The following is a 57671-nucleotide window of genomic DNA, read 5'->3' on the forward strand; positions in this document are numbered from 1 at the left end:
GTGTGGCCCTGCCGCACCATTCCCAACTAAAAACCAAACCACCTGACGAGACGGTGTAGAGACGCTACTGATAGTGAACCAAAGTATCTGCTTTTTTCGGGAATTCTCACCCTGATGGTGCGGCAGGGCCGCACCCTACGATTCATCATAGCTTATCGTGTGGCATGCCCCATCCAAAACAAAACCATAAGCTCGAACAGTAGCCTGATGACTTCCCGAACTAAATCCACGCGTAGGGTGTGGCCCTGCCGCACCATGCCCAACTAAAAACCAAACCACCTGACGAGACGGTGTAGAGACGCTGCTGATAGTGAACCAAAGTATCTGCTTTTTTGGGGAATTCTCACCCTGATGGTGCGGCAGGGCCGCACCCTACGATTCATCATAGCTTATCGTGTGGCATCATTTCCCCACCCTCACTATTACAACAACCCATTGAAACAGAGGAAATTGTAAACCTGTTCAGTTTCTACAATAGATTATTGTTTACTCATTAAAAGCTAATAAATGCGTTGAATTAGCTCACAATCAGGTTAGTATGAGCTATTGGCGATATGTTTATTTTATGGAGTCAGTGGATGAAATCTGTTTTTCTGGCTGGAGCAATATTAATATCAGGATGCTCTGACAAAGTGGATGTTAAGCTTTTTAATTATCAAGGTTGCCGTAAGCAGATGACAGAAGAGTATATCAACCAGGGGATAGACCCCATGGCTGCTGATATGAAATCAAAAGCATACTGTAGAGAACAACAGGATAAGTAGCCTTTTGACTTAATCTATTTCAGAGCAGATCGTTCAGTCTTACTATCATTTCCCATTATCTGAATCATCAATCTCTATCCCCATCGCAGCTGCTCTCTTTTTCCAAAGCCGTCTGGCGAGCTTACGCATATCATCAATCTTATCGCCTTCATCAACAATCTCCATTCCAAGAAGGGTCTCCAGAATATCCTCTAAAGTAAGTATACCCTCCATGCTGCCATACTCATCCACTACCAACATGATATGGCTACGCTTTTGCATGAAAATTTCAAAGGTGGTCTGCAGTGAACTGCTATCGGGTACTGCGACCATCTCTCTACGGTAGACAGTCAACGGGTTTTCAGAGTTACCTCTGGCATGGGAGAGCAGCAGATCATTTCGAAGCACGAAACCTGTGACATGATCACGATTCCCCTCGTAGATCGGAATGCGGGAAAAACGACTGCTGTTATATTGTTCAAAGTACTCTTTCACCGTCAGCTTCTCATCCAGTGAAAAGACAACAGTACGAGGCGTCATGACATCACTAACACGGGTCTCCCGCAGCAATAACAGATTTTTTAAAATCAATGATTCGTGCTCTTCGAGCTTACCTTCCTCGGCCCCCGCTTCCGCCATTGCAGCAAACTCATCCCGTCTGAACTGTCCATGGCTGTGTCCACCTGATAGTAGTTTGGTCAACTGTGCCGACATCCAGATGAAGGGATAGAGTATCCAGATCAGAAACTGCAGCGTATAGGCAGTCAATGGCGCTAACTGCCGCCAATAGTGCGCCCCTAGTGTTTTGGGAATGATCTCAGAAAAGATCAGTATCAGCAGTGTCAGAATCGCTGAAGCCACGCCTACATAGGCATTACCAAAAACAGCGGCAGCCTGTGCACCAGCACCTGCAGCACCGATGGTATGAGCAGTGGTATTCAGCGTCAGAATAGCGGCAAGGGGATCATTGATATTCTGCTTCATTCGCCGCAGTACGTAGGCTGCGTTATGCCCATCCTTCTCTAATACTGAAATGTAGGGATGGGTGACACTCAGGATCACCGCTTCCGCAACAGAGCAGAGAAATGAAAAACCCAACGCTATTGAGACATAGACAATAAGCAAAAGCATGAAGACACCATCGTTTCAAAATATGTTGTCCTCAGTTTATACAGATTTCAGAGAAATAATTCACTAATGGGCAGATTGTCAGAGTTAATAAATCAACACCAGATCCATACCTGAACGAAAATTGACCGCACTTCATGTTGGATTTTGCGTGGGATTAAAAAGCAATATTCAATCAGGTGGAAACTTGTCCAATTAAATCGCGGGACGATCCAACACCACAATCCCATCTTCATCCGCATAGAGCCACTCTCCCGGCCTGAATTTTACACCGGAAAAATAGACCTCCCCACCGACCTCACCTGCTCCTTTCTTAATACTTTTACGCGGGTTAGTGGCCATCGCCATAACCCCAAGTGGCATCTCTCTGATCTCAGCAGCATCTCTTATGCAGCCGTGCATAATAATCCCTGCCCATCCGTTATCTACCGCTTTCTGAGCCAACAGATCCCCCAGCATGGCACATCGCAGTGATCCCCCCGCATCTACCACCAATACCCTGCCCTGGCCTGGTTGATCCAGCTCATCTCTTACCAATGAGTTGTCTTCAAAACATTTTAAAGTTGCGATGGAACCATGAAAGGTGCGGTGCCCACCATAATGGCGAAATCCTGGATAACAGATCTGTAATGCCTCTTCATGGATATCGTAGAGATCAGCTGTCTTCAGTTTGCTTTCACTCGTACTCATTGTGCACCTCTTAAAAAAATTGGGACTAATAGAATTTTAGGAGTTTTAAAAAATCTTTGCAGATAGACTTTGCTAAATAGAAGCCATAGTTTTTTACCGGTAATCCAAAAAAAAGCCGTGCTGATAAGCACGGCCGAAGGGCAGAAAACCGGGTTGAGACTGAGGTGATGATGACTATTGATCGATACAATCAATCTCAAGATCACCTACAGTCTGTCTTGATTACATGCCAGATGCGCTGTCGAACTGTGCTTCTTCAGTCGATCCGGTCAAAGCGGTCACTGAAGAGGCACCACCTTGAATTACCGTAGTGACGTCATCGAAGTATCCGGCACCCACCTCTTGTTGGTGAGAGGCAAAGGTATAGCCTTTCTCTCTTGCAGCGAATTCCGGTTCTTGTACCTTTTCGACATAGTGTTTCATACCTTCGCCACGTGCGTAGTCGTAGGCCAGATCGAACATGTTGAACCACATATTGTGGATACCTGCCAAGGTGATGAACTGGTATTTGTAACCCATGTCGGATAGCTCTTCCTGGAACTTGGCAATGGTGGCGTCATCCAGGTTTTTCTTCCAGTTGAACGAAGGCGAACAGTTGTATGCCAACAGTTTATTTGGATTCTCTGCAAGTACTGCCTGGGCAAACTCTCGGGCGAAGCCGAGATCCGGTGTACCGGTTTCACACCACACCAGGTCAGCATATGGTGCGTAGGCCAGGCCTCGGGAGATGGCCTGCTCAAGACCATTCTTAACCCGGTAGAAACCTTCAGCTGTGCGATCGCCGGTGAGGAAAGGCTTATCATTGGCATCAACATCAGAGGTCAACAGGTTGGCAGCCTCGGAATCTGTTCTGGCCAGAACAAGTGTTGGTACACCCATGACATCTGCAGCAAGACGAGCAGCAATCAGCTTCTGCACCGCTTCCTGAGTTGGCACCAGTACCTTACCACCCATGTGACCACATTTTTTAACCGCTGCAAGCTGATCTTCGAAGTGAACACCAGCCGCACCAGCTGAAATCATGTTCTTCATCAGTTCGAAGGCGTTGAGTACACCGCCAAAACCAGCTTCCGCATCAGCAACGATAGGCAGGAAATAGTCAGTATAGCCATCGTCACCTGGCTGCAGCTCTTTCGACCACTGAATTTCATCAGCGCGTTTGAAGGCACTGTTAATACGACGCACCATCGTAGGCACTGAGTCATAGGCGTACAAAGACTGATCCGGATACATGGTCTCAGAGGTATTTCCATCAGCTGCAACCTGCCAACCTGAGAGATAGATCGCTTCGATTCCTGCCTTTGCCTGCTGCATTGCCTGACCACCGGTGATGGCGCCCATGCAGTTCACATAACCTTTTTTGGCATCACCGTGAACCAGATCCCACAATTTCTCCGCGCCCTTTTGCGCATAGGTATATTCCGGCTGGACTGAGCCACGCAGACGGACTACGTCTTCCGCGCTATAGCCGCGTTCGACATCGGTCCAACGGGGATTTTCTGCCCAATCCTTTTTCAAGGCTTCGATCTGTTCATTACGTGTCATCTGTATCGTCTCCAGTCTTATCTCTAATTATCTCTTGGTGGTATATGCTACGAGCCATCAATCAAGTTGCTCGTATGCCGGAATGGTGAGGAACTCCTCAAATTCATCGTTGGCAACGATCTGTCGTAGCAGTTCTGCTGCCTGAGTGAACGCACCTGACTCGAAAGCCAGATCGCCGATCTCTCTGCTGATTTCTCCCAGCTCGTCATCGACGATCTGATCGAAAAGCTGATAAGTGACCTTGCGGCCATCGTTTAAAACACCCTTCGGGTAACGGATCCATTGCCAGATCTGTGATCTTGCGATCTCGGCTGTAGCGGCATCCTCCATCAGGTGATGGATAGGTACGGCGCCCCTGCCATTGATCCAGGCAGCGGTATAACGCAGTGCGGCACTGACGTTGTTACGCAAACCGGCTTCGCTTATCTCACCATCTGGAACCTGTAGCAGGTCAGCCGGTTTGATATCCAACGATGGATCGAGGTGATCGAGTTGATTGGCCGATGGCATATGCCGGTCAAATACTTCCAGCGCTACGGGTACCAGGCCAGGATGCGCAACCCAGGTACCATCGTGACCATCCCCGGCTTCACGCTCTTTGTCCTGCCTTACCTTCTCTTTGGCTGCAGCATCTGCTTCAGGGTCATCACGAATCGGAATCTGCGCTGCCATACCACCCATTGCATGTGCGCCACGACGATGACAAGTGTTAATCAGCAATTTTGAGTATGCCCTGAGAAAAGGTACGGTCATGGTGACCTGGCTGCGATCGGGAAACACACACTCCGGATGGGCATGAAAACGTTTGATAAAGCTGAAGATATAGTCCCAGCGGCCACAATTGAGTCCGCAGATGTAATCTCTCAGTTCATACAGAATTTCATCCATCTCGAATACAGCAGTGATGGTCTCTATCAGTACTGTACAACGTATAGTCCCGTGCTCCAGACCCAGCTCCTGCTCGGCCCAGGCAAAGACATCCCGCCACAGGCGTGCTTCCAGATAACTCTCCATCTTGGGCAGGTAGAAGTAAGGTCCACTGCCCATTTCAAGCAGTGTTTCAGCGTTATGGAACAGATATAGCCCGAAATCAAAGAAAGCGCCGGAAAGCCGCCGGCCATCCACACTCACGTGTTTCTCTTCCAGGTGCCAGCCACGGGGACGAACAATCAGCGTGGCAAGCTGCTGATTGAGCTGATAGCGCTTTCCTTCAGGAGAGGTGTGACTCAGAGTACGGTTAACCGCATCGCGCAGATTTATCTGCCCCTCTACTGTGGTATTCCAGTGTGGCGAGTGGGCATCTTCGAGATCCGCCATGAAACACTTAGCCCCTGAATTGAGGGCGTTGATTAACATTTTCTGATCCACAGGACCGGTGATTTCAACCCGTCTGTCTTGTAGATCCTGAGGTGCAGGTCGTACCTTCCAATTTGACTGACGTATGCCTGATGTCCCTTCGAGAAAATCGGGCAGCACACCCGCATTGAGTCGTTGTTGGCGCAAACCGCGCTGTTTCATAAGTTCTCGTCTGGTATCTCCAAACAAACGCTCCAGCTCCGCGACAAAATGTAGCGCCTCAGGCGAGAGAATCTCTTGGTACCCCGGCTCCATATTGCCGGTTATCCTGATCTCCTGGGTCTGGTGCCAGAGGTTCGATGACGTACTGGTCATGGTATTAAATCTCCTCATCTCGTTTGCCGCGCACTCACTCGGTGCATATTTTGCGGCTTAATGTTCAACCCGCCTTTCTCTGAGGCGTGTTTAATTTTTGTGCACTGCGTTAAAGCATAGTGAAAAGGTCAAGATTATTTTCATAAAAATATCAATAGTTAGCTTTGATAAAAAAAATAGTGCAGTGCAATAAAAATCTGCTAAACCTTAGTTAATTGCTCAGTTATCTAAATTAACGAAACAAAGTACGCACCAAAATAATGCATAGTCAGCCACAACAGATTGCCCAATCGATCCTGACAGGATTCGAAAGACACTTTTCATTCTTCCAGGAGATCAGCAGTGCCGCGCGTCAGCGCTTCGAGCATGCTGACTGGCAAGCAGTACGTGAAGCTTCAGCAAAGCGAATCAGTTTTTATGATCTACGGGTCAAGGAGGCGATTGATCGCCTCAAGGCGAGCTTTGATGTTGACTCTCTGGATGACGGTTTCTGGAAGGAAGTGAAGCAGATCTACACTGGTTTGCTTCGCTCGCATAGCCGGCCAGAACTTGCTGAAACATTTTATAATTCAGTATTTTGCAGGCTTTTTGATAGACGTTACTATAACAACAATAAGATCTTTATAGCGTCACAGGTTAACCGACAGGAGCTATCAGAGCGCTATCGTGTCTACATGTCTTTCCATGTTGATGATGGCGGTTTGAAAGGCTGCATTTGGGACATGCTTTCAGCTTTCTATTTCTCCCTTCCCTATGAAGATATCGAACGGGATTGCGATCGTATTGTGCAATCTCTGATGGCACAAACTGGATTTGAAACCCTTCCCAAAGACCTCAGTTTCGACATTCTGGAATCCCCTTTTTACCGCAATAAAGCAGCCTATCTGATCGGCAGAATGGTCTACGACGATAAAGTACGCCCCTTCATATTGCCCTTAATTAACAATGAACAAGGGGGGATTTATGTCGATGCCTTGCTCATTCGCGGCAGACATGTGGAGGCGACATTCAATTTTGCCCGAGCCTATTTCATGGCAAAAACCCCTGTGCCAACAGCAACAGTGGCTTTTTTGAAGAGCATCATGCCCTATAAAACCCTCTCTGAACTCTATATGAGTATCGGTCTGCATAAACAGGCAAAAAATGAATTTTATCGAGATCTATTGAGTCATCTCGATGAGAGTGAGGATCAATTTATCAGGGCAGCGGGAACACCCGGGTTAGTGATGCAGGTTTTTACCCTTCCCTCTTTTCCTTACGTATTCAAGGTGATACGCGATAAATTTCCACCGCAGAAAGAGGTGACACACAAACTAATCAAGGAGCGCTATCTGCAGGTCAAAAAACATGACCGTATCGGGCGTATGGCGGACACACTGGATTTTGCCGATGTTGCCCTTCCCCTCGACCGGATTGAGCCATCTCTGTTGGAAGAGTTACAGAATACGATCGCCAATCAACTCGAAATCGATGATGACAAACTGGTCATCCGACATCTCTATATCGAGCGCAGGATGACCCCGCTCAACCTTTACCTGGAAGAGGCTGACGAACAACAGGCCAGAGAGATTCTCGACGATTGGGGCCTCTCTCTGAAGCAGTTAATGGGGGTAAATATCTTCCCAGGGGATCTGCTGTTCAAAAATTTCGGCGTCAATTGTCAGCGAAAAGTGGTGTTTTATGACTACGATGAGATCTGCTATCTCAGTGAGTGCAACTTTCGCAAGATCCCAACTCCTCGCAGCTCTCTCGATCTGTTCAGAGATGAGCCCTGGTACAGCGTCAATCCCAACGATATTTTTCCAGAAGAGTTCATCACATTTGTCAGTACAGATCCTAAAATACGTAAGATTTTGATTGAATTACACCCAGATTTATTCGATAGCAGCTGCTGGAAAAAGGCTCAGGATTATCTGGCTGCCGGCATGCAGGCCGACGTGTTTCCCTATCCACAGAAACTGAGATTTTCGCAAAATCCTGAGCATGATAAGGAGAGCGAGCAACTGTTAGCAGCCGCAGCACTTTAGTTGAAATCACAGCAGTAGGATCTACTCCTCAGGTTTGGGTATCTCATGATGCATGATTTTGCGACATAAGCTCATTCAGCAAATGCAGCATCTCATCACGACTAGATTCGAATGATTCGATCTCTGTTAAGAATTTCTCAACCTCACCGCGAGCCTTTTGAGTCACCAGCACCTCAGCTGATTGGTGAACGACATCATGAATAGATACGATCTTCTGCAATAAGGGTGAATTGGCAAATCTGCTTTTAGCCTCGATTTCAAGCCATTGACCGAAACGGCACTGCTGCTTGTTTAACGTCGGCGGCACTGTTTTTTCACCTTTGATGTATTGGATCAGGTGGGCAATCCAGGCCCGGTGTTCCACAGCAGCAAACAGCAGTGGCTGATCATCACGACTGAGTCTGACAGTGTCTGTCCAACAATTATCCGGTTTCCAGTTTTTTAACCAATCAAGCACCTGTTCTGCAGGCATGGGCCGTGCGATGGCGTAACCTTGTCCCAACTCACAACCCAATTTTAGCAACATCTCTCCATGAGCAAGGGTTTCTACCCCTTCTGCGATTGCATTTCGACTGAAGGCAGTGGCCAGCCCCATCACACCTTCCAATATTGCAAGATCATCAGGATCATCAAGCATATCCCTTACAAAGCTCTGATCGATCTTGAGCAGCCTTGCCGGAAGCCGCTTAAGATAGGTCAAAGAGGAGTAGCCAGTTCCAAAGTCATCCAATGCAAAGCTGATCCCCAGATCCCGACACTCATGTATTATTTCTGATACCTGTTCGATCTCTTCCAAGGCGCTGGTTTCAAGTACCTCCAGTTCAAGGTCACCCGCTTCTACATCGGGGTGTTTTGCGATCAGATAACGCAATCGTGCAACAAAATTTGGATGCTGCAGATGCGTTGCATCGATATTGACACTGACCTGAAGTGGCTTGCCTGCCCGTCGCCATTCACTGATCTGCCCCAAGGCAGTATCCAACACCCACTCACCCAACTGAACAGCAAAAGGGTGTTGCTCTGTAACGGACAGGAAAGCACCAGGCAACAGTAGACCTCGTTCAGGGTGATGCCAACGAATAAGCGCTTCCATACCCAGCACAGCGCCACTCTGCATATTCACTTTAGGCTGATAATAGAGTGCCAACTCACCGCTTTTAAGGGCAATTCGCACCCTCTCCAGACTCTCGTGGTATCCACGGACAGTCCTGTCGTGTTCCTCATCAAAGATATGGTAGCGATTTTTCCCCGCCTGTTTGGCCTGGTACATGGCCTGATCCGCCTGGCGAAGTAGCTGATCCGCATCCAAAATCTCTGCTTGTGGAAAAAAGGTCACACCCAGACTGGCCGTGACCTTCAACTCCATGCATCTGGTATGAACAGGTTCGGCTGCGGAGGCCATAAGGCGTTCAATAACATTGACACTGGCAGCATGATCTTCCAGATCTATCAGCACGGCGACAAACTCATCCCCACCCAGACGTGAAAGGGTATCTCCCTCACGTAATGCAGATTTCATTCGCTCTGCAAGCTGAATCAGAAACTGGTCACCCACATCATGACCATGGGCGTCATTGATAAGCTTGAAACCATCCAGATCAAGGTAAACAATCCCCACCAGGGTATTACGCCTTTGTGACTGAAGCATCGCTTGATAGAGACGATCAGCCAATAAGACCCGGTTGGGCAGTCCGGTTAAGACATCGTAATGGGCAATGCGCTCCAGTTTTCTCTGTTGCTCTTTGAGCGGTGTAATGTCGGAGAAGAGCCCCACATAGTATTGAAGGTTACCCTGCTCGTCATAAACACTGCTAATGGTCAGCAATTCGGCATAGACCTCACCATTTTTACGCCGATTCCAGACCTCTCCTGACCAGTGTCCATGCTTCAACAGTGCCTGCCACATATCGGCATAGAAGACGGTATCATGACGCCCTGATGTCAATATTCTGGGGTTTTTTCCCAGCACATCTTCCCGGCTGTAATCGGTAATTCGACTGAATGCCGTGTTGACGTCCAGAATGATCCCGTCAGGATCGGTAATCAATATTCCTTCTCTGGCAGAGGCAAATACGCTGGCTGCCTGGCGTAATTGATCTTCAGACTCTCTACGCGACGTAATATCGTGTCCAATGCCCAATATACCAATCAGGTTACCCAGCTCATCATGCATGGGAGTCTTGGTAGTCTCGAGCAGTTCACGATGTCCATCGGAGAATGTGATCCACTCTTCGTTGACCCTAGGTCCATCTTGTTCTATAGCTTTCAGATCATGTTCGCGGAAAAATGCCGCTTGTTCTGCCGACATGAAATCTATGTCACTCTTCCCCAGAATCTTCGCTTCGGGGGCACCAAAAAAATCCTCAAATCTTGGGTTACAAGCCAAATAGACCCCATCGGGATCTTTCAACCAGACCAGGTCAGGCAAAGTCTGTATCAACACCTTGAGAAAACCGCTCTGCTGCTGCAGTTTGCTCTCCAGTTGTTTATGCTGCACCAGCTCCTGCATCAGTCTCAGCGTATTGCTGGATAGAACACCATAGCTGGTTAGGATGATATCGATCATCTTGCGGGTAAAACCGCTCATCTCCCCCAGCGCACGGTACTTAGCCTCTTCAATATTGAGACCCTGCTGTAGACCAAGCACGATATAGGCCAGGTGCCTATCTGATTCGAGAATGTGGGAGGCCAGCCAACGAACCAGGAATTCCAGGGTATTCTCAGCCACCTCACGCGAAGATCTATTCTGTGCTTGTTCAATCAGCGATTGGAGCTGATTGATAAAGATTTTGTGTGTCTGTTGATGATCAGCCCGAATGGTCTCATCGGTTAGAAATTCGCTCCAGATCGCCTCTTCTGTTTCGAAATGGTAGACGGTGTAATCCAACAGGCCATTAAAAACCTTGTTGAGGTCGACCTGCTCCGACTCAAATGCAAACTGAGACGCCAGCTCATTCAGCATCTGCACCAATTTACAGTGCTGTTCATCGACCGTAGGAAGACCGGTATTGAAATTTTCGTCCCAGGGAAAGATATCGATACGCTTCATTGGCCAGAATCGCTTTGTGAAAAATATATGATTTAAACTGGTGTAACGACACCCATATTCAAGCGATCCGATGCTTTGACGACTCCGTAAATTTGATACCGGAGAGTTCGATGTGCTTTTTTAATGATATACCACGATTTTCTTATGACCCAAGACAACCTATACTTGGATTCAATTCACAGGAAAAGGATTCCCATGACCCAGTACTCAGATCATTTTTACAAAGTCCGAAACTGAACTGCCGGTATAGATCTAGTGGGCCATGAGGAGGATAAGGTAACTATCAGCCGATCCCACAGGCCTAAGCAACAAGGTACATGAGGCTGGTGGGCGATTGGATATTATGCCCCTAACTGCACAAGCAATACTTACTGAGCACCTTTACCCAGTAACACAACCTCAATGGTTTGCAGCAGTATAACGAAATCGAGCATGGTGCTGGCATTCTTGACGTAGTAAAGATCGTACTCAAGTTTTCTCTTGGCATCTTCTTCAGACGCCCCATAGGGGTAGAGCATCTGTGCCCAACCGGTCAATCCAGGTTTAACCCAATGACGCTGTGGATAGTAGGGAATGTCGTTTGAAAGCTGCATGACGAATTCCGGTCTTTCAGGACGAGGTCCTACCAAACTCATATCACCATTCAAAATATTATAGATTTGTGGTAATTCGTCCAAGCGAGTCTTGCGCAGAAAACCGCCAAGTTTGGTGATGCGTGCATCATTCTTCTGCGCCCATCTTGCGACACCATCCGCTTCGGCATCAGTTCGCATACTACGAAATTTGTAGACCTTGAAAAGCTTGCCGTTCTTTCCTACACGAACCTGGTTATAGAGTATCGGATCCCGGCCCCCAGATTCGATCAGGCTTGCGATGGTAACCAAAACCATCAGTGGTGCCGCGAATATGAAGATGATGATACCCACCGACATATCAAAGCTCTTTTTGATAGCTCGATTCAATGCTCTCTGGCGGTACCCTTCTGTATAGAGCATCCAACTTGGATAGAGCAGATCAATATTGATAATAGAAAGCTCTTTCTCAAAGAATGTCAGCAGATCGAGTATTTGAATGCCTTTGATCTTGCATTCAAGCAGCTCATGGTTGGGTAGTTTTTTACGTCGGTCATCAACCGCCACGACGATCTCATCCACAGCCAGACGATTGGATATCTCCAATAATGATTGATCCTTTACAATCTGCCTATCTTTATCGATCAGCTCGATTCGGTCTCCCTGATTGACATAGGCAACCACAACAACACCCAGTGTATCTTTTTTCTTGATCGACTCCTCTATACGGTCCGCATTGATGCCTACACCCAATACAAGCACTCGACGTTTCAATATTTTGTCTGAGGTTACCCGTACAAATATTGTCCTGGCCACCAAAACGCCCAGTATCGACAGGGTTAAGGCGTAGGTCAGGACTGTCCTTCCATGATCATCGAACATGGGTATAACAACAAGCAGCAAAGCCATCACTGAGCCGCCCACAAAAAAAGCCAGAATTATGCGTAAAAGGAAACCCGAGGAGGTCGCCATCGAACCCTTTTGGTAGAGCCCCAAGGCAGTCATTGAAGAGAACATCACCAATGCGTAAATTACTGCCAGATTATCCTCAACACTGGTCAGAACATGGGTGTGTCCGGTGAGCTTAAAGTGAAGCAGTATTGCAGCATGCAGCGATGAGAATAAGATCAATATCTCAGCCACTCCGAGGAGAACAACCGCCTTTGAGATATAGATTCCAAAAAGCTTGATCATAACTAAGCTATCGTCAACTCAAGATGATATAGACTGACACTATCTGGTTGGTGCTGGATATCCAAATCTATTGCATCCTTCATTACCCATTTCTAAGTACAGCAAACTGTTCTTAGTACATTGCTATGCATCTAAGCAACATATTCCATTATTGAACACCCTGTTGCATATAGACAGAATACCGGATTGCGCCCCTTACTCAATCTCCCCATCCATTTAGCAGAGCAGATTCATCTGCACGAACATGAACAGGTATAGTGCCTCTTATTACCCCGTCGACCAAATGGTTCACTATCAGCCGAAGCAAGCCATGCTCTGATTAGATCGACGGGTTAATAGAATAGCAACTTCTGGCCATCAATGCTGTTTTTGCATCAATTTAATTGCTTCAAACCTATTTTGCTTCCCGATATGCGTAGTAATCTTCCTTAGATGCGAGAACGAAAGCCACATCGGCTTCTCCGTCAATCTCTGGCACTGCTTGAAGCGTGACCGGTGACTCCAGATCACTGTCTTCCACCTCAATCGAGTCATTCCCATCCCAGATCAGGATCGAATAGATGGAGCGGTCCTCCATATTGTAGCTGGCCTCAGCATAGACCCCTGTATCACCAACGGTCAGGAGAATTTTAGCGTGATTGAATTCACTGGTGAGATTTCTTGTATTGAGCAGCGGCGTAAGATATTTCATCTCAGTGTCGCCTGTTTCATGTACAGCCCAGACAAGAATCGGATACTTTACAAGATCCTCAAGGGTATACTCTTCAAGCAGGAAAGGTTTACCTAATTCAGCCATATGAGGCGCTCCTTATCAATTGTACCGAAGAATAGATCATTGTTTGAAATCGAATCATTTATTGCTCCTCACTTACTACGGGAAACTACAAAATGACACTTTTTTCTGCTTTCGAGTAAGTGAACCTGTCAAATAGATTCCAGATCAACAATAGACCCGCTCACTGAGCGGGTCTATTGTCTATTAACCCGGCAATACAATAGTTACTTTCAGCCGGGCAAATAGATTTGTTGAGTCAATGAACTGTGAGTCAGCTCTGAATCAACCGTTCAATCTCTCCTGGATGGCATTCACCACCGCCTCACTGGAAGTAGCGCTGACTGTCAACAGCATATCTTCGTTTTTGTAGTAACCAACCAAAGGCGCAGTCTTCTCTTGGTAGACATCCAGACGATTGGAGATCGCCTCTTCTGTCTCATCATCCCGCTGAACAACTTTACCGCCACATTTGTCACAGATACCCTCTACCTTGGTGGGCATACTCTTAACATTATATATGGCTCCGCACGCTTCGCAGGTGCGTCGAGTGGTCAATCGATCCAATATCACGTCACGGGGAACATCGATTTCAACTGCGAAATCGAGATCAACACCGATATTTTTCAACAACACACCCAATGCCTCAGCCTGAGGTATAGTGCGGGGAAAGCCGTCAAGAAGAAAGCCATTCTCACAATCCGGCTCCTGCAGGCGCTGTTCCATAATTCCCATAATCAGGTCATCCGGTACCAGATCACCAGCCTTCATAAATGCTTCAGCCTGCTTCCCCAGCTCAGTACCTGCCTGCACCGCACCACGTAAAATGTCACCTGTAGAGATCTGCACAGAGCCGTCCAGTTTGGTCAGCTGCTTAGCAACTGTACCCTTTCCCGCACCTGGCGCACCCAAAAGTATTAGCTTCATTATTGATCGCTCCTGATAGTTGTTTTTTTCATTTCATGTTATTTGTAAGGCCAGCGGAAATATAATGCCCTTAGTGGGATATTTCCGCTCAAACCAAGGTCAAAACCGGCGCCATTATACGTGACCTTGAGTGAATCGTCCTCCTGTATAACTATCGGGGTAAAGTGAGATAGAGAGGCGTCTGAAAATCTCTGAATTTTGGCATTTCAAGACCTCATGTAGAACCTTAGGAATAGAGCTATTCTCCTTAAAAATAAAAAACTTAGGATCATATCAATACTGGCAGCCTTGCTGATAACCAGCTGCTCAAGCTCGCCACCAAAGAGCACCGGTAACGCCTGCAACATCTTTGATGAAAAAGATGACTGGTATGAAGCATCTCAAGAGTCATTTGAGAAATGGGGTGTTCCAATCCATCTGCAACTGGCCATAATCCACCAGGAATCCAGATTCGAACATGACGCCAAACCACCGAGAAAAAAGCTGTTTTGGTTTATTCCCTGGTTCAGGAAATCCTCCGCCTATGGGTATGCCCAGGTCAAAGACTCCACCTGGGATTGGTATCGGCAACAAACCGGCAACCGATGGGCGGATCGAGATGAATATGATGACGCAGTTGACTTCATTGGCTGGTATGCCAACTACAGCAATAAAAAGCTGGGCATCTCAAAGTGGGATCCCTATCGACAGTATCTTGCCTACCACGAAGGTCATGGTGGTTATAAAAAGGGGAGCTACAAGAAGAAACCCTGGCTGATCAAGGTTGCCCGCAAAGTCGAGAAAAACGCTAAGCGTTATCGCGCTCAGATCGCCAGTTGCCGTGCTGAACTTGAACGCGGCTCGGGATGGTGGCCATTTTGACCTGTCGCTCAACCATCACTTATTTTTGTCCTGATTAGTAACTATTTTCTATTATAGAAAGCTTGAAATTTGCCGCTATATTTCACTGATAAGGCGTCATGGTTGAATTCCCCCACCGTGGGTATAGAGTTGTCTATATGATTCGGCTACTGATCCTGAGAGAGAGTTTATGCAATCATTAATTTTTTCAATGCTAAACGAGTATTTATAAAAATTAATACTTTCTATTAAACCCATTCCATAGACCAATACTAACCCCAACATTAGAATAAGTATGGTTTCAGTTAGGTTACTCACGTATGACATCTGGTAATGGAAATGGATATTGAGATCGCACTAAACGTAACGACCGCTATCCTATTTATGGGCATCCTAGGCCTATTGCTCTCCTCCATGCTGGTATTTGCCAACAAGAAGCTCTGGGTATTTGAAGACCCTCGTATCGACGAGCTTGAAGGCATGCTGCCTGCCACCAACTGTGGCGCTTGCGGGAATGCGGGTTGTCGCCCCTTTGCTGAGGCATTGATCTCAGGTGAAGTCACTCCGGCTCAATGCACTGTCAGCAGCGCCGACGCCATACAAGAGATTGCGGACTACCTGGGAGTAGATAGTGGCGATGTGATAAAGCGTGTCGCTCGACTGGCCTGCGCCGGCGGTAATCATGTCGCTCGTATGCGCGCCCAATATAAAGGTTTAGAGACCTGCCGTGCCGCAGCGGTAGTTGCAGGTGGCCCGAAAAGCTGCACCTGGGGTTGTATCGGCCTTGCTGATTGTGCCGAGGTGTGTGACTTTGATGCCATTACCATGGACCACTACGGATTACCCGTTGTGGACAATGCAAAATGCACCGCATGTGGTGATTGTGTTGACATCTGTCCAAAAGACCTATTTTCGATTCATGACGCATCCCATAGATTGTGGGTTGCCTGTAAAAACCTGGAACACGGCGATATTGCAGAAAATGATTGTGAAGTTGCATGCACCGCTTGTGAGCGCTGCGTAAAAGATTCGCCTGAAGGATTAATTACAATTCAAGACAACTTGGCTGTGATCGACTATAACAAGATTAGTCTAGCCTCCCCGATTGCTACTGAGCGCTGCCCTACAGGGGCTATTGTCTGGCTTGATGAGACCAAAGGTGTTGTAAAAGGACATCAAGCCAAACGTATTGTACGCAAAGAAGCACTACCTATTTGATGGTAGACAGAACCTTAAGCCCATGCTTTTTGTTTTCTCTTGATAACAACCTGTTGTTCTAGAGACAGAAAGTAAATTGCAAACCTAGCAAAGAGAAGTTTCCATGTTCGGTAAGAAAGAAGAGAAGAGCTTCAAATACCCCGGTATCCGTATGGCAATGGATGGTAACGGAGCAGTCATTATGTGTGAGAGGGAAGCCTCTGACGCGGCTGGTGCCTATCCAATCACACCCTCAACACAGATGGGTGAATATTGGGCTGAAGAGACAGCCAAAGGCCATATCAACATCTCAGATCGTTCACTGATTTTTATTGAACCGGAATCAGAGCATGCTGCCGCAGCGGTGACTGCAGGCATGTCCATGACGGGTCTGCGCTCTACCAACTTCTCTTCCGCTCAGGGTGTGGCATTCATGCACGAATCCCTGTACGCAGCTGTAGGTAAACGTCTGCCCTACGTCCTCAATATTGGTTGCCGTGCGATCACTAAGGCCTCACTGAACGTACACTGTGGCCATGACGACTATCACTGTATCGACGACACCGGTTTTTTTCAGGTCTTCGCTAACAACGCACAGGGGGCTGCGGATCTAAATCTGATTGGTCGTAAGATTGCGGAACTCTCCCTTACCCCTGCTGCTGTTGCCCAGGATGGATTTCTCACCACACATTTGATCGAGCCATTAATGGTTCCCGAGCGAGAGATGATCGCTGAGTACCTGGGCCGCCCTGATGATGAGATCGAATGCCCAACACCAGCGCAAAAGCTACTCTTTGGTGAAACCCGTCGTCGTGTACCAGCGATCTGGGACGTGGACAACCCTATGCTCTCCGGTTCTGTTCAGAATCAGGACGCCTACATGCAGACGACTGCTGCTCAACGTCCCTACTTTTTCCAGCATATTCCTGAAATTGCTGACAAAGCAATGGATGATTTCTATGAACTGACTGGTCGTCGCTATAACCGTCTGGGTTGCTACAACACTGAAAAGGCTGACTACCTCATCGTCGGTATGGGTTCGATGATTGTCCAAGCCCATGGCGTTGCCGACTACCTTGAGAAGACCCGCAAGTTGAAAGTCGGTGTTGTCGATATCACCATGTTCCGTCCTTTCCCTGGAGATCTGCTTGGTCAGGTTTTAAAAGGTAAAAAAGGTGTCTGTGTATTGGAACGTACCGACCAGCCTCTGGCCGAAGATCTGCCACTGATGCGTGAGGTTCGCTCGTCAATCTCGAAATGTATCGAAAATGGTCAGGCTAAAGCGGGCAAGCTCGCTCAGCCCTATGAAAAGTATGACAGCTACACCAATTTTGCTGATGCCCCCCACCTCTACTCCGGAGCCTACGGTCTTGGCTCCCGCGACCTGCAGCCGGAGGCCTTGATTGGCGCTGTGGAGAACATGCTCCCAGAGGGTAGCCAACGTAAGTTTTTCTACCTGGGTATAGATTTTGTTCGCGATGCGGAGACGCCAAAGCAAGAGATCCAGCTGCAAAAACTGAAAGAAGCCTATCCAAATATTGCTGATATGGCCCTGCGCGGTTCTGAAAACCCCAACCTGATGCCTGAGGGCTCAATCACTGTGCGTATGCATTCAGTCGGTGGCTGGGGCGCTATCACAACCGGTAAAAACCTGGTCATGACCCTCTATGATCTGTTGGGTTATGAGATCAAGGCGAATCCGAAATATGGTTCGGAGAAAAAGGGACAGCCCACGACCTATTATCTCTCTGCGGCACCTACCCCAATTCCACTCAACTGTGAGTATCACTATGTGGACGTGGTGTTAAGCCCCGATCCAAACGTGTTCGGTCACTCCAATCCCTTATCTGGATTGAAACAGGGTGGAACGCTGATTATCCAGTCCAACCTGGAAACAGCCGATGAGGTTTGGGAATCATTCCCACGTTGGATGCAGCAGCAGGTCATCGACAACGAAATCCACGTGTTTTATGTAGACGGCTTCAAAATCGCCCGTGAAGAAGCCTCAGACGTTGAGCTGCAGCTGCGTATGCAGGGTAATGCTTTCCAGGGTGCATTCTTTGCCGGATCGCCACTTATGGAGATGTCCGGTCTGGATGAGAAAAAACTGTTCTCTGCCATTGAAGCCCAACTTGAGGCCAAGTTCGGCAACAAGGGACGCCGCGTGGTTGAGGATAATCTGCGTGTGGTACGCCGTGGTTTTGATCAGATTCATGAAATCACCAATAAGGTTGTCGGGGCTACCGCTCAGATGCCGGTAAAGAAAGAACTCGGTATGCCGGTAATGCTCAAACAGCTTCCCGAATCAGAAGGCGGCATCTCCGATGTACACCGCTTCTGGGAGCAGACCGGAAGTTATTATGCCTCTGGCAAGGGTAACGACAATCTGGCTGACCCCTATCAGGCACTCTCTCTGATTCCTGCATCTACCGGCGTTTATCGTGACATGACTCAGATCCGCTTCGACTATCCGAAGTGGGTTGCTGAAAACTGTACCGCCTGCGGAGACTGCTACACCATATGTCCCGACAGCGCCATTCCCGGCCTGGTCAATAGAGTCAGCGATGTCTTCAATACCGCTATCGATCGCATCGAAACAGGTGGTCGCCCGACTCAATACCTGCGAAGAGAGAGCCGCAACGTCGAAAAACGTCTGCGGGAATTGTTGAATGATAACGGTGAGGCTGCCGATGTGCGGTCAATGCTCGATCAGGCTGTACTCGAAGTGATTGCTGCGGCTGATGTAGAAGAGCAAGCTCGCGCTGCTCTGGAAGAGGAGTTTGGCCTGTTTCTGCAGACTATGGGCAAGTTCGATTTCTCCGTTACCAAACCCTATTGGGGCAACATGGAGAAGAAGAACAACAACAGCGGTGGACTCTTCTCCATCACCGTCAACCCTTATACCTGTAAGGGCTGCATGGAGTGTGTCACGATCTGTGAAGATGATGCCCTGGTCGCCACCCTTCAGGATGATGAGGCAATCCAGAAATTGCGTGATGACTGGAACTTCTGGCTCGATCTTCCCACCAGTGACGCTTCATTTAATCGCATCGATGACCTGGATGAGAAGGTTGGCGCTCTGCAAACCTTGTTGCTGGACAAAGAAAATTACAACTCCATGGTTTGCGGCGACGGCGCCTGCCTGGGTTGCGGTGAGAAAACCATCATCCATCTCTTCACCGCGACTGTAACTGCGTTGATGCAGCCCAGGGTTAAACAGCAGATCGAGAAGATCGATAAGCTGATCGAACAGCTTGAGCAGCACATCAGATTGAAACTGGCTGAAGGCGTCGACCTGAGCAACTCGCAAGCAATTGCAGAGGCGGTATCAGGCGGCGATGAGAGTGATCTGACTCTCTCAAATCTGAGTGACAACCTGGACAGTAATCGCGAGAAGACTGTTATTGATCGCGAATGGCTACAGTCTGTAACGCAGCTGCTGGATGAATTGCGTGATCTGAAATGGCGCTACACTGAGGGTGTAACCAATAACGGACGTGCCGAGATGGGCATTGTCAACGCCACAGGCTGTACTTCAGTCTGGGGTTCGACCTATCCCTATAATCCCTACCCTTTCCCTTGGGCCAGCCATCTGTTTCAGGACAGCCCATCAGTTGCCATGGGGCTTTTCGAAGGTCACATGCGTAAGATGGCAGATGGCTTTGGGGCGATTCGCAGAGCTGAGCTTGAACTCTCTGGCAAATTTAACTCTGCTGAACACGATAGCTTCTTCCAGCAGTTCAACTGGAAACAGTTCAGCGAAGACGAATGGCAACTCTGCCCACCAGTAGTCTCGGTCGGTGGTGATGGCGCGATGTATGACATCGGCTTCCAGAACCTCTCCCGTGCATTAGCGTCGGGTATGCCGATCAAGGTCCTGGTACTGGATACTCAGGTCTACTCCAACACTGGCGGTCAAGCCTGTACCTCTGGCTATATAGGACAGGTCGCAGATATGAGTCCTTACGGTAAAGCCATGAAAGGTAAGGAAGAGATCAGAAAAGAGGTCTCGTTGATTGGTATCGCCCACCGGACAACTTATGTGCTGCAGAGTGCGATCAGTAATACCACGCACTTGTTGGAAGGTTACATCGACGGTCTCAACAGCCGCCGTCCGGCTCTGTTCAACATCTATGCTGTATGTCCACCAGAGCATGGTGTCGGAGATGACATCGCCTACAAACAATCCAAAATGGCTGTTGAGTCTCGCGCCTATCCGTTGATGAAGTATGACCCGGATGCGGGTGACACCATCGAAGAGTGTATCGATCTGGAAGGCAACCCGGCAATGGAGGACGATTGGCCAACCTATACCATCGACTATCTCAACGAGAAAGGCGAAGAGTCTAAACTGGAAGTACCGATGACCTTCGCTGACTTTGCCGTCACAGAGGGACGCTTCCGCAAACAGTTCCGCATGGCGCCGCCAGAGACCTGGAATGATGACATGGTCCCGATGGAAGAGTTCCTTGACCTGGATATGGATGACCGTGAAGGCAAATTCCCGTATATCTGGGGCGTCGACAGTAAGAACCGTTTAATGCGTATCATCTGTGCTCCGGAAATCGCCAACTCCTGTGACGAGCGCCGTCAGTTCTGGCATCAACTCAAAGGCATTGCCGGCGAGATGAACAAGGTTGACGTGGATGCACTGGTTGATCAGGCCAAGGTCGATATGGCCAACCGACTCAGCTCTACCCTGCTCTCCATGGCAGCAAGTGGTAATGCCGGCGCTTTGGCAGGATCTATATCTGCCAATGGCAGCACTACAGCTGCTGATGGTGGCAATGGTGCAGCAGCAGACTATGAACCGGTTTGGATAGAGACGCCTGAATGCACCGCCTGCGATGAGTGTATCGAGATCAATCCTAAGATCTTCTCTTATAATGACGAGAAGAAAGCGGTTATCGTCGACCCCAAAGGTGGTCAGTTCAAGGATATCGTAAAGGCTGCTGAGAAGTGTACAGCTGCCTGTATCCATCCAGGAACCCCCTGGAATTCATCTGAAAAAGATCTGGACAAGTTCGTCAAACGTGCAGAGAAATTTCAGTGATTCTTAGGCCTGGGTCTACCAGTATGATCATCAACAATAACAGTGGGCGGAGCTTCGGCTCCGCCTGTTGAAGAAATCAGAAAGCTATGGGATTGTTCGACCTGCTGTTTGGGCAGAAAGGTTTTACTCACGGAATCCATCCACCCTATCATAAGGATACGGCGGATAAACCGATCCGTCGTCTACCCTTTCCGCCACAATTGGTATTGCCGCTGGATCAACACATCGGTAAACCAGCTCTACCTCTGGTTCACAAAGGCCAGGAGGTTGTGCGTGGTGAGCCGATAGCGAAAGCCGATGGCAACTTTTCGGTACCACTGCACGCGCCCGCCACCGGCAGGATACGCGGCATAGAGTTAATGCCGACGCCTAAAGGCCCAAAAACAAATGCCATCGTTATTGATGTCTACGAAGGTTCAACACAGGAAGTGCTCTGGGAACAACCCCGGGACATGAGTGAGTTGAATCCGGATGAGATCATTCAGGCGATCCAGGATAGCGGCATGGTGGGTCTGGGCGGTGCAGCCTTCCCCTCCCACATGAAACTGACTATTCCGCAAGACAAAGAAGTCGATACACTGGTTATCAACGGATGTGAATGTGAACCCTATCTGACCTGTGATCACCGTATCATGCTGGAGCACCCGAAGGCGCTGTTACGCGGGATCCGTTATGCCATGCGTGCTACCGGGACCCAGAAAGCGATCATCGGTGTGGAAGACAACAAGATGGATGCGGTGGAGGTACTCAAGAGCCACCTCTCCAAAGGAAGCCCGGTTGAGGTAAAAGCAGTAGAGACAAAATACCCGCAGGGCTCTGAAAAGATGTTGATTAAATCTGCGCTCAACCGGGAAGTCCCTACCGGCGGCTTACCATCCGATATTGGCGTGGTGGTCAACAATGTAGGTACTCTGGCAGCTCTCGGTGATCTGCTGCCCCAAGGTCGAGGTTTGATCGAGCGGGTAATTACCGTCGCTGGCCCGGGAATTGGTAAACCGGCGAACTACCTGGTTCCTCTGGGCACTCCGATCAGACATATCCTGGAGCACGTTGGCTACGAAGGCTCTCGTACCGAATTCATTTTAGGCGGCCCGATGATGGGGCCTGCTGTTTCGGCCCTGGACACCCCAATTACCAAAGGCACCTCTGGTCTACTGGTACTCAATGAGCCCTCCATAGAGGATGAGAGCCATAAAATCTGGCCCTGCATTCGATGTGCCCGTTGTGTCAATGCCTGCCCCATGCATCTCAACCCCTCAATGCTGGGGTTGCTTGCAGCCAAGCGAAAATATGAGGAGATGGGTCTGGACTATCATCTGAACGACTGTTTCGAATGTGGCTGTTGCTCCTATGTCTGCCCATCGAACATTCCGCTGGTACAGTATTTCCGTATCGCAAAAGCGATCAACCGGGAGCAGGCTGCTTAACCCGGATAGCCGATGTTATAGAGCTAAAAATAAACATGAGTAAAAAACCAACCATTGAATTGCGCACATCTCCTCATGCTCATGCTGGGGAAGATGTCGTTATCATCATGCGCAATGTGGTCTACGCCCTGTTACCCATCTGCGCCTTCACCATCTGGCAGTTTGGCCTCAGCGCGCTGGCCCTGTTAGTTGTTGTTACAGCTACCTGTCTGCTCAGTGAGCGTATGTTCAATAAGTTAAGTGGCAAACCCAACAGCCTTGGTGACTGGTCGGCCACCATTACCGGCCTACTTCTGGCAATGACCCTGCCACCTGGCTTCCCTCTGTGGATGGGTGCTGTTGCTGCATTCATCGGCGTGGCCATGGGCAAGGCCATGTTTGGTGGTCTGGGTATGAATGCCATGAATCCTGCGCTGATCGGGCGGGCGTTCGTACAAGCAGCCTTTCCTGTTGCCATCACAACCTGGACCCCTGCTTTTTTCGAAGGTCGGTTCAGCCAGTTTATCCCCACCACCCTCACCCCACCTTTTCTGCAGCCCCCGGTGGTTAGTGAATGGGTTACTCAGGTCACTGTCGATTCTTTCAGTGGCGCAACCCCGCTGGCTCTGCAAAAGTTCGAAGGTGTTGTCACTGATCACATGGATATGTTGCTGGGCACTACCGCAGGTTCCGCGGGTGAGACCTCAGCGCTGCTAATCCTTGCAGGTGGCCTCTATCTAGCCGCCAGACGGATGCTTGATTGGCGCATTCCAGTATTGGTCTTACTCGGTGCAGCACTCACTGCCGGTGTATTCTTCCTGATCGATCCGGTTAAATATCCAGATCCTTTGTTTGTCGTCCTTTCAGGTGGCTTAATGCTAGGTGCCTGGTTCATGGCCAGCGATATGGTCGGTTCGCCTGTTACGCCACTTGGGGTCGTGATTTATGCCTTGATGATCGGTTTTCTGACGGTGATTATCAGACTTTTTGGCGGTCTTACAGAGGGCGTAATGTATGCCATTCTGCTGGGGAATGCAGCCACACCACTGATTGATCAGATCACCCAACCCAGGGTGTTCGGGCAACAGAGGGCTGATAAATGAGTACCCCTGAAGCTCAAGTCGTACAGCCATCGACCCCAGCAGGCCCGATGATCCGTACCCTGATGGGTATCGCCATGCTCTCTGGCTTCCTGGTTGTGCTGACCTATCAGTTAACCAAACCGATCATTGCAGAAAACCAGCGTCGTGCCATTGAAGCTGCTGTGTTTCAAGTGATACCCGGAGCGGTCTCCCGCCGTGATTTTTTAGTCACAGAGAGCGGAGTGGTCGCTGTTACAGAGGATACACCTAAAGAAGGCACCCTCGTTTATGCCGGTTATGACCAACAAGGAAAATTGAAAGGTGTTGCAGCCAAGGCGGGAGCCCAGGGTTATGCCGATATGATCCACCTGCTCTATGGCTATGACCCGATATGCCAGTGTATTCGCGGCATCAAGGTTTTGAAACTCGCTGAGACTCCAGGTCTGGGAGACAAGATTATTACCGATGCCAATTTTGTTGCCAACTTTGATGCCCTGGAAGCAAAACTGAATGCAAGCGGAGAGAGTCTGGCAAATGAGATTGTGACAGTAAAACATGGCACCAAAAAGCACCCCTGGGAGATCGATGCCATCTCTGGTGCGACCATCTCTGCCAAGGCTGTCGGTAAAGCGTTGAATCAATCAGCCAAGCATTTACTGCCCCGGTTGATGCCGGGAATTGATGAACTAAGCAAAACACCACCGCAGACCAATGAAGCCGAGCCTGAAAATGGAGCGGACCTGTAACCTATGCCTGTTTTAATTGATCACGCGCAAGGTAAGACAGAGACCGATTGATTGACAATAACTGATTAGCATTAATTGAGAACCATGGCTAAGAAACAAGATAACACCATCAGGTGGGATACCTTCAGTGAAGGCTTATGGCGTGAAAACCCTGTGTTTGTCATGCTGCTCGGCATGTGCCCGGTTCTGGCTGTGACCAACTCTGCGATCAATGCGCTTGCGATGGGTGTAGCCACTACATTTGTGCTGCTTGCCTCCGGTACCTTGATCTCTCTGCTGCGCCACAGTATTCCAAAACAGGTGCGTATCGCGACATACATCGTCATCATCGCCACATTCGTTACCATCGTCGACTATGCCATACAGGCGATCTCTCTCGATCTCTATAACGCCCTGGGTGCCTTTATCCAGTTGATCGTTGCAAACTGCATGATACTAGGACGGGCGGAAGCCTACTCTTCCAGAAATCCTCCCCTGAAATCCATTGTCAATGCCACAGGCATGGGTCTGGGATTCACCTTGGCCCTACTCTGTCTCGGCGTTGTGCGTGAGATCCTGGGTGCCGGCAGTCTGTTTGGTATTGATCTGTTTGGCCCCAGATTTGAACCTTGGGTAGTGATGGTGTTACCTGCAGGAGGGTTTCTTGTTTTAGGCGCTTGGTTGCTGCTTTTTGAATGGTTCAAACAGCGTAAATCTGAGACAGAGTTAGATCCTGCGACAGAATCATGATCAGAACAACCAAACTGATGAATACTGCCCAGACAGCCTTGATGCGTGAAACAGATCAATGTTTGTATAGACCAATGCCGTATTTTAATGCCTCTTACAACTTAAAGTGACCACTATGGCGACAGAAACCCTCAGCTTCATATTCCTCAACGCTGTATTGGCAAATAACTTTGTGCTTGCCCTGTTTCTCGGCTTATGCCCTTTTCTTGGTGTCTCCGGGAAAATCAATACTGCCCTGCCAATGGGATTGGCAACCCTGTTTGTCATGTTGGTAAGTTCTGTTTGTGCCTTTTTGATCAATGAGGTTCTGGTAAGCTTCGAGATCGAGTTTCTACGTCTGATTGCCTATATTGCAGTTATCGCCAGTGCAGTACAGCTTGTTGAAATGGCGCTTAAAAAGTTTACCCCCGCCCTGTTTCGCTCTCTGGGCATCTTTCTGCCGTTGATCACCACCAACTGTGCAATCCTAGGACTGGCACTTTTCCAGACCTTCAAAGAGTACAATTTTCTGCAATCATTGGTTTATGCACTGGGTGCCGGAGCCGGTTTCATCCTGGCCATTCTGCTGATGGCCGGTCTGCGAGAGAAACTGGAACTTTCGACTATGCCAAGTATCACCCAAGGCGCAGCGGTCAGTTTAATGTTGGGCGGCCTGCTATCCCTCTCATTCATGGGCTTCGCCGGACTTGGAGGCTGATTTGATGATCGATTATCTCATCGCCATGACCATTATCCCCATTTTGTTACTGGGCTGGCTGATTGTTCAGTCCATCACGCGACACTATTCTAAGCTGCATCCAGAACATGGTCCTCACAAGGAAGAGGGCACAGGTTGCGGTAAAAGCTGTCTGTGCAGCGGTAACAGCTGCCAGCGTCAAGGAGACCACCTCAGAGGTTAAATGTAATGAATGAGCCATCCAACCAATCTAAAAGCCGAGGGCAAGCGGTGAATGAACAAATAATCTGGTTCGAAAACCTGAAAATGGGCGATGTTGATCAGGTTGGCGGTAAAAACGCCTCCTTGGGTGAGATGATCAGCGGTCTGGCAGATGCCGGAGTTTCTGTACCCGGTGGCTTTGCCACCACGGCACATGCCTTTCGCGAATTTCTGCGCCATAACCGGCTTGCAGAGAGAATCGACCCATTGTTGCAGCAGCTTGATGTAAGTGACGTAACTGCGCTTGCTGAAGCGGGCAAGACAATCCGTGAATGGGTGGTGGAAGCTGATTTTCCCGAAGAGCTGGAGAATGCGGTCACTGCTGCATACAAAAAGCTAAGCGGTGCTGCAGATGCAGTGCCTTCCGTGGCAGTCCGCTCTTCTGCGACAGCTGAAGATCTGCCCGATGCCTCATTTGCCGGTCAACAAGAGACCTTTCTGAATGTCGATGGACTGGAGAGTGTGCTGATCGCCATCAAAGAGGTATTCGCTTCGCTCTATAATGACAGGGCTATCTCCTATCGGGTTCATCAGGGCTTCGCCCATGAGGATGTCGCTCTTTCAGCGGGCATACAGCGAATGGTACGTTCGGATATCGGATCTGCCGGTGTTATGTTTACCCTCGATACAGAGTCCGGATTCAAGGATGCAGTATTCATCACCAGCTCTTATGGTCTAGGAGAAACAGTAGTTCAGGGTGCAGTGAATCCTGATGAGTTCTATGTCCATAAGGGTAATATTGAGGCAGGCAGACCCGCCATTCTGCGTCGTAATCTAGGCAGCAAAGCGATCAAGATGGTGTATGGTGAGGCGGGTGAAGAGCGGGTCAAGACTGTCGATGTGGATCAACAGGATCAGCGAAAATTCTCGCTCACCAGTGAACAGATCGAAAGTCTTGCCAAGATGGCCGTTACCATCGAAAAACACTATCAACGCCCGATGGATATCGAATGGGGCCTGGATGGCAATGATGGTCAGCTATACATTCTTCAGGCCCGCCCTGAAACTGTTGAGAGTCGGGTCGACACCGCTTCAGTGGAACGCTTTAAATTAGAGCAGAGTGGTGGCAAGGTATTGGCTCAGGGTCGTGCTATTGGACAACGTATCGGTAGTGGTGTGGCCAAGGTCATCAATGACTCCAGCGAGATGGCCAAAGTCGAAGCCGGTGATGTGCTGGTTACTGACATGACCGACCCTGACTGGGAGCCGGTGATGAAAAAAGCCTCAGCCATTGTCACCAATCGTGGCGGACGTACCTGCCATGCAGCGATTATCGCCCGTGAGTTGGGCATCCCTGCGGTAGTAGGTTGTAATGACGCCACTGAAATCCTGCAGGAAGGCCAGGAAGTAACGGTCTCCTGTGCTGAAGGCGATGACGGTTTCATCTACGAAGGTTTACTGAAATTTTCAGTTACTCAAGGGGATGTCACCAGTCTGCCGGAAGCCCCGGTGAAGATCATGATGAATGTGGCCAATCCGAGCCGCGCCTTTGCCTTCAGCCGTATTCCCAATGGCGGCATCGGTCTGGCGCGTCTGGAATTCATCATCAATACCACCATTGGTGTCCATCCCCGCGCTCTGATGGAGTTCGGAAGTCTACCGGAGGATATCAAGGCCAAAGCTCAGGAGCAGATGGACGGATACGACGATCCTGTTGAGTTCTATGTAGAGAAATTGGTGGAAGGTATCTCCACACTGGCTGCCGCCTTTGAAGGCAAGCCGGTAATCGTGCGTATGTCAGATTTCAAATCCAATGAGTACGCCAACCTGATCGGCGGTAAGCTCTATGAGCCCTCTGAAGAGAATCCGATGATCGGCTTCCGTGGTGCCTCTCGTTATATCTCTGAGAGTTTCAGACCCTGTTTCGAGCTTGAATGCCGGGCACTCAAGCGGGTTCGGGAAGAGATGGGCTTCACCAATGTGGAGATCATGATTCCCTTTGTTCGCACCTTGGATGAGGCCGCAGGTGTGATGCATCTACTGGCAGAGAATGGTCTTAAACGGGGTGAAAATGACCTTCGTGTAATCATGATGTGTGAATTGCCGTCGAACGCGGTTCTGGCTGATGAGTTCCTGGAGTATTTTGATGGTTTCTCTATCGGCTCCAATGACATGACCCAGTTGACCCTGGGACTTGACCGGGATTCCGGACTGGTTGCAGGCAGCTTTGATGAACGCAACCCAGCCGTAAAGAAGATGCTCAGCATGGCCATTCAAGCCTGTAATAAAGCGGGTAAGTATGTGGGTATCTGTGGCCAGGGGCCATCTGACTACCCCGATCTCGCCGAATGGCTGGTTGAACAGAAAATTGCCAGCATATCACTCAACCCCGATACTGTTATCGATACATGGCGACTATTGGCTGGCGTGAAAAGCTAGTCCAACCTCTGGGGGGGCATGCCCCCCCAGTTGAAATGGTTTCGCAATCTCACCCCTCTTTTGCTTGAATAGAAAATCCGATGAAGCGCACTGTCTATTTCCTGGCTGACCATACAGGCATCACCGTCGAAGCAATGGGACGCTCTCTGCTGAGTCAATTTGATGGATTTGAGTATGAGACGGTACATTGGCCGTTCATCGACAACCTTGATAAAGCCAGACGGGTCGCTGAGCGAATCAATCAGACAACCATTGAATCTGGTCAGAAACCGATTGTCTTTACAACACTGGTTGATCCTTCGATCCGGGACTATTTCAAGACCCTCGATGTACCGGTAATGGATTTTTTCGAAACCTTCACTGTTCGCTTGGAAGATGAGCTGAAGCTGCCCTCCTCCCATGCCTTGGGCAGATTTCATACAACAAATAACGGGCGCGCCTATGATCAACGCATCCATGCCGTCAATTTTGCGCTCAACAATGACGATGGCGCAATCACTAAAAACTACGAGACAGCAGACCTGATACTGGTTGGCGTTTCACGCAGTGGAAAAACCCCAACCTGCCTGTTTTTAGGTCTCCAACACAGTATTCTGGCTGCCAACTATCCCCTTACCGACGACGACCTGCACAGCGATCTACTACCCAAAACCCTGACAACCTATCGGGACAAACTGTATGGCCTGACCATCGACCCCCATCAACTGCAACGTATACGTCAGGAGAGACGCCCAGGCCGACGCTACTCCTCTCTGGAGCAGTGCAAGATGGAGGTAAAGTTGGCTGAAGGTCTGTTTAAGCACTATAACATCCCATATCTTGAGACAACTTCTATGTCTATTGAGGAGATCTCAGCGAGACTGATGCAGCATATTAAACGTGTGGCCTGACCCATTCTCGACAACTTGCTGCGACAGCATCAATAAATGAGGTTATAATCTCACTCCCTTGGACACCCCAAGCGCAATAATCATACCAATATAAACACGTACTACTCCTTCTGAATATATTGGATCATCGACTTGATAAACTGGCTGGTTAGACTATTTCGCAAAGCGCCTGTACCGATCTCCATCAAATGGACGATCTATATTGGCACCCTGATCACACTGGTCATGGGTATACTCGGCTGGTTCCTGATAACTCAGCAGACCAGCTTCCATATGCGGGAAGTCAAGGGTTTCGGTGAGGTTCTGGTTGAGCAGTTGGCGCACTCTGCCAGTGAACCACTGCTGGCTGATGATCAATTCAACCTGCAAGGCCTGGTAAGCCGCCAGACCCAGAATGACAATGTCGTGGGTGCTGCAATCGTACCCACAGATAAAAACTGGGTCATTTCCGGAAATGTACCGCATCAGCTGCCCACCGCCGATGAGCTTACACCGATGATCTGGTCCTGGCGGGACGAGGATAACAGACGACACCCGGCAATCACCTTTTTCAGTCCCATAAACTTCCGGGATGTCATTGCGGGTCATGCAATGATCACCCTCGATCGGGCATTCCTCGACCGCAATCAGGAACGAACCATACGCATTATCAGCTTTGCCACCATCGGTCTGATTCTAATCGCAGGCATCCTCTCCTATGTATTGAGTAAGCGCCTGAGCCGCCCCATCACCCTACTCGCCCAGGCAGGCCTGCAACACCCTGAAGCGGGTCTGATGATCTTCGAGGGTGATGAAAAGCGAAAGGATGAGATAGGCCAGGTCTATGCCCATTTCGAACGAATGTCAGCGGGCATGCTGGAAAAGCGTCAGGTCGAGGACGCCCTGTCCCGTTATGTCTCCCCGGTTGTTGCGGACAAGATCCTCTCCAATCTCTCCCAGCCCCGACTGGCCAACCAGGAGATGGTTGGGAGTGTACTGTTCTGTGACATTGTCGGTTTTACTCAGCTCTCAGAGGACCTGCCAGCGGATGAGGTGGCCTCATTACTCAATCTCTATCTCGGTGTTATTGCTGAAGCAGCACACCGCTGCCGCGGCGTGGTGGATAAATTCATCGGTGACAGTGCTATGATCCTGTTTGGAGTGCCGGAAGCGGATATGGAACATGGCCTGCAAGCGGTACGCTGTGCCTGGTTGATTCAAGCCCTGGTCCGCCATATCAACAAACAGCGCAGACAAGAGGGCAAAGAGCCGATAATGCTTCGCATCGGCATCAACAGTGGTGTCATGCTTGCGGGCAATATCGGCATTCCTGATAGATTGGAGTACACCGTTGTGGGAGATAGTGTAAACCTGGCTTCTCGCTTGTGTGGCGCAGCTCCGGCAGATGGCATTATGATGAGTCAGACCACAGCAGAATTCCCAGGAGTCAGTGAGATGGTGGAACTGCACCAACAACCTGAATTAAAGATCAGGGGTAAAAAGCATCTCGTCACCCCCTCAATCGCGGGAACACCATCGCGAGAATTTGGTCAATGGTTGATGCGCACTATGGCCTATATTTTGAATAAACACTCTGGATGAACTCCTCACTAAGCCTTTACACACTCTGCTTCTGTCAGATACTCCTAAGCGGATGCCAGCTGCTCGAAACCCGAGAAACCCCTGCACCTGTCGAGGAGGATTCTCTGAATTACAGCCGTCAACTGGTAGCCAAAGGGCGTTATAGTGAAGCAATTCAGCTGCTTAACGAAGCCAGCCTCGGAAAGAATAAGAACCAAAGCTACATCAATGAACTGAAAAACCTTCGAGGGCAACAGAAGGTTATAGAAGAGGAGCTGAACGACCAGCTTCTGATCAGTAATACCTCTGCCCTGAAGAATCAATTGCCTATCCTGGAAAAGCTCACCAAATCCAGTTCAAATCCGCAATATGAGCAGTTGTTGACCCAGACTAGAGGCCAACTACAGAGTATGCGCCGTGCCCTCTCCGAATGTGGCTGGCGCCACTATAAACGAAACAATGCCCTGGCCAAGGACTGTCTTAGCATCGCCCTCTCCCTTGAGCTGGATGAATCTGATCAAAACCTGATGGACCATTTGCTGAAGGAGCAGAGCCAAAACAAGAAAGCGCTGGAGAAAAAAGAGAAGACGAATCGCCAAAAACGCTGGAGCAAGCGAATGAACAAGCGACTTGCCGAGGCCAGCAGGTTATCAGAGAGCGGCCAGCTGAGAGATGCAAAAAACACCCTCAAGGCGATTCTGAAAGATGCACCCAAAAACGCGAAAGCCAAGGAGATGCTGAATAGGGTCAATATGCAGCTTGAAAGGTATATCGAGAACCTGCTCAGCGCAGGAGATCGCCTATACAGGGATGGTGAAATTGAAAGCGCTAAGGCAACCTGGCGTGCTGCTCTGGCCCTCGACCCCCAGGATCAACGAGCAAAAGATAAGATTCAACGAGCCCAGCGAGTGCTGAATAACCTGGAAAACCTACGCAAAACAAATTAATCACCATGCCCATGAAGAACTAGTGGGTTCTATTTCATCAATCCGCTATAATCGCGCCCTTTGGCTCTTCAGATACTCCTCTCTGTGGCCAATGAGAATCACCTTCGATTATATAACCGCTGCTGAGAATCATAATCTTGCCAGACAGGTATGTTAGTCGAAGCAAAACAGACTAGGGCCTGCTAACACTAATCGAAGCGGCTCTAGCTTAACCACGAATTTTTCCTGTATGAACAATGTGATGAGACAATCAGACTTAACCAACACCGGATTAGTGTTTCGCTCTATTCTCCCTCTGATCATCACTGTTCTGTTCTCATCATCTGCCTATAGCAAAGATTGGCTGCCAACAAGTCCGGTCTCATTTTACGAGACTGAACTGGAGCGTAAATCACTTTTCGCGCATGCCTCCACGTATGGGCTGACAAAAACCCTCGCCTTGAATAGCCCAGAGGAAAAGATCGACCGGCCCTACGGATTCGGCAGAGAACTCAATGATAACAGCCCGGAAGACTATCCCGGCCTTAAAAAGGATGCGGCCTATTTTTTCGGTTACCAGTTCTTTATCGTAGGTCTGCTCTATGTCCTTCCTGAAGATATCTCCGCCTGGACAGACGAACAGAAAGAGGACTATACAGTTAGTAAATGGTGGGAAAATGTAACTCACCCCCGCTGGGATCCTGATGAGTGGTATATCAACTATATCCTCCATCCCTACTGGGGCATGACCTATTATACCCGTGGCAGGGAACGTGGACTCAGTGAAACTGGTGCGTTCTGGTACTCCTTTACCCTTTCAGCAATCTATGAATTTGGACTTGAGGCACTGTTCGAACCCGTTTCGATTCAAGATATGATTTTCACACCAGGTGTAGGATCGTTGTTGGGATGGTATTTCGAAGACACCCGACGGGAGATTAAGAGCCAGTCATCCTTCAGCTTTTGGGATAAAACCGTTCTCGTCCTGACTGATCCACTAGGTTCCCTCAACAGCGTAGTGGATGGTTTTATTGAGAATGATAGTGAACTGGAACTACGCTCTTTCTATCGCAGCCCAAACTTCGGAACGCTGGACAACATGCAATGGAATGACCCCTATCGTCAGAGAGTCGACCCAATCGTTAAAGACTATATCGGCCTGCAACTCACCGTACACTGGCAATGACATTAATCCTCATGTACTAAAGCATGAGATAGAAATAATTTAAAAATTCATTTGCTGATTAGCTAAATATCGCAGGCTGGAACCATGCCCCACAAGATAGGGTAAAACAGCAACAAACCCCTCCCCTTATTTCTTTTTAAGACACACACTAATCGCGAATAAGATACTCATAAAAACAAAAAATAGTATCTGCTATCCAGAAAGAAATAATAGCTCTAATTCAAATCAATCCACCTTTGTAACGATGCTCAGAATTAAAGAAAAAGACAACAATAGAGGCCTCAAAGAAACTACATGTTGAATATTCCAAACAAAGTTATTTTAGCCTTATTACATTCCCATATACCTATCATGATCTGCTCTGTAATTATAATGAACAGTTAAGCTAAATCATTAACAAACACTCTCTGCCAACATAAGCATAATCTCTACCCGATAGATATATATTAAATCTCGTTTCTAGAATTACTCTAAGAATAGTTCCAGTAATTTAAGAAATAAATAACAATATGTTTAAGCAGGATTTATTTCTATAAATATTAAATTAACACAGACAAAACACCACACTTTTACCATCATGATTGAAAAAATATTACTTTTTTATTGCAGACAATCTGATGCAGAAAACCATGTAGAGATTGAGATCAGTATTAGTAAGACTTTTTTATCAAGATACCCTTAATATTTAAATTCATATTGTTTGATCCACATCAATATATTAATAATTTTATGCGAATAGAATCGCTGCCGAAAAAGCATGAATCTCAGACTATATATGATAAATGGAAATCAACAATTAATACTTGGCACAATACTTAATGGTTTGCTGATGTGACTAACACCAAAGATCAAGAAACACTCATGGAAGACAACACCTCTGGGACAATCAACTTAAATCTAAAGTTATTCTTAGAATAAATCTAGATTTAGGTTTTTTATGGACAACTATTTAAGAAGGGAAAAACTTTTATGATACTTTCCATCTGGCAAGAGCCAATTACTTTTCGCTTGTCAATCATCATTGATTAACAAACAAGCACTCAGCACAATCAGATTAAACAAAGCAATATAAATATAAGGTTGCGGATCTATCATACAGACAACGCAACTATTATTATTTTTCATTGAATAAAGCGACACACATACTTATTCAGAAAAAATCCTTAATACCGAATAATCAATGGCTTTCAATCTGAAAGATATTGAAAACCAAGGTGCTTTGAATTCAGGAATTTAAAAAAACCATAAAAATTCCTTCATCATTGAAAGAAAAGGGAAACGAGGTACAAGATGAACACCAATCAACCATTTAATTCAGAATCAGTCATCACCGATTCAGCTTTAACATCAACACAATTACATGAACCCCTTGCGATTGTAGGCATTGGCTGCCGCTATCCTGGCGGATCTACTACCCCTGACGAATTCTGGAAGATGCTTGGAACAGGTTTAGACGCAATCTGTGATGTCCCCCCTGAAAGGTGGAATATCGACCGCTACTACAGCTCAGATGTTGGCACACCAGGAAAGATGTATGTCAAACAGGGCGGATTTCTTAAGGAACCCATAGATAAGTTCGACGCCGCTTTCTTTGGCATATCTCCTCGCGAAGCTATATATATAGATCCCCAACAACGGCTTCTTATGGAAGCAGCCTGGGAGGCCATGGAGGATGCTGGCATCTCTTCGGCTGATCTCGCCGGATCAAACACAGGTGTCTATTGTGGCGCTTTTACCCTCGATAGCATGCTCTTGCAGATGAGTCCGCTAAACAGATCCACCAGCGGAACAAACTCTGCCACTGGCGCATCTATGACCATGATCGCTAACAGGATTTCATATTGCTTTGATCTGCGTGGACCAAGCTTCACCTTAGATACCGCTTGCTCCTCTTCCCTGGTGGCCACCCATCTGGCATGTCATGCGATCTGGCGAGGTGAATGTTCCGCTGCCTTGGTTGGTGGTGCAAACGTTATGATCTGTCCTGAGTACCCAACGCTGATGTCCAAAGGACATTTTCTTTCCCGTGATGGACGCAGTAAAAGTTTTGACTCAAGGGCGGATGGTTATGCACGTGGAGAAGGTGCCGGTATGGTACTCATCAAACCACTTTCAAGCGCTCAACGCGACGGTGACCATATCTACTCCCTTATCCGTGCCACTGGTGTCAACCAGGATGGTCGGACCGATGGCATTACCGTGCCAAATCCAGAGTCACAGGAGAATCTGATCCGTGATGTCTATACGAAAAGTGGCGTGCCTTTCAAGGATGTTCGCTATGTCGAAGCCCATGGAACCGGCACCACAGTGGGTGACACTGTCGAAGCTGGCGTACTGGGACGAACCATAGGTGCCGGCAGGAAAGGTGATGAGCAGTGTCTGGTGGGATCCGTCAAGGCGACGATTGGCCATCTTGAGGCTGGGGCTGGCGTGGCTGGCCTGGTTAAAGCATCACTGTGTCTAAAAAACAATGAGGTTCCACCACAGGCCAATCTGATTGAACCCAACCCAAATATTCCCTTTGATGACCTTGGCATTCGCCTACCGCGAGCAAAAGAGAAGTTACCTGAGGATGACCGACCAGTCTATGTCGGCATCAACTCCTTTGGCTATGGCGGAACCAATGCCCATGTAATCCTTGAACGTGCGCCAACCCAGGTTATGCTGGATGATGATACCACCCGGCCTGAACAACAAGCAGAAATTCTTACGCTTTCCGCACGGGATCCAGCAGCGCTGACCGAACTTGCTCAATCCTATGTTAAATTCCTTTCATCTAATGATGTCCCTGCACTTCATAATATCTCGTTTTCATCTGCCGTTCGCCGTGCACACCATGAACACCGTCTGGCCATCGTCGCATCATCACTGGAAGAGTTGGAAACCGAACTTCTCGACTATGCCGAGTCAGGGATCAGCTCTCAATCATGTGTTGGAAGAAGCCAGACACGTTCGCAGAGTAAGCCTGTCTTCGTTTTTAGCGGCATGGGTCCACAATGGTGGGCGATGGGCCACGAGCTTTTCGAGAGTGAACCTGTCTTCCGCGAAACAGCCAAGGCCATAGACAACATCTTCCAGTCTCTCGCTGGATGGTCGATTCTGAACGAGATGCAAGCGGAAGAGTCGGAGTCCAGGATAGAGGAGACCCAGATAGCCCAGCCTGCTAATTTCCTACTTCAGGTCGCACTCAATGATCTATTGCGCTCCTGGGGTGTTGAACCCTCAGTCATCGTTGGCCACAGTGTGGGTGAAGTAAGTGCTGCTTATGTCTCTGGCGCACTCAGTCTCGAAGATGCCGTTCGTGTCAGCTACCATCGGAGCCGCCTGCAACAGAGCGCTGCCGGACAAGGTAAAATGTTGGCAGTCGGACTCAGTGCCGATGAAGCTATCGCTTTGATCGAAGACAAATCAGATCTTATTTCAATTGCCGCTGTGAACGGCGCCACTGCTGTCACCCTGTCGGGTGATTCAGATGCACTTGCCTCTGTGGCCGAATCACTGACGGAAAAGCAAATCTTCAACCGTTTTCTCCGCGTGGAGGTGGCTTACCACAGCCCACAGATGGAACCATTGAAAGCGGATATGATTGAAGCACTGAAGGATATCAAACCGCAAACTCCGACTACCCCACTCTACTCTACAGTCACAGGTGCACTGGTAGAAGGTCCCGATTTAGATGCCAATTACTGGTGCGACAACATCCGCAAGCCTGTGCTGTTTGCCAAGGCAATCGGAGAAATCCTTAGCGCAGGTTCTGAGGCATTCCTCGAAGTGGGTCCCCATCCTGTTCTTGGTGGATCAATCAAGGAGGCTGTCAGGAGCCAGGGAAAACCGGAGATTGTGATATCTACTCTGAAGCGTGAATCCGACGAGCGAACCATGATATTGCTCGCCCTGGGTGGATTGCATGTCAATGGCTATTCAGTCGACTGGCGGGCGGTGACCGGAAAAGGCGCCAGCTATGTCAAATTACCAACCTATGCCTGGCAGAGAGAGCTTTACTGGAACGAAACCCTCGTATCAAAACATGACCGTACCGGTGAGGTTGATCATCCACTGCTTGGTCTGCGGTCGTTCGCCCCTACACCAACCTGGCAGAGTGAACTGAATCGAGAAATGACCTCCTATGTGGAAGATCACATCGTTGAAGGGGCAGTCATATTTCCAGCAGCAGGCTACATTGAGCAGGGACTCGCCATTCAGTCACTGATTAACGACAGCGAATCCGGGACACTTGAAGATATCGAGTTCCAACGCGCCCTGATGCTTCAGGGCAAGGGTGAGCCGATTCTAAGAGCAACCTTCGATGAAGATAAAAGTGAATATCATATCTATACACGAAGGGAGGAAGATGGTTGGAACTGGACGCTTCATGCCAATGGACGAATTTTAAATTCTCCACCGCTAGCTGCTGAGCCTATCCCCATGGAAGAGATTCAGCTCCGATGCAGTACCACTGTAGACACGGAAAAACTCTACTCACGCTTAAGCGAACACGGTCTGCAATACGGACCTATGTTTCAGAGAATCCGAAATCTATGGCGGGGTGACGGGGAAGTACTCTCTGAAATTGAACCATTGAGCGATCAGAGCAGTGAGTCAGCCTATCATCTGCACCCGGTGGTGTTAGACGCCGCTTTGCAATCTCTGATTGCCGGACTTGATTGGGATCCTTCCGACAAACGTACATTCGTACCCGTAGGCATTAAGCGGATTTCATATCACAAACGTCTGCATGGGCGGTGCTGGAGTTATGGTCGCATTGTCGAACAATCTGAAGATCGTATCTTCGGTGAAATCATGATTTGCGACAGCGATGGGTCGGTGGTTGCTGAAGTACAAGGGGTGCGTTTACAGTCCCTGGTCTCACTTAAGGAGCACCGTGCTAAATACCTGGAAAGCTGTTCCTACGTAATGACATGGGAGGAAGCCGAACCAGCTAAGATCTCTCCACCCGAGGGTAAATGGCTGCTGTTCTCAGACGAAGTGGGGATTGCCAGCGAACTATCCAGTAAGCTGAGTGAGGCTGGGGTAAAGGAAATCGAGCAGATTCCAACACCAGCCTTATTGAATACTACTGATAGCAGCAGCTCTGAAACTGAGGGAGAAGAGTCACTTCCCTTCGAGCAGAGTCTGAAGCAGGCAGATGCAGAGTCCCGCATCGTCTACCTGTGGGGTCTCAACGACAAGGCCGAGAATGACCCAAGTGAAGGCACTGCGCATGTAGAGTTTTTGCAACTCGTGCAGGCACTCGCCAGTCATGAACCGGAGCAGGCTCCAAAAAGAGTCTATGTGATTACCCGGGGCGCCCAGCATATCGGCGATGAAGAGGGCCCAGCCCTTGGGCAGGCCTATCTCGTCGGTCTTGCCAGAACAGCACTCAGTGAACTACCACACCTTCGCTGTACAGTGATTGACCTTGATCCTGCTGCCACAGCTGAAAGTGTTCAAGCACTCACCAATGAACTGTTGAGCGATAACCTGGAGTCCGATGTGGCGTTGCGTGGAGAGGTACGCTACGTACACAGACTGACACCACTGGCACGCTCAAAGAAAGAGGATGAGGAGGAGAAGAAAGATGAGATGCTTTCAGTTGAGGAGGCTGGTGCATTTCGCGTAAAGATAGGCGCACTGGGACGATTCGAGTCCCTCTATTACGAGCAGATCCGCCGTCGCGCACCTGGGCCAGGAGAGATTGAGCTGCGTATGCACGCCGCTGCAATGAACTTCAAAGACATTTTGAAAACCCTGGGCATGCTGCCAGAAGCAGCGCTCGAATCAACTTTCCATCAGACCAGCCTCGGCATGGAGGGAACAGCTGAAATCGTGGCCGTGGGTGAAGGCGTCACTGAGTATAAGGTTGGTGATATGCTGGTTGGTGGCTTCCGCGACTCATTCAGCTCTCACATCACTGTTGCTGTGAAAGACCTGTTTGCTGTTCCTGCATCACCGTTGATGAGTATCACTGACAGCGCCAGCATACCGACGATTTTCTTGACCGCGTATTACGCTTTGAATGATGTCGCCCGTCTGCGTAAAGGTGAGACGGTACTCATTCATGCCGCAGCGGGAGGCGTTGGACTGGCTGCCATACAAATCGCACAATGGCTTGGGGCAACCGTTATCGCTACTGTTGGCAGTGAAGAAAAACGGGAATACCTCCGCTCGATTGGCGTTGAGCATATCTTCAACTCTCGTACTCTGGATTTCTCAGAGCAGATCAAGAAAGTGACAAACGGCAAAGGGGTTAATGTAGTTCTCAACTCACTTTCCAAAGAGACTATCATTAAAAGTTTGCAAGTCATGGCGCCACTTGGCCGATTCATCGAAATCGGTAAGCGTGACATCGTGCAGAACATCCGCATGCCGATGTTGGCTTTCAACCGCAACCTCAGTTATACAGCCATCGATCTCGATCGATTCATGGGTGAGAGTCCTGAAGTGCTGGATGGACTGTTCGACAAAGTCTGGGCGCTATTCCACTCTAAGGATCTGAAACCAACACCGGTTACCGTTTTTCCTGCATCCCAGATTGCCGATGCCTTCAAGTTTATGGCGCAGGCTAAACAGATCGGCAAAATCGTTATCGATTTCGACGATCTTGAAGGTGTTGAGGTCGCACCTCTGAAAGAGACAGGGACACTACTGAAACCTGACGCGACCTATCTCATTACTGGTGGATTGGGCGGTTTTGGCCTGGAGATCGCGAAGTGGATGGTGACTGAAGGTGCGCGCAACCTGGCCCTCGTGGGTAGAAGCGGTGCTAAGACGGAGATTGCTAAAAACACAGTCAAAGATCTGCAGAAGCAGGGCGTCGAAGTGAGTGTAGTCTGCGCTGATATGGGCAAAGAAGAGGATATCGTTTCGATGTTCGATAGCCTGGCCCAGTCGATGCCTCCACTGAAAGGTGTCATGCACGCTGCGGCCGTCCTTGACGATGCCATTTTGGCCAATCTCGATGAGGCCAGACTACGCAAAGTAGCGGCACCAAAGGCTCGTGGCGCTTGGTTGCTACACAAACATACAGCCGATATACCTTTAGATCACTTCGTGCTGTTCTCATCAGTCTCTGCACTGATGGGTAATCCCGGTCAGGGCAACTATGTTGCGGCAAATGTATTCCTCGATTCATTGGCGGAATACAGAAGAGCGCAGGGACTCCCTGCAACCAGTGTTAACTGGGGCGCACTTGCTGAGGTCGGCATGGTAGCCCAGGACGCCATTGTTTTCGAACAACTGGCGAGAGCTGGCATCAATGCCATAACTCCTGCCGATGCTTGTGCAGCAATGGCTCTGGCACTATGGGATGACAGAACCCAGTTGGGCTTTATGGACATGAACTGGGCGAAATGGGGACAGCTCAATCCAGCCTCCTCCGCCATTCCGAGTCTGGCCTATGTGGTTGGAGCCAAGTCGTCTGGGAAAAATGCTGAAGCGGGTAAAGTACGTGCTGCCCTGCTTTCCATCGAACCAGGTGATCGCAACGAAATGCTGGCTTTGATGGTGGTGGAACTCGTCTCTGAAACGATGCACAAACCTGCCAACAAGATCGACATCAACATGCCTCTATCTGACATGGGTATCGACTCTTTGATGGCCGTCGAGTTGCAGTATGGCGTTTCAACAAAGTTCGGTGTCGATATCCCGGTACTTGAGCTGGTGCGAAGTGGCAGCATTTTTGAGCTGGCAGGAGTGCTGCTCGACCACATGAAGATCCCTCATGATGGTGATGGCAGCAGCAATATATCAAGTGAAGAGTCTGTAAACGACGTAGATAAGAAGGAAGAGGCCGTAGCTTAAATTCGGCAAGTGGGGGGAGTACTCCCCCCACCACTTCCAACTTTTTACCTGGTACATAGAATACTCGGAGAATATCTACAATGAATACAACAACACCTACTTTCGGTGGCCTTTCACTCGAAGAAAAACGTGCCGCTATCAGAAAACTGCTTGGTGGCTCAGATAACGAAGCCTCAGAAACTGAATCGGCTGGGGTATTCAATCCCACACGCTCAGAACTCTTGAAGGCGTTTCGCCTTGATAAGCCTTTGGTACGCGGCCTTGGTCATCAACTTTTTGATGCAGAAGGCGGTGAATATATCGACTTCCTCTCCCAATATGGCGCTGTATCCCTGGGGCATAACCACCCAGAACTTTGGGATGCATGTATGCAAGCTCAGCGGGAACAACTTCCAACCATGATTCAGCCTCTGATGCCCATTGCAGCACAGGAACTCTCAGCCAAGCTGGCCGAGATTACACCAGGGGATTTGAATGTTTGTGTCTTCACTAATAGTGGCGCGGAAGCTGTGGAAGCGGCCATTAAGCTGGCTCGTGCGCGTACTGGTCGGCAGATCATACTTTCAACCACCAACGGTTTTCACGGTAAAACATTAGGCGCACTCTCTGCAACAGGTCGGGACTTATATCAGAAACCGTTCGGCGCACCAGTAGAGAATTTTGACTATGTTCCCTTTGGGGATATCGATGCGCTCAAACAGCGTCTGGCCCAGAGTCAGGATGATATTGCCGCATTCATCGTTGAGCCTATCCAGGGGGAAGGCGGAGTCGTAGCTGCCCCTCCCGGCTATCTGGCTGAGGCTTTTAAGCTATGCCGATCCCATGGCGTGCTTACTATCCTGGACGAGATTCAAACCGGGCTTGGACGAACCGGAAAGATGTTCGGACTCCCTGAGGATGCTGGAGCACCAGACATCATGACCCTTGCCAAAACCCTCAGTGGTGGCTTGATCCCGATTGGGGCCTGCATTACCACACCCGATACCTGGGATGATGAGTTCGGCCAACTACACAGCTCCACCTACGCAAACAACAACCTCGCCTGTCGTGTCGCAACCAAGGTGATTGAGATTCTTCAGCGTGACAACCAACAGATCATCAAAAACGTTGCTGAAAACGGCGAGTATCTAGCCAGTCGCCTACAGGCACTGCAAGAGAGTTATCCAAAAGTAATCAAAACAGTTCGCGGTAAAGGATTTATGGCCGGCTTGGAATTTTATCCATTCGAGCCTGGGGATGGCTCTGGCTCGATGACATTCTTCAGCATGAATGAGGGTCTGATCGCTGCTTTCAGCTCATACCTGTTCAATGCACATAAAATTGTCACGGCTCCCGCCTTCAACAGCTCTCATACATTGAGGCTACAGCCACCATTCTCTGTCGGCCGTACCGAAATAGACTACGTCATCAATGCTCTTGATTGCATGTGCGATGCCCTGGATCGCAGAGACTTCCATCACATTGTCAAGACGTTCGTAGGCAAAACGCTGCGTGTCGTTAAAGGTGGCAAACGTTACGAAAAATCTCAACAGCGCCAGCTCGCCCCATCCCGTGAGTATGACAGGAGCAAACCAGGCAGTCAGTTCTCCTTCGTCGTTCACTATATGCATGAACATGATTTCATCGATGCCGATCCTTCATTCGAGCAGTTCACCTCGGAACAGATGGAAAAATTGCGCAAGTGGACTCGAGGAGTAGGACCAGGTTTCGTACACCATATTGAAGGGGTTCAATCGAAAACGGGGAAGGTCTCAGAAGGATGGCTGATGTTTCTGCCAATGATCCCAAAGGATATGGTTTCGATCGGCCGAAAAGAGACAATGTACATGCTTGAGCGTGCCAAGAAAATGGCGGCCAGACGTGGTTCATCCATCGTTGGACTGGGAGGGTTCACCTCTATCGTCAGCCAGGGTGGCTCCACCCTTGCCAATCAGAGCAACCAGGTACTTGCCGGGAAGGATGCCTGGGTTACCAGTGGCAACACATTAACTTCGGTATTGGCCGTTGCCGGAATCGAAGAGATCACTAAGCGTGTGGGTGTCGATCTCAGTCAGGCACGGGTCGCTGTTGTTGGAGCTACTGGCGCCATTGGACGGCTTGTTTCACTGATGATTGCAGATAAGATCGGTTCATTGGTTCTCGTTGGCAACGCCTCGAATACCGATGCAGTCGAGCGCTGCCAGGCCATTGCCGATGAGATATATAGTGACTTGCTGAACGATGATGAGCTTGGACCGAATGGGTTTCATAGTAAAGAGAGTGATGGTGAGTTAGTTCGCTCATTGCGTTGTGATATCGCAGCAGCAATGAACGAGGCCAAAAACGGCTCAGTCGCGAGCGCTGTTCGACGTATGCACAATGAACTCCCTATCCAAATAACAACAGATCTCGACAAAGGCTTGAAAGACGTTGACATCATCGTCGCGGCAACAAACTCTGATACTGCCATTATCAAAGCCCATCATCTCAGAGACTGGTCTATCGTCTGCGATGTAGCTCGACCACCAAACGTCTCCGACGACGCGGGCCGGAATTCCAAAGCACTCATCTTTGATGGCGGTCTGGTCGAACTTCCAGACCCCGTGGAGTTTAGTGCGATGGGTCTCCCACCTGGCGTCTGCTGGGGATGCCTGGGTGAAACCATCCTCCTGGCTCTGGAGTCCGCAGAGGGGGATCACAGCATTGGTCAGATTCTGACCCAGAAGGAAGCGGCTTACATCACCGGACTGGCAGAAAAACATGGCTTCAAAGCCGCACAACCACATCGGTTTGACACTCTTATACCTGAAGAGGAACTGAATGAATTTACCAAAGGATATGCAGAGTGGCATAGCAACCGATAATACTGCTTGATAAAAGATCAGACCACTTACCCGCCTTATCATTGGCGGGAGAGTGGTCGTCTTTGCGAATAGATTCCAGGTCATGAAGTTTCTCGTTGGGACAAGGACTAAAACGACATGAAATACAACTCTCTTCTCCTCGCCCTTTTTGTATCTTTTTTTACTTCCCCTATAAATGCAACTGACACATTAGTGTTAGCAAAGGCGGCGGTACAAAGAGAGGTACAGTCAGGCTTTACCCGCGCTCATTCGAGGCTTACCCTCTCCGCAGAACAAGCAGGACGTATCGCAACAGTAAATGGAGATGTGGGTGACAGCATAAAGGAAGGAGAACCTTTTGCCTGTCTGGATGACACCTACCTGAAACTGGAACTGAGCACCAATAAAGCAGAACGTAGACTGTTAAAAGTGGATAGTACCTATTTCCGTAAGGAGGCTGCTCGCTACAAAAAATTACTAAAAAAGAACTCCTCCTCTCAAAGCCAGCTAGACACGGCACTGAGAAGTTTGCACAAGACCGAAAACCAACTTAAGGCATTGGCCATTGAGGCTGACATACTAAAAGAGCGCAAGGAAAGGCTATGCATTAAAGCGCCAGATGGGTGGCGGGTTATAAAACGTCACGTTGAACCAGGCAAATGGGTAAATGCTGGGGAACCTGTCCTTGAGGTCGGTGATTACAGTCGCCTGGTGGCGCCATTTGCACTCAGTATGGGAGAGTTTCAGGCGCTGAAAACCGCACAACAGAGTGGTGGTCTGAAAGTAACCCTTCCGGATCTACAAACAGAACTACCGGCAAAGCTGATCAGGGTTTCCCCCGCCTTTGATGATCAGTCCCGCAAGATCCATCTCGAGTTAGAACTCTCTGAGGGACTACCTGCTCACCGGGGAGGATTAAGAGTGGATCTATCCCTGAATATTCCAACCCGATCAGGGGCAGTGTTAGTGCCGCAAAGCGCACTTCAACAACGCTATGAGCAGTATTGGCTGAAACGGTCAGACGGCAATGAGATCCCAGTTGTCTATCTTGGTCGATCCAAGGGACTGGATAATGATTGGATTCGAGTGGTTTCACCAGAGGTCAAGCCTGGTGATCAATTCATAGCCCTTGAAGAGTAGACCTATGCGCGAAGTTGTTGCCTTCTCTCTAAAACAACGGGTTTTCTATAACCTGATGTTCGTCATGTTGATGGTAGCGGGATTCATCTCCCTGTTTGCACTGCCCTCTGAACGCTATCCCAATTTTGGTTTTGGTGAAGTCATCATCTTCACCGCTTATCCTGGTGCCTCTCCAGAAGAGGTGGAGAGTCTGGTCACCCGCAAAATCGAAGACGCCTTGGAATTGGTGGATGATGTGGAGTGGATAAGCTCCACCTCGTTTAGTGGAAGTTCAAACATTCGCCTAAAATTCATTGACGATTCTGACTACGACACCCTCTTCAACGAGGTTCGTTTTAAGGTGATGAATATCATCAACGAACTTCCAGAAGGGATTGACCCACCGGAACTGCTGAATACAAAGGTACAAGATTGGCTACCGGTAATTGCCGTCAACCTGGTTGGAGACCTTAACAATCGAACACTGGCTCTGATGGCAGAGGAGATCAAAACTCAGATTTCAAAGATTCCCGACGTGCAACAAGTGGAGTTTTCCGGTAGACAGACTCAGGAGTTCCATCTCTATCTCGATTCAAAAAAGTTGCGCGAACTGGGTGTCAGCTTCGATCAAGTTGCACAAGCTGTCAGCGGTGCAAATCAAACCATACCTGCAGGTAAATATACCAATGAGAGCGGTGAGTTCCGTATCAAAATGGATGAGCGCTTTCGCAGCCTGGAACAGGTGCAGTCATGTGTTGTACGGCGTGATGCTGATGGCAGTCTGCTACGGGTTGCAGATCTATCATCACACATTGGTATGGGCTACCGCGATCCTATCGTCATCACCACGGTCAATGGTAAAGCTTCATTGGGGTTGAAGGTAATCAAATCTGAACTGGGTAACGCTGTAGACATTCGTAACCAAGTCATTGCGCTGACAGACAAGTTTAAGCCAATTTTGAAGGCGCAAGGAGTTGATCTGGTTTTGACCCAGGATTCAACGGTATATATCAATGATGGAATAAGCATCTTGAGCATGAATATGCTCGCTGGAATCATTCTTGTATCCCTGGTCATCTGGTATTTCATGGGGATCAGAAATGCCGGACTGGTCACAATAGGTATTCCATTCGCCTTCATGATTACCATTCTGATCATGTATCTGACCGGTAACAGTTTAAACGAAATCACCCTATTCTCTCTTGTCCTGGTTACCGGTGTCATAGTGGATGATGCCATTGTGGTAACAGAAAATATCTATCGACAAGTGCAGAAAGGATATGAGCTGCGAGAGGCGATTATCAAGGGCACCTCTGAAGTGGCGATGCCGGTAATCTCTGCCACCCTGACTACGGTGGCCGCTTTTATGCCGCTATTGATTATGAGCGGATCCACCGGCCAGTTTTTTGCTTTGGTACCCAAGGCAGTAACCTTTGCCGTTGGAGCCTCTCTGATCGAGTGTCTGTTGATTTTACCTATTCATTATCTCGATTTCGGACCTCGCGACAAAAAAACCCAAAAGCTGCAGGATAGCGACAACGCAATGTTGCGAGTAACCAGGCGCTTCACAAAATGGATGCTGAAGCGAACCATGCGTAACCGGTTACTGACGATGTCAGTTGTAGCAGTTTTATTTGTAGCTTCACTGTTAATAATCGGACTCTCTGCCAGCGGTAAAGTGCCTTTGGTGCGAATCCAGTTTTTTCCCGACGACTACAAGATATACTATGTCGATATAGTTGGTCCCAGTAATATTTCCATTGACGATGTCAATCAAAGAGTAAAGCAGATTGCGGATGTAGTAATGGAAGACGGCCCCGGAATGGCCACCGCTACCTCAGGAATGGCAGGCATGTATTTCAATGAAGACTATGAGCCGATCTATGGAAACAACCATGGATCTGTGATTGTCACTATGCCAGGTAAGGATCAACAGACCTTCGACAACCCATTGACGCACTTGGAGCGGATGCGTGAAAAGCTCAAACAGACCTTTGAGACTGACGGGTTTAAACTCCATATTCATCCCCAGAAAGACGGCCCACCCAGTGGTAAAGATATTAATGTAAGAGTTGTAGGCGCGAATGTGAAAGCAGTATCGAGCCTTGCGACTGATCTGTTGGCCTTCATGCGCAATTCAGAAAATATCGGGCCTCATCTTATCGATTTGAGTGATGACCGGGGACTGCCAAAACGGGTTTTTCGTCTTGAGGTGGATCAGCAGCGGGTTGCGGAGTTCGGTCTGGATAACAGTCAAGTGGCACAACTTTCTGCGAGCGTGCTGGATGGACGTTATCTGGGCAAATACCGTCATATCGATGAAGAGGTTGACTTAAAGTTACGAATCGACCCCTCGATATTAACGACCCCGGAGAGTGCCCTCTATATACCTGTGGTGGAGCGTGCTGGAAAACCGGTCTATCTAGCTGATCTGGTCAAGGTCAGGGCCTACAATGAGACAGGTGAAATCAACCGTTACCAAGGTCAGCGATCCATCAGTCTGAAGGCGGATATTCGTACAGGTGCACCCACCTCGACACCTGCGGTGGTGAATGCGGTTCAGTCCTACTATGAAACCATCCGCGACAATTACCCCGGTGCTTCTGTTATCTTCGGTGGAGAGCATGAGGATACCCAGCGCTCGTTTGAGTCTCTGGGCTACGCTTTTATCATTGCCGTGTTGGTCATGTATGTCATCCTTGCCACCCAGTTTCAATCTTATCTGCAGCCGTTAATCATTCTCTCTGCCATTGCTTTCGCCATGATCGGAGTGGTGTTCGGTAAACTGATCACACAATCACTATTCACCATCAACAGCTTCGTTGCGATGATTGGTGTTGCCGGGGTGGTAGTGAATGATGCCCTGGTATTGATCGACTTCATCAACAAACGATATCGAAGAGGCGTGCCCAGGCGTCAGGCCATAACCATGGGTGTTCACATCAGGCTCCGTCCTATTCTTTTGACTACGCTGACCACAAGTCTTGGTCTACTGCCAATGGCCATCGGCTTTCCCAGTTACTCTTTGGTGTGGGGAACCATGGCATCCACTTTCGTTACCGGATTGGCAACCGCGACAGCACTAACACTGTTTATCATTCCTGTGCTTTGGGATTTGACTCAGGAGTTACAGGAACGCCTGCAAAAACTTAAGGAAAAGCAGTTTACCAAGCCAATTGAAACTACCCCTTTGATACCCCCTATTAACCCGTCGCCAGATAGTCAGAGAGTGGGTGAATATTCTGATTATTAACCCGGCGACTAAGTATGTCGTCTTCAGGGTTAATAGTAACAATAGTAGCGATCAGGAAATCCGTCTGAACATCCACGCCGCCAGCGCCAAAAAAAGAAGTAGTGGAAAAGCTGCGGCAAACAGCGCATCCATTGAGTAGACCACAGCCATGTAGGAGAAGGCCCTGTTCAACAGATAGAATATAATCCCAAGCATCGCTCCAACAAATATCCGCTGGCCTACGCCAGCACTACGCAGAGAGCCAAAGACAAAGGGTATACTTAGAAAAAGCATCACCAGGGTAACCAGCGGAGCCGCCAGCTTTCCCCAAAAAGCGACTTCGTAACTGACCGATGCCTGACCATTGTTGCGTAGATAGTCGATATATCGCCACAGATCCCAGGCAGCGAGCATGTGCGGTTTAACCGTCAAAACATCGAGTGATGAGGGTTCCAATTGGGTTTGCCAGGCCAGAGTCTCCTGCTGGCTGATCTCAACACGCTTCTCACTGAAGGTGCTCATCGACACCCCTTGTAGCACCCAGCCATCTAATTCATAACTTGCCCGTTCGGCATATACTGCCCGTTGCAACTGCGCCTGATCATCGTACTCATAGAGAGAGAGATCGGCCAGTTGGGCGTCAGGCAATACCTGGCGGATATTGATATAGGTATTTCCATCCCTTGACCAAAATCCATATCGGGTTTTCAGACTGATCTGATCCGAGAGCGCCTCCATCTTCATACGTTGGGCTTGCTGTTCAGCCTGAGGTGCTAGATATTCACCAAGCCAGACCACAGCGCACAATACCAGCAGCCCTGCCTTCAATACCGAAAGGACGATTCTGGGGATAGATACACCCGCAGCACGCATCGCCATCAACTCCGAATTGTTGGCTAAAATCCCCAGTCCAATCAGGCTGCCCAAGAGGGTAGCGACTGGAAACAACTCATAGCTGTAACGGGGCAGACCCAGAAACACATAGGTATAGGCCATACCAGTGGTGTAGCCATGCTCTACATCCTCCAGCTCAGCCACCACTTCAAAAAATCCGATCAAAACCAGAAGCAGCAGTAACACCGCCAAAATGCCGGTCAGAACCGCACGACCAATATAGCGATCCAGGATGGTGATCATGCGTTCTGCATCCTGAGTCTACGCCTTACTCTTCGAAACAGAGGGGTGTCCGGCAGCAGTAGCAATAATCCTGTAATTGCCAGTATCAGATGCACCCACCAGATACCCAGCCACTCCGGTGTGGTGGCATTGACCATCCAGTTTTCTGCTGCACCCTGAAGACTCAGATAGACGGTATAGAGCACAAATGCGAATACCAACCTGCCGAAGGGCCCTTGTCGCGGCATGGTGCGACTGAGTGGCAGGCTCAATATCGCGAATACCAAGAGACCCAAAACCTGAGACATACGCACCTGGAACTCTGCCCTATCCTTGATCGAATCGGAATTCAGCAGGGCCTGACTGGAGAGCGACCTTCGCGTCACTTTTGCTTCACCCCCTGTAGAGGGCTTGACCAGAAGTGCATATTGGTTGAACTCACTGACCTGATAGTCGGCCCGCCCCGGCGTGCCGGCATAACGTAGCCCCTCCTCCAGCACCAGATAGCGATCTCCCGATTTGGCATCGACGCGTTGATAGCCTCGCTTTGCACTCACCAGAGTCAACTCACCCTCTTTGCGCTGCTGTACGAAGACATTCTCCATGTGCCTTTTATTCTTCGTGATTGACTCGACATAGAGTACAAGATCGCCCTGACTGTATTCATTGAAGCGGCCTGCACTGATACCCGCCAATTCCATCGCCTGCCCCTGCTGACTGCTCAATAACTCAGCACTCAGTCGACCGGCCCAGGGGGTTACATAGAGAGAGAGCCAACCGGTAATCAGGGCAACGGGGATAACCACCAAAAGCATTGATCGATAGATTCTCATTCCCCCGATGCCGCAGGACTCGAGCGCGACCATCTCGCTGTCCCGGTACATTCGTCCAACCACATAAAGCACCGCAAAAAAGAAGGCAGGAGGTATCAGGCGGGAGAAGTAGACCACCATTTGCAGGGCCAATGCCTGAGCCAACAGCTCGCCATTCAGATCCCCTGTGGCGACCTCTTTGAGCAATTTGATAAAACTGTTGCTCGACAAGATCAGGGTCAATACCAGCAGAATCGCCGACATCGCCTTAAGAACCTCTTTCAGCAGATAACGGTCAATCAGCGTAATCAAATGGTGTTCCTGTACTCATTAGGTATTTTGTATTGAACTAGTATACCGCACCGCCCACTAGTGCCAACGAGGCAGTTTTCCTCTGCTGTTTTCAATGGATATCTGAATAAATGGTGAATATCTATCCATTCCCTTCTCTATTTCAGGTTGTCGGCCACTCAAACCTCCCATAATATGTAAAACTATCCGAACTATACAAAAGCAGAGAGGCCAGACTCTTCATGGAATACAGCATCAAATCCGGTGATCCCGTCAAGCAACGCACTGCCTGTTTGATACTGGGGGTATTTGCAAAACGTCAATTATCCCCTATGGCTCAAAAGGTCGATAAAGAGAGCAATGGATTTCTGCAAGGCATCCTCAAGCGAGGTGATATGACCGGGGAGAGCGGACAACACCTGATGCTATACGATATTCCTGGAGTCGATGCCGAGCGGGTTCTACTGCTGGGATTGGGGCCCGCTTTGGATCTGAGCCGAATAAAGTATCTGAAAGCGGTGACTTCTGCGATTAAAAGCCTGAACAGCGGACATTCCATTGAAGCCATCTGGGGCCTTAGCGATCTTGCAATCAGCGATATCCCCTCCCCCGAGGTGATTCGTGAAACTGTAATTCAGGCTGAAGAGACCCTTTATCAGTTCACAGAGACCAAGAGTGACGTTAAAAAGGCACAACGCCCCCTGAAACGTCTCGCATTTTTGCTGCCAGACCGACGTCAGCTGAAATCGGCTCAAAAAAGTCTTGCACAGGGTGAAGCCATTGCCAATGGTATAAAACTGACCAAAGAACTGAGCAACCTGCCCGGCAATCACTGCACGCCTACCTATCTGGCAGATCAGGCAAAAAAATTAGGCCGAAATCATGATCAACTCAAAGTGCAGGTACTGGACGAGAAACAGATGCAAAAGCTCGGCATGGGCTCGCTGCTATCTGTTTCACGGGGAAGCCGTCAGCCTGCAAAGTTGATTATCATGAACTATCAGGGTGGCAAACCTGGCGCTAAACCAGTGGTGCTGGTTGGTAAAGGTTTGACCTTTGACGCAGGCGGCATCTCCCTCAAGCCATCTCCCGCTATGGATGAGATGAAATACGACATGTGTGGTGGTGCCTCTGTATTCGGCACCCTGTTGGCCTGTGTTGAGATGAAGCTGCCTATCAATCTGATCGGGGTAGTACCCAGTTCGGAGAATCTACCTGATGGTGATGCCAACAAGCCTGGGGACGTGGTCACCAGCATGTCTGGTCAGACCATTGAGATTCTTAATACCGACGCTGAGGGACGATTGATACTCTGTGATGCCTTAACCTATTGCGAACGCTTCAAACCAGCGGCGGTAGTTGATATCGCCACACTCACAGGGGCTTGCATCGTAGCACTGGGTAACCAGGCGTCAGGATTGATGGCCAACAACGAAGCTCTGGCAGAAGAGCTGCTGGATGCTGGATCCCAGTCCGGTGACCGGGCTTGGCAGCTACCACTCTGGGATGAATACCAGGAGCAGCTAGACAGTAATTTTGCCGATATGGCCAATATAGGTGGAAAAGGGGCCGGCACCATAACCGCTGCCTGCTTTCTCTCTCGTTACACAAAAAAATTCAAATGGGCTCACCTGGATATTGCCGGCACTGCCTGGCGTTCCGGAGCTGCAAAAGGCGCTACAGGCCGCCCCGTACCGCTGCTGACCCGTTTTCTCATGGGGCGCTGTGGTCAGTGAACCCAAGGCGCACAAATCACCACCTCGAACTTGAGATAGATCCATGACTCAAGTCGATTTTTACGTGCTCGGTGAAGGCGTCAAAGGCAACCGCTATAGTTTGACATGCCGATTGTGTGAGAAGATCTACCATCAAGGACGTAGAATACTCATACATACCGACACAGAAGATGAGACACGACATCTCGATCGCTTGCTATGGACCTTTCGCCAGGGGAGCTTTGTACCGCACGGGGTTGTTGACAATTGTGACTACTCTGCCACGCCGGTGATCATCACTCACCAGCAGGATGCGGGAGCGGAAAAAGATGTCCTGATCAATCTGAGCCAGGAGGTCCCCAACTTTTTCAGTCGATTCGAAAGAGTTGCAGAGGTTATTGACCAGGAGCCCCCAGTAGTGACCGCAGGACGGGAACGTTTCCGATTCTACCGTGATCGGGGCTACCCACTCAAAAAACATGATATCGATAAATGAACGATAACGAGCAGAAACAGAATATTGTCACTGACATTCCACTCTTGGAAGATGTTATTACTGCGGATGAGATCGCCTCTGAATTTCATCCCTTCGTAGATAGTTCAGAGCCATCCGAAGACAGCGGAATCCCAGAGTATGATGAAGTGCTGCTGGCCATGCGGGATGAGATTGCACAGCAGTTGGAAGAGGATCTGCGAGCAATGATCAAGAGTGCACTGAATCGTGCTATCGATGAAGCTGGAGAGCAGATTGTGCGGACACTACATGACGAACTCGATGACACACTGGAGCAAAAGATTCGTTTCCTGATTGATCAACGTCTCTCCACAGAATTTGGACCACGTACCCAACATGACCCGCAGAATGATTAACCGGGAAAACTTTTTCCTTAATCAGCTTTAATAAGCCTCTCCGCTATTCAATTATGCAGATATCCAATCTCGATCATCTGGTACTTACCGTCAATAATATTCAAAAGAGTTGCGACTTCTACACTCAGATACTGGGCATGCAACTGATCGAATTTGCGGGTAATCGCAAAGCATTAAAATTCGGCGCTCAAAAGATCAACCTGCACGAGTATAAAAAAGAGTTTGAACCTAAAGCGGCTGAACCCACGCCGGGATCAGCCGATCTATGCTTCCTCACAGATACACCACTGCATGAAGTGGAGGCACTCCTCAAGCAGAATTTTGTCGACATCATACAGGGCCCGATCGAACGAACCGGGGCCAATGGACCTATCCTATCAGTCTATCTACGTGATCCAGACAATAATCTGATTGAGATTGCCAATCGGATTTGATTTTTCTATCGAAAAATATCTACCAATAAGTCGATTATGCCTATCTGCATTGGTTCGGCAGGGTCGGCACCCTACATCTTAAATTCCAGACTCGAGCCGCGCACCACACTCCTCATTCCCTCACGGAAAATTGCAGTAAGATGGGAGCACCAGCAAGTTAAAAAAAACAGAAGACAAAACCAACGACGTGGTACTAAAATCCGCGGATCATCATGATTCTTAGAGAACAGATATAATGAGTCGAGTATTGATCATCGGTGCCGGCGGTGTTGGCCGGGTTGTCACCCACAAATGCGCACAACTCCCTGAAGTATTCAGTGACATCTGGTTGGCCAGTAGAACCCTTTCGAAATGCGATCAGATTGCCAGTGAAATCAAATCTACTGAGATCCATACTGCCCAGGTGGATGCTGACAAGGTTCCTGAATTAGTCGCTCTGATCAAACATATCGAGCCTAAACTGGTTATCAATGTTGCACTACCCTATCAGGATCTGACCATAATGGATGCCTGCCTGGAAACTGGTGTTCACTATCTGGATACCGCCAACTACGAACCCCTCGATGAGGCAAAGTTCGAATACAAATGGCAATGGGCCTATCAGGATAGATTCAAACAAGCGGGCCTGACAGCACTGCTCGGCTCCGGCTTTGACCCCGGTGTCACCAACGTCTTTGTCGCCTATGCCCTGAAGCACCATTTCGACCGAATCGATCAAGTGGACATTCTGGATTGCAATGCCGGCGATCACGGCTATGCTTTTGCCACGAACTTCAACCCAGAGATCAATATACGGGAGGTCACTGCAAACGGCCGTTTTTACCAACAGGGAGAGTGGGTGGAAACCCAGCCCATGGAGATCTCCAGGGTCTTTGATTTCCCACAAATCGGCCCGCGTAAAATGTTCCTGCTCTACCATGAAGAAATGGAATCCCTGACCAAGCATATTCCGGTTCAACGTATGCGTTTCTGGATGACCTTTGGAGAGAGTTACCTGAAACATCTGCAAGTCATACAGAATCTTGGACTCGACAGCATCCAACCGATGGAGTTTCAGGGGCAACAGATTGTACCGCTGCAGTTTCTCAAGGCACTCTTACCTGATCCCGCCACCTTGGGACCACGCACTAAAGGTAAAACAAACATCGGTTGTATCATTAAAGGGGAGAAAGAGGGACAACCTGTTTCGCGCTATATCTACAATGTCTGCGACCATCAATCATGCTATCGAGAAACCCAGGCCCAGGGTGTCTCCTACACCACTGGTGTACCCGCAATGATCGGGGCCAAAATGATTCTAGAAGGAAGCTGGCAAAAACCGGGGGTTTGGAACATGGAACAATACGATCCCGATCCGTTTATGGCAGACCTCAATCTTTATGGTCTTCCCTGGCAGGATGAGGCATGCGACATCGATATAGACAGCCTACCCATCGATGTACAGTAAACTGGATTCGATACCCTCACCCTGCTACTTGCTGGAAGCTTCTAAGCTGAGACAGAACCTTCAGCTGATTGATCAGGTACAGCAGCAGTCAGGGTGCAAGATCATTCTTGCGCTCAAGGGTTTTGCCATGTGGTCTGCATTCCCTATGGTAAACAACTATCTCTCTGGATGTTCAGCCAGTTCATACAATGAAGCGCGTCTCGCAAAAACCCACTTTGGTGGCCATGTTCATCTCTATGCGCCTGCCTATACTGCAGAGGAATTCCCTCACCTGATCCCCCTTGCAGACCGCATCAGCTTCAACTCTTTGAGCCAATGGCAACGCTTCGGAGAGGAGGCCCTCGCCTCAGGTATATCTTGCGGATTAAGGGTCAATCCAGGTATCGATGAGGTTGAAACCGATCTCTACAATCCTTGCCATATCCACTCCAGGCTCGGTATCTCTACTGAGGAGATTTGCAACGGCCTGCCAGCTGGCATTGAAGGCTTGCATGTGCACGCATTATGCGAATCCGGTGCCGATGCCACTGCACGGCTGATTGAAGCCGTAGAAGAGAAGTTTGGAGATCTTCTATCCAACTTGAAGTGGTGCAATTTAGGGGGTGGACACTTGATGACCCGCAATGGCTATGACCTGGAAGGTCTGATCAGCACGCTCAAAGCCTTTCGCCATCGTCATCCCCACCTGGAAATAATCCTCGAACCGGGTTCTGCCATTGCCTGGGATACCGGGCCGCTGGTCTCCACCGTTTTGGATCTGATTGAACGGGGAGGCCTTTCGATCGCCCTGCTGGATGTCTCAGCTACCGCACATATGCCCGATATACTTGAAATGCCCTATCGAGCCGAAGTCCGTGATGCCGGTTTAGTTGGCAGTAAACCCTACACCTACCGGCTTACCGGGCCAACCTGCCTGGCTGGGGATGTGATCGGTGATTATGCCTTCGACCAGCCACTGCAACTGGGAGATCGGATCATCTTTGAGGATATGATCCACTACACCATGGTGAAGACCACCCAATTCAACGGGGTGAGTCACCCAGCCATTGCGATCCGTCATGAGACTGGTGAGATCAAGATTGTTAGAAAGTTCAATTACAGGGACTATGAGGGAAGGCTCTCCTGAATACTGGCCTACCCTATTCCCTCCATCAGCGGCATTACCAGATCACCCAGGCCACTGCTTGAGCGACGACTCTGTCTGATGATCTTTCTGCATATTTTTTTATCCAGTAGTTCGATTGCCTGACACTCCAGATGTTCAGCACTCTGCTCATCGCCAACAGCGCGCAGTTCATCAGCCAGGGCCTCCAGTTTACGTACGGATATCTTCTTGATCTTCCTGTCTCTACCCCGTCTTCTCGATCTCTGTTCATTCAGACTTTGAATCAATTCATTGTTATTCAGCATATCAATCCCCCGATATGATTCTTGCTGTCACTTCGACAAGCGTTTTATCAAGTCAGCAAAATAGCGTTTTTTACTTAGAGCGTTGTTTGACAATGGCCAAACTCATTCGAAATTCCATTTCTCCTCCACCAAAACCGGATAGATCTCTGGTCAGAATCCCTGTTTTGTTCTATCTCTAAATAAATGATAGCCGTTTAAATAAACAGTGAAGTGACCTATGCCACCACCAGTTTGTGACAAATTACTGAGGAAAATAGTTAAGGGCACCTCTGTTAATTGCTTATGCCCTCTGCGTGACCTGAAGCGTGTAGCTCGTAACGTGCGGTATGGATACTACGTAGGATGTGGTGAGGGACGAACCGCATCATTGGTGTTTTTGAATCGCTCTATTCCGTTATTGATGCGGTTCGTGCCTCACCGCATCCTACGTCCTATATTGAAAAATATGGAACACCCGTAAAATTATTACACCATTTCCAAGACCCTTAACTCGTATCGTGCGGTAAGGATATTGCGTAGGATGTGGTGAGGTACGAACCGCATCATTGATGTTTTTGAATCGCTGTATCCTGTTATTGATGCGGTTCGTGCCTCACCGCATCCTATGTCCTATATTGAAAAATACGGAACACCCGTAAAATTATTGCGCCATTTCCAAGACCCTCAACTCGTAATATGCGGTATGGATACTACGTAGGATGTGGTGAGGGACGAACCGTATCATTGATGTTTTTGAATCGCTCTATTCCGTTATTGATGCAGTTCGTGCCTCACCGCATCCTACGACCTATATTGAAAAGTATGGAACACCCTTAAAATTATTTAGCTCGTTGCAAGAAAGGCAACAGCGCGGATTACCTGGCTTGTTCATAGCCTAATTCTAGTTTCCTATCGTGTCTCGAGGTCTGCTTAGTTTGCTTGATTTGATTGGTCTGATTGCGAATAAGCTCATCTGTGAGTTGTTGTTCGCGTCGACGTTGTTGCTGATCATGTTTTGCCAGCAGTGATTCACTCTCAGCCATATTCTGTCGCTCGATGATACTACTACGAAGTTGAAGCAATTGTGGGTATTCACTCTTAACAGATAGCCCTAGATCGATATACGCCAAAGCCTTGTCGAGCTGGTTGTTTCCAAGTTCATTTTCTGCAAGCGCATAGTAGATAACAGCGATTCTGGTAAATCCTTCAAGCACCCGTTCATCATCAGGGGAGAGCAATCTGGCTAATGTCTGATAGGCTTCATAGGCATTATCGCCCTCGGGCGTGAGTAATTGCATATTACTCAGCAGGAATTCTGCATCCTCAAAAATCGAGTCTATTTCAATCTGCTGTTCGATGCGCTGTTTCAGACTGA

Annotated in this window: 38 protein-coding genes (1 of these 38 running past the window's edge); 26 read left to right on the forward strand and 12 right to left on the reverse strand. The window is 48.9% G+C overall.

Annotated elements, in window-relative coordinates:
• Positions 1–578 precede the first annotated feature (578 nt).
• Positions 579–764: a hypothetical protein gene (locus AC4IE7_RS13725; RefSeq protein ID WP_490777415.1), complete on the forward strand. Its 186-nt coding sequence runs from the start codon at positions 579–581 to the stop codon at positions 762–764.
• A gap of 45 nt (positions 765–809) precedes the next feature.
• On the opposite strand, the gene AC4IE7_RS13730 is transcribed toward AC4IE7_RS13725, so the two are convergent.
• The 4 genes from AC4IE7_RS13730 to aceB form a co-directional block, all read right to left on the reverse strand.
• Positions 810–1874, reverse strand: a complete 1065-nt coding sequence (locus tag AC4IE7_RS13730) for a CNNM domain-containing protein (protein ID WP_490777416.1) — start codon at positions 1872–1874, stop codon at positions 810–812.
• 192 nt (positions 1875–2066) lie between these two features.
• On the reverse strand, positions 2067–2561 hold the full coding sequence (gene rraA, locus AC4IE7_RS13735) for a ribonuclease E activity regulator RraA (protein WP_490777417.1): 495 nt from the start codon (positions 2559–2561) through the stop codon (positions 2067–2069).
• 222 nt (positions 2562–2783) lie between these two features.
• Complete coding sequence (aceA, locus tag AC4IE7_RS13740; RefSeq protein ID WP_490777418.1) at positions 2784–4106, reverse strand: isocitrate lyase; 1323 nt, start codon at positions 4104–4106, stop codon at positions 2784–2786.
• Between the two features lie 57 nt (positions 4107–4163).
• Complete coding sequence (gene aceB / locus AC4IE7_RS13745) at positions 4164–5777, reverse strand: malate synthase A (RefSeq protein ID WP_490777419.1); 1614 nt, start codon at positions 5775–5777, stop codon at positions 4164–4166.
• A gap of 260 nt (positions 5778–6037) precedes the next feature.
• Here aceB and aceK point away from each other — a divergent pair, with 260 nt between their 5' ends.
• Positions 6038–7804 carry a bifunctional isocitrate dehydrogenase kinase/phosphatase gene (gene aceK / locus AC4IE7_RS13750; protein ID WP_490777420.1) on the forward strand — a complete coding sequence of 589 codons (1767 nt, stop codon included), beginning with the start codon at positions 6038–6040 and terminating at the stop codon, positions 7802–7804.
• A gap of 43 nt (positions 7805–7847) precedes the next feature.
• Here the strand turns inward: aceK and AC4IE7_RS13755 are convergent, their stop codons facing one another.
• The 4 genes from AC4IE7_RS13755 to AC4IE7_RS13770 all read right to left on the reverse strand — a co-directional run bounded on the left by AC4IE7_RS13755 (position 7848) and on the right by AC4IE7_RS13770 (position 14318).
• Positions 7848–10853 (reverse strand): bacteriohemerythrin, encoded by a 3006-nt coding sequence (locus tag AC4IE7_RS13755; protein WP_490777421.1) that lies wholly within the window; start codon positions 10851–10853, stop codon positions 7848–7850.
• Between the two features lie 368 nt (positions 10854–11221).
• Positions 11222–12619 carry a TIGR03013 family XrtA/PEP-CTERM system glycosyltransferase gene (locus AC4IE7_RS13760; RefSeq protein WP_490777422.1) on the reverse strand — a complete coding sequence of 466 codons (1398 nt, stop codon included), beginning with the start codon at positions 12617–12619 and terminating at the stop codon, positions 11222–11224.
• Positions 12620–13013: 394 nt separating this feature from the next.
• Positions 13014–13415: a hypothetical protein gene (locus AC4IE7_RS13765; RefSeq protein WP_490777423.1), complete on the reverse strand. Its 402-nt coding sequence runs from the start codon at positions 13413–13415 to the stop codon at positions 13014–13016.
• Positions 13416–13676: 261 nt separating this feature from the next.
• Positions 13677–14318: an adenylate kinase gene (locus tag AC4IE7_RS13770; protein ID WP_490777424.1), complete on the reverse strand. Its 642-nt coding sequence runs from the start codon at positions 14316–14318 to the stop codon at positions 13677–13679.
• Positions 14319–14597: 279 nt separating this feature from the next.
• Between AC4IE7_RS13770 and AC4IE7_RS13775 the strand changes: the two genes are divergently transcribed.
• From AC4IE7_RS13775 to AC4IE7_RS13860, 18 genes are all read left to right on the forward strand, one after another.
• Positions 14598–15179, forward strand: coding sequence for a transglycosylase SLT domain-containing protein (locus AC4IE7_RS13775; RefSeq protein WP_490777459.1), 582 nt, complete (start codon positions 14598–14600; stop codon positions 15177–15179).
• A gap of 318 nt (positions 15180–15497) precedes the next feature.
• Positions 15498–16376 carry an RnfABCDGE type electron transport complex subunit B gene (locus AC4IE7_RS13780; protein WP_490777425.1) on the forward strand — a complete coding sequence of 293 codons (879 nt, stop codon included), beginning with the start codon at positions 15498–15500 and terminating at the stop codon, positions 16374–16376.
• Between the two features lie 103 nt (positions 16377–16479).
• Entirely contained in the window at positions 16480–21408 is a 4929-nt protein-coding gene (locus AC4IE7_RS13785; protein WP_490777426.1) for a 2-oxoacid:acceptor oxidoreductase family protein, read from the forward strand.
• An 86-nt stretch (positions 21409–21494) separates the two neighbouring features.
• The gene (gene rsxC, locus AC4IE7_RS13790) at positions 21495–22835 is read left to right on the forward strand and encodes an electron transport complex subunit RsxC (RefSeq protein WP_490777427.1); all 1341 of its coding nucleotides are present in this window, start codon (positions 21495–21497) and stop codon (positions 22833–22835) included.
• Positions 22836–22870: 35 nt separating this feature from the next.
• On the forward strand, positions 22871–23917 hold the full coding sequence (locus tag AC4IE7_RS13795) for an RnfABCDGE type electron transport complex subunit D (protein WP_490777428.1): 1047 nt from the start codon (positions 22871–22873) through the stop codon (positions 23915–23917).
• Complete coding sequence (locus AC4IE7_RS13800; protein ID WP_490777429.1) at positions 23914–24642, forward strand: RnfABCDGE type electron transport complex subunit G; 729 nt, start codon at positions 23914–23916, stop codon at positions 24640–24642. Before AC4IE7_RS13795 ends, AC4IE7_RS13800 begins: the two co-directional genes overlap by 4 nt.
• Before the next feature lie 84 nt (positions 24643–24726).
• Positions 24727–25371, forward strand: coding sequence for an electron transport complex subunit RsxE (rsxE, locus tag AC4IE7_RS13805; RefSeq protein WP_490777430.1), 645 nt, complete (start codon positions 24727–24729; stop codon positions 25369–25371).
• A gap of 115 nt (positions 25372–25486) precedes the next feature.
• Complete coding sequence (locus AC4IE7_RS13810; RefSeq protein WP_490777431.1) at positions 25487–26068, forward strand: electron transport complex protein RnfA; 582 nt, start codon at positions 25487–25489, stop codon at positions 26066–26068.
• A 4-nt stretch (positions 26069–26072) separates the two neighbouring features.
• Positions 26073–26270: a chemotaxis protein gene (locus AC4IE7_RS13815; RefSeq protein ID WP_490777432.1), complete on the forward strand. Its 198-nt coding sequence runs from the start codon at positions 26073–26075 to the stop codon at positions 26268–26270.
• Positions 26271–26317: 47 nt separating this feature from the next.
• The gene (ppsA, locus tag AC4IE7_RS13820; RefSeq protein ID WP_490777433.1) at positions 26318–28687 is read left to right on the forward strand and encodes a phosphoenolpyruvate synthase; all 2370 of its coding nucleotides are present in this window, start codon (positions 26318–26320) and stop codon (positions 28685–28687) included.
• Positions 28688–28767: 80 nt separating this feature from the next.
• Positions 28768–29577, forward strand: coding sequence for a posphoenolpyruvate synthetase regulatory kinase/phosphorylase PpsR (ppsR, locus tag AC4IE7_RS13825; protein ID WP_490777434.1), 810 nt, complete (start codon positions 28768–28770; stop codon positions 29575–29577).
• A 132-nt stretch (positions 29578–29709) separates the two neighbouring features.
• Entirely contained in the window at positions 29710–31158 is a 1449-nt protein-coding gene (locus tag AC4IE7_RS13830) for an adenylate/guanylate cyclase domain-containing protein (RefSeq protein ID WP_490777435.1), read from the forward strand.
• The gene (locus AC4IE7_RS13835; RefSeq protein ID WP_490777436.1) at positions 31155–32084 is read left to right on the forward strand and encodes a tetratricopeptide repeat protein; all 930 of its coding nucleotides are present in this window, start codon (positions 31155–31157) and stop codon (positions 32082–32084) included. The genes AC4IE7_RS13830 and AC4IE7_RS13835 overlap by 4 nt, the downstream gene beginning before the upstream one ends.
• 241 nt (positions 32085–32325) lie before the next feature.
• Positions 32326–33249, forward strand: a complete 924-nt coding sequence (locus AC4IE7_RS13840) for a DUF3943 domain-containing protein (protein WP_490777437.1) — start codon at positions 32326–32328, stop codon at positions 33247–33249.
• Positions 33250–34539: 1290 nt separating this feature from the next.
• Positions 34540–41049, forward strand: a complete 6510-nt coding sequence (locus tag AC4IE7_RS13845) for an SDR family NAD(P)-dependent oxidoreductase (RefSeq protein WP_490777438.1) — start codon at positions 34540–34542, stop codon at positions 41047–41049.
• A gap of 80 nt (positions 41050–41129) precedes the next feature.
• Positions 41130–43892 (forward strand): aminotransferase class III-fold pyridoxal phosphate-dependent enzyme, encoded by a 2763-nt coding sequence (locus AC4IE7_RS13850; protein WP_490777439.1) that lies wholly within the window; start codon positions 41130–41132, stop codon positions 43890–43892.
• Positions 43893–44009: 117 nt separating this feature from the next.
• The gene (locus AC4IE7_RS13855; RefSeq protein WP_490777440.1) at positions 44010–45011 is read left to right on the forward strand and encodes an efflux RND transporter periplasmic adaptor subunit; all 1002 of its coding nucleotides are present in this window, start codon (positions 44010–44012) and stop codon (positions 45009–45011) included.
• Positions 45012–45015: 4 nt separating this feature from the next.
• Positions 45016–48243, forward strand: coding sequence for an efflux RND transporter permease subunit (locus AC4IE7_RS13860; RefSeq protein WP_490777441.1), 3228 nt, complete (start codon positions 45016–45018; stop codon positions 48241–48243).
• A 51-nt stretch (positions 48244–48294) separates the two neighbouring features.
• Here AC4IE7_RS13860 and lptG read toward each other — a convergent pair whose 3' ends face one another.
• Both lptG and lptF read right to left on the reverse strand, forming a co-directional pair.
• A complete protein-coding gene (gene lptG / locus AC4IE7_RS13865; RefSeq protein WP_490777442.1) occupies positions 48295–49359 on the reverse strand; it encodes an LPS export ABC transporter permease LptG in 1065 nt (354 codons plus the stop codon).
• A complete protein-coding gene (lptF, locus tag AC4IE7_RS13870; protein WP_490777443.1) occupies positions 49356–50462 on the reverse strand; it encodes an LPS export ABC transporter permease LptF in 1107 nt (368 codons plus the stop codon). Before lptF ends, lptG begins: the two co-directional genes overlap by 4 nt.
• Before the next feature lie 221 nt (positions 50463–50683).
• Between lptF and AC4IE7_RS13875 the strand changes: the two genes are divergently transcribed.
• The 6 genes from AC4IE7_RS13875 to nspC all read left to right on the forward strand — a co-directional run bounded on the left by AC4IE7_RS13875 (position 50684) and on the right by nspC (position 56033).
• Complete coding sequence (locus AC4IE7_RS13875) at positions 50684–52177, forward strand: leucyl aminopeptidase (RefSeq protein ID WP_490777444.1); 1494 nt, start codon at positions 50684–50686, stop codon at positions 52175–52177.
• A 43-nt stretch (positions 52178–52220) separates the two neighbouring features.
• Entirely contained in the window at positions 52221–52652 is a 432-nt protein-coding gene (locus AC4IE7_RS13880; protein ID WP_490777445.1) for a DNA polymerase III subunit chi, read from the forward strand.
• A complete protein-coding gene (locus AC4IE7_RS13885; RefSeq protein ID WP_490777446.1) occupies positions 52649–53026 on the forward strand; it encodes a hypothetical protein in 378 nt (125 codons plus the stop codon). The genes AC4IE7_RS13880 and AC4IE7_RS13885 overlap by 4 nt, the downstream gene beginning before the upstream one ends.
• Positions 53027–53079: 53 nt before the next feature.
• Positions 53080–53460: a VOC family protein gene (locus AC4IE7_RS13890; RefSeq protein WP_490777447.1), complete on the forward strand. Its 381-nt coding sequence runs from the start codon at positions 53080–53082 to the stop codon at positions 53458–53460.
• A gap of 235 nt (positions 53461–53695) precedes the next feature.
• Positions 53696–54907, forward strand: coding sequence for a saccharopine dehydrogenase family protein (locus tag AC4IE7_RS13895; protein WP_490777448.1), 1212 nt, complete (start codon positions 53696–53698; stop codon positions 54905–54907).
• Positions 54897–56033 carry a carboxynorspermidine decarboxylase gene (gene nspC, locus AC4IE7_RS13900; protein ID WP_490777449.1) on the forward strand — a complete coding sequence of 379 codons (1137 nt, stop codon included), beginning with the start codon at positions 54897–54899 and terminating at the stop codon, positions 56031–56033. The genes AC4IE7_RS13895 and nspC overlap by 11 nt, the downstream gene beginning before the upstream one ends.
• 8 nt (positions 56034–56041) lie before the next feature.
• Here the strand turns inward: nspC and AC4IE7_RS13905 are convergent, their stop codons facing one another.
• Together AC4IE7_RS13905 and AC4IE7_RS13910 are read right to left on the reverse strand one after the other, a co-directional pair.
• A complete protein-coding gene (locus tag AC4IE7_RS13905; protein ID WP_490777450.1) occupies positions 56042–56317 on the reverse strand; it encodes a hypothetical protein in 276 nt (91 codons plus the stop codon).
• An 854-nt stretch (positions 56318–57171) separates the two neighbouring features.
• Positions 57172–57671 carry the end of a serine/threonine-protein kinase gene (locus AC4IE7_RS13910; RefSeq protein ID WP_490777451.1) on the reverse strand. It continues 1165 nt past the right edge of the window, so the window shows 500 of its 1665 coding nt (coding positions 1166–1665); the start codon falls outside the window, past its right edge; the stop codon is at positions 57172–57174.

Source organism: Candidatus Thiodiazotropha sp. AKAK3 (assembly GCF_058244645.1).

Bases quoted from the DNA above. Each gene is read 5' to 3' on its own strand.
- aceA (WP_490777418.1), bottom strand. From the start codon at position 4,106: ATGACACGTAATGAACAGATCGAAGCCTTGAAAAAGGATTGGGCAGAA.
- AC4IE7_RS13765 (WP_490777423.1), bottom strand. From the start codon at position 13,415: ATGGCTGAATTAGGTAAACCTTTCCTGCTTGAAGAGTATACCCTTGAG.
- AC4IE7_RS13845 (WP_490777438.1), top strand. From the start codon at position 34,540: ATGAACACCAATCAACCATTTAATTCAGAATCAGTCATCACCGATTCA.
- AC4IE7_RS13730 (WP_490777416.1), bottom strand. From the start codon at position 1,874: ATGCTTTTGCTTATTGTCTATGTCTCAATAGCGTTGGGTTTTTCATTT.
- AC4IE7_RS13835 (WP_490777436.1), top strand. From the start codon at position 31,155: ATGAACTCCTCACTAAGCCTTTACACACTCTGCTTCTGTCAGATACTC.
- nspC (WP_490777449.1), top strand. From the start codon at position 54,897: ATGTACAGTAAACTGGATTCGATACCCTCACCCTGCTACTTGCTGGAA.
- rsxE (WP_490777430.1), top strand. From the start codon at position 24,727: ATGGCTAAGAAACAAGATAACACCATCAGGTGGGATACCTTCAGTGAA.
- AC4IE7_RS13755 (WP_490777421.1), bottom strand. From the start codon at position 10,853: ATGAAGCGTATCGATATCTTTCCCTGGGACGAAAATTTCAATACCGGT.
- AC4IE7_RS13785 (WP_490777426.1), top strand. From the start codon at position 16,480: ATGTTCGGTAAGAAAGAAGAGAAGAGCTTCAAATACCCCGGTATCCGT.
- AC4IE7_RS13795 (WP_490777428.1), top strand. From the start codon at position 22,871: ATGAGTAAAAAACCAACCATTGAATTGCGCACATCTCCTCATGCTCAT.
- AC4IE7_RS13885 (WP_490777446.1), top strand. From the start codon at position 52,649: ATGAACGATAACGAGCAGAAACAGAATATTGTCACTGACATTCCACTC.
- AC4IE7_RS13815 (WP_490777432.1), top strand. From the start codon at position 26,073: ATGATCGATTATCTCATCGCCATGACCATTATCCCCATTTTGTTACTG.
- AC4IE7_RS13780 (WP_490777425.1), top strand. From the start codon at position 15,498: ATGGATATTGAGATCGCACTAAACGTAACGACCGCTATCCTATTTATG.
- ppsR (WP_490777434.1), top strand. From the start codon at position 28,768: ATGAAGCGCACTGTCTATTTCCTGGCTGACCATACAGGCATCACCGTC.
- AC4IE7_RS13770 (WP_490777424.1), bottom strand. From the start codon at position 14,318: ATGAAGCTAATACTTTTGGGTGCGCCAGGTGCGGGAAAGGGTACAGTT.
- AC4IE7_RS13860 (WP_490777441.1), top strand. From the start codon at position 45,016: ATGCGCGAAGTTGTTGCCTTCTCTCTAAAACAACGGGTTTTCTATAAC.
- AC4IE7_RS13760 (WP_490777422.1), bottom strand. From the start codon at position 12,619: ATGATCAAGCTTTTTGGAATCTATATCTCAAAGGCGGTTGTTCTCCTC.
- AC4IE7_RS13725 (WP_490777415.1), top strand. From the start codon at position 579: ATGAAATCTGTTTTTCTGGCTGGAGCAATATTAATATCAGGATGCTCT.
- AC4IE7_RS13850 (WP_490777439.1), top strand. From the start codon at position 41,130: ATGAATACAACAACACCTACTTTCGGTGGCCTTTCACTCGAAGAAAAA.
- aceK (WP_490777420.1), top strand. From the start codon at position 6,038: ATGCATAGTCAGCCACAACAGATTGCCCAATCGATCCTGACAGGATTC.
- lptG (WP_490777442.1), bottom strand. From the start codon at position 49,359: ATGATCACCATCCTGGATCGCTATATTGGTCGTGCGGTTCTGACCGGC.
- AC4IE7_RS13880 (WP_490777445.1), top strand. From the start codon at position 52,221: ATGACTCAAGTCGATTTTTACGTGCTCGGTGAAGGCGTCAAAGGCAAC.
- aceB (WP_490777419.1), bottom strand. From the start codon at position 5,777: ATGACCAGTACGTCATCGAACCTCTGGCACCAGACCCAGGAGATCAGG.
- AC4IE7_RS13810 (WP_490777431.1), top strand. From the start codon at position 25,487: ATGGCGACAGAAACCCTCAGCTTCATATTCCTCAACGCTGTATTGGCA.
- rraA (WP_490777417.1), bottom strand. From the start codon at position 2,561: ATGAGTACGAGTGAAAGCAAACTGAAGACAGCTGATCTCTACGATATC.
- rsxC (WP_490777427.1), top strand. From the start codon at position 21,495: ATGGGATTGTTCGACCTGCTGTTTGGGCAGAAAGGTTTTACTCACGGA.
- AC4IE7_RS13890 (WP_490777447.1), top strand. From the start codon at position 53,080: ATGCAGATATCCAATCTCGATCATCTGGTACTTACCGTCAATAATATT.
- AC4IE7_RS13855 (WP_490777440.1), top strand. From the start codon at position 44,010: ATGAAATACAACTCTCTTCTCCTCGCCCTTTTTGTATCTTTTTTTACT.
- AC4IE7_RS13800 (WP_490777429.1), top strand. From the start codon at position 23,914: ATGAGTACCCCTGAAGCTCAAGTCGTACAGCCATCGACCCCAGCAGGC.
- AC4IE7_RS13905 (WP_490777450.1), bottom strand. From the start codon at position 56,317: ATGCTGAATAACAATGAATTGATTCAAAGTCTGAATGAACAGAGATCG.
- AC4IE7_RS13895 (WP_490777448.1), top strand. From the start codon at position 53,696: ATGAGTCGAGTATTGATCATCGGTGCCGGCGGTGTTGGCCGGGTTGTC.
- AC4IE7_RS13875 (WP_490777444.1), top strand. From the start codon at position 50,684: ATGGAATACAGCATCAAATCCGGTGATCCCGTCAAGCAACGCACTGCC.
- AC4IE7_RS13840 (WP_490777437.1), top strand. From the start codon at position 32,326: ATGAGACAATCAGACTTAACCAACACCGGATTAGTGTTTCGCTCTATT.